Genomic DNA, 57,671 nt, shown 5'->3' on the forward strand with positions numbered 1-57,671 from the left:
ATCAAGTAATTTACTTTCGACTCTGACACTTTGAATGTCGTATTCACCATAATGAATATTTTCAAGTTTTTGAACCCAAGCCCATCGATCATAAGGGAATAAGGAAATAATTTCCGAATGTTCTTCATAAAACTTTTCAAGGTACTCTCGACAAAACGCTTCCGATTCAAATGGTAAACTTACTTTAAGGTAGGAGCGTGTGTATTCTTCTACTTTATCAGTAACAAAATCTTCGAGTAACTGATTTTGTAAATGCAACTCATTTTCAGCCCAATCTGAAATTTTTTGTTTAACCCCAGCTTGTGACGCTAAAAATTCTTCTTCACTTACTATTTTATTTGATGCTGACTGCCAGTACATAATCATATAAAATCCCTCCAAATTATTTTTTGTGCTTTTTTCTTATGACACTCTACATCCCAACACACCGTCGTCCGACAAAATTCAGCTTTATTTTATTTTCGAATGTTTCAAGTGCTCTAAGAAAACGCTTTATATTCATAATATACGTTTAAAAAATTAAAAAATTCATCATTTTATCTTTTTTCTTGTACAAATTTCAAATAAAAATAATCATTGCTACGATTTTTCAATTTCCTTCTCCTTTAAACTTTGTAAATCAAAAAATCTTATTTTTAAAAATATATTTAGGAAAAATATTGAAATTTATAAAATTCATGCTATAATTAGTTTTGTAAAGCCAGTGTGGCGAAATTGGTAGACGCAGTGGACTCAAAATCCACCGGAGTTTACTCCTTGCCGGTTCGAATCCGGCCACTGGTACCAACAAGCCATTCATTCATTTAAATAGATTAGACAACCTACTACATGTAGGTTGTCTTTTTTTTGTTTCACTTTAAATGATTGAATTTTATTCCAAAAAGTGGTAAAATTATCAATCATGTTTTATATTCGTGGGGGGAAATATGAACTACTTGAAAAACTATTCTTTATTAGCAAGTTTAATCGTCTTAATTTATTTTTTTTACACCTCATTAATCTATCAAAACCAGCCCGAAACCCTTTCAGCGCCTAATCTTCCTTTATTCAGCAATCATGAAGTTAAAAAATCTACAATTATTATTGAAAGCTTTGGAAGAACAGGATGTCCTTATTGTACGATTTTAAAAGAAAATCTATATCGGGAACTGTTTCATCCTAATTCTGACCTCTTAGGCATTTCAGCAAGATACTATAATATAAAAAATAAAAAAATTAAAAGTTATTTTAATGAGTGGCTAGAAAAATTCAATCTTCCTGAAAATCTAAAAGGGGCCGTTCCCGCTACCATCGTTAATGGAACTTACTTACTTCTTGGTTATAACGAAGAATCTACCTCTTTTTACCTGAATATTTTAGATCAAATCTCAAACGGTGAAACAATTGAGGAAAATCCGGATCAATATTTGTTTTTAATCAAAGATGAATATCGTCATTCATTAACGACTCCAACTTATTATTTACACTCATCCTTTCTTCCATTAAATCTATCGCTTCTAACTTATTCAGTCTTACTTACTATTTATTCCTGTCGAAAACCCAAGTCGTTAATAAACTAAATCTATCTTAAAAAGGTGAAGTCTAGCTATAGACTTCACCTTTTTAAAAGAATAGTTCACATAAAAGTAGATACGTAATACACATTTCAAAAATAGCACCAAAAATAAAAGCTTCAATTGTCATATTAATCACTCCAAGATTTCCTTTGCAATTTTACTTTTATTATTTGTCTTTTTTTTCTCTTTACTCTATAAATTGTTAGAATCTCTATTTTTTTTACTGAGAAACTAAAATCTTGTAAACATGATATTTTTCATTATCAAAAACTAGATAAGCTGAAACATATCCTAGCGTGTCATTGTGAGAACGCCCTAATATACGGTGAGTTAAAATCAAATCGCTACCTTGATCAAACATTTTACTCTCAATTGAATCCGCATCGCTAACATGTGCTACGATGCCCTGAATCGGTTCTTTTAACATTCCCTGTTCATCATAAATCACCTTTAAATATTCAGGTGATTTATCTTTTAAATTAATTAACCTTGTTTGTTCTGAATTTAAATTTTTGACCTCAACTTGGTATCGATCTAAATATTGAACTTGATACTTCATTTTTTCCTCATACATGTCACTACTAAAAGCTAAACAAAATTCATGATTATGATTGAGTAACAAGTAATACTTCAATTCATTTCCGGTTCCACCACTTAAAATATACACACCAATATCTAATTGTCCATCATGATTGAAATCTTCCACATGTATCCCGCCACCCATTCCACTTGAAGTTGGAATGGCGTAATAACGACGTTCTTTATCCTTTCCATTTTCAATCACTAACGTTATTTCATTAATAATTAAGTCATCATTATTTTTAATTCCCAATAAATAAATCGTTTCAGCAACTCCATCTCCGGATAAATCACTTTGATGTTTATCTAACTGGACAACAGTTTTGGTTCGATAATGATTCTGGCTAGAGCGGTAACCGCTAATTCCATATTCCATACTATCCCCTCACTTTGCCTGCTTACCTTTTTAGTATATGCCAATCCATTAGGAGTGAGACAGGTAACAGTTCAAAAATTTCAAACTAAACCCCAACCTTTAAACTTCTTCTTTCCATAAACAAAACATCTCTAAAGACGCCTTCTCTTGTTTTCCCCATCTTTTCGCGATATCCCACATATCTAAATCCACATTTTTGATGTAACCTAAGACTTGCTACATTTTCTGGAAATATACCTGAAATCAAACTCCAAATCCCATTTTGTTCAGATTCTGTAATTAAATAATTTAATAATTGCTCTCCAATCCCTTGTCCGATTACGTGTTGATCCAAATAAATACTGACTTCAGCGACGCCTTCAAAACAAGATCGCGAACTCGTTTGACTCAAGGCAGTCCATCCTATGACCTCTTCTCTTTCATTTAAGACCACAAACCGACAAAAGGGAAGATGGTTCGCGTCAAACCCTTCCCAAGTTGGGACATCCGATTCAAACGTACAATGATGAGAATCAATCCCCTGCTTATAAATAGTTCCTACTCTTTCATAGTGCTTTGGTTGCATGTTATGAATAGTAATTTGCATCATGAACTTCCCCCTTCTAGATCTTTAAATGTTAATTAAATAAATCATGATTAGCTTGAATAAAAAAACCTTCACTCATCATTAACCCCATTAAATTAAAAGGAGTAAATGAATCGTTATTATTTTTTTCAAAGAATTGATTTAATTCTAGAAACAACTGCTCTTGCCAAGTTTTCATTCCGACCTTTAGTTGTTTTTTATTTTTATTGATGAATCGCTCTAATTTTTCGAGTGTAAAAGCATCTTTTAAGATGACGAATTCAAACAAAATAATGGAACTCGGACTTAACTCCTTTTTTAATCTGATTTTTTGAAGTGGCATTAATGAATGATAAAATTGTCTCAAATAACCAAAATAACGAATTGACATTAAAGCATAAATAACATCCTCTGACGATGTCAGAGGATACTGATTTTTAATGATGACTTTCAAGGTAGACCTTTCAAAGTTTTTAATAAATTTCTTTAATGACTTGCCTCCCTCAATCAAAAAATCCGTTGATGAGTCTTTACGACCTTCGACCCAATTCGCATGTGGTAAGTATAATCCTGAATAGATTTCAGAATTTAAATCATACAACTCTATGATTAACTTTAAACACTCTCTTTTATAAAGCAACGTTCTAAATGGATTTTTTACTTTTCGACAACATTGTTGTTCTTTTGATGATTGAATCTCCAGTAAGTACTGCATTCTTTCACCATGTAATACCCCAATGGATTGAAGTGAATCAACCAAACAAATTCCAGCATCATTAAATAAAACATTTTCAATTTTAAAACAACCAAAATCTAATTGAGTCACATTATATAAAAAATTAGGTATCACCAAATCAAATAAATACTTAGGACTGGTGTACCTCAAGGATCTCATTTTTCTTTCAGCACCGTTTAAAAATCTTGGATACATACAGATTAAAACAATTAAACTAATCGACAATCCAAAAATAAAACAATAACTTAGAGCCGTTTTTATTTCAAACAGTAAGATTATTAAACTAATAAAAAAAATAAAACACAAGATTTGAATTTCCATCTTCCTTTTGTTTTTTAAATAGGTCAAACATGGATGACTATCTACCACCATGAGGATTCCTCCTAATAATAATTATTTCTATTATAGCTTATTTCCAAAAAATAATTCCTATTTTTCTAAAATTTTACATGCTGTTTGATTCTTTTTTATGAACCATAAAAAAAAAGACATTAACATGTCTTTTTAAATAAGGCCTTTAACCATCTGGTCAAATGTTTCTTTATCGCTATATTCGATTTGATCGACTTCCCAGTGATATAAAAACGCAATAAGCGGACTTTCTGTTTGTTTAATCAAATTGAATCGAATATATTGTTCATCAACCGTTTTAATAATAATTGAAATTTGATTAAATGTCTGTTGGCCTAAAGCTAATTTAATTTTCATCTGTCGATACTGATCGGTTTTTGCACAACAATTACCATAATAAAAAAATTGGTAATTAGCACTTTGAATAAAACGATTGGATAAATAAGTTTTATTTTTTTCATTATAATCTTCATCATTATTTTCATCAACTCGATGTCTCATAATGAGATTGACATGATAGGCAACAATTTCAAGTGGAGTTGGATGACAAAACGTCAAATAACTTAACCCAATCAAAACAACGGTTACCACCACTAAAGTTAGCCAAAAACACCAAGTTGAATTAAATAAAACAGGTCCTATTAAGATATATCGTAACATAAATGCAAAGGCTATTAAACTATCATAAACTAATAAAAATGTTCGATTGATTCTAAGCATCTCTTTCCCTCCTCTAGCATTTAGCTTCTTACTCACCCTTTACTTCATTATATGAAAAGAGGCTTGATATGCTACTAAGGAGAAAGAGAATCCTAAAGAATCACATACGTTAAAACAATCGATAACACCATTCCAACAAGGACTGGAACGATGGTTCTCTTAATGAGTCGCACGGGAGAAACATTCATCATCGACGAGATAATAATAACCGTTGGGGAAACTGGAGAAATACTTTTGACTAAATGAGAAACAAATTGCATTGGAATTGCTAAACTTATGGCTGAAATTCCCACAGACTCGGCAAAGGATGGCATTAGCTCAACAAATGCGTAAAAGATTGCTAATCCACTTCCACTTAATAACCCAACAAATAAAGCCAGTAAACAAAAAGCGAGAGTCAACATTAGACCAGCTGCATTTAAATGATTTATAACCTCCCCCATTAAATCGATCACGCCTAAAATCTTTAATCCCTCTACAAAGGTTAAAGCCGCTACAACCTGAGCCACAACAGTCGTTAGTCCAACGCCCATCCCATTAAAGAAGGCTTGAATCTCAGCGGTTCCCTTTTGAAATGAACGCATTCGAATCACTTCACACAATATACTCACCATCAATGAGAAAAAGATGACTTCAGAAATACCTAAATTCACATCCGATACAAAATAAAAAATCAGCATTAAGAGTAACGGTAACATAGGAAGGATTGCATAAAACATCGGTAGCTGATCCGTTACTTCCTTAAGTTTTGGCAATGTTGAAGTGATTTCACTTCTTTCTAAATGATCTTGACGTTTTTGCCAAATAAAATGAACGATTGCCATCATTAAGATAATAGGAATGGAAATTTTAGCATGATAATTAAACACATAGTCTGTAACAGGAAGACCAAGTGCTTCAGATGCTAGTAAATTATCAGCACCTAATGGTGTTGGGGCAATCGTTGCTGATGTAGCAATCACAGCTCCCACAGCTAAAGGGGAAACACCTGCACTCGTTAAGATAGGGAAGGCTGTTGCCATCAACATCACTGACAAACTCGAAGAACTTGGAATAATGATACACAAAAAATTTCCAATCAAATAAAATATAGGAATTAATAACGCTTTGATTTTAATGTGCTTTAAGGGGGCTGATAACACGCTAACAGTTTTTTCATCTGCCCTAATGGCCTTCATATACGCCGTATAACCAAATAATAATAACAGTGTAAAGCTAGCGCCACTTAATTGTTTGGTAAAGAGATTCCCCATCACCTTGAAAATATCAAAAAAAGGAACTCCACTACTACTTTCACTCGGTAGAATAACTTTATTCATCAATAAAGCACTCAACATCAACAGGATTCCACTACCGAACATGACTAATTTAATGTCATACTTTTTCTTAATTAAATAAGCTGCCAATATAATCACAATCAATGCAATGATTAACTCACTCATTTTCTCACCCTTTCCTTTACATGTTGTTAACATTTTGCTTCACGTGATAAAATCCTGTGTCATTATACTTTATTTTTAATTTTTTCGCCACCATTCGACAGCATTTACAAAAAAAAGTTCTTATGAAGTCAATTTCTTCATAAGAACTTTCTCTTAAATTCTCCAATCAATTTGATTGGATTGAGGAGCTGAACAATATGGACAATATTTCGTGTTAGCATCAATCTCAGCCCCACATTGCTCACAATGATACTTGCTCCTCATTTGATTAAGTTGTGCTTGAATTTCTCTTATCTTCATTTTTTGTTGAGACACTTCATGAAATAATTCTTGTAATTCATCACTTTGCTTCACATCAACTATTTTATTTTGGTAAACATATTCACCGATTCGCTCATAAAGATCATTCAAATCTAGTTTAGCCGCATTCAACGCCACATTTAATTTTCCAATTTCAATCCATTTACTCGTCGTTTTAATCGAAGCATTGGCTGTTTTATTCATATTTTTTTGAAAGTCATCCCAAAATGCCATCGCGCTCACCTTCCTTTCTACTGTATCATATTAAGAAGACGAGTGAATGGTCCTCATTCTCTAAATGAAACCAAACAAGCAATGAAATTTTTAGTCAAATTGGGACTCATCTTGTATAATAAAGATAAACAAAATGTGTCATTAGGAGGAATTTTCATCATGGACTTATATACCTACCTCAATCAATATCATCAAATTGTATTAACTGATGATCAATTAGCAGCGACTCAAGCCCTTGATGGTCCCATTTGTGTGATTAGCTGTCCAGGAAGCGGGAAAACGACAGTAACCGTAATTCGGTTAGCTAATTTGATTTTAAGTGGAAAGGTTCATCCTCAACAAATTCTAGCCTTAACCTTCTCAAAAGCATCGGCACGTGATATGAATGAGCGATTCCAAGCATTATTCCCCAAACTCTCAAAACAAGTTCAATTTTCAACGATTCATAGTTTCGCTTTTCAACTGATTAAACACTACCAACAACTGAGTGGGGTAATGTATCAATTTATTGAAGGAAATCAGACGACTCTTCATAAAAAGCAACTCTTAACACAATTTTACATCGAAACAACTGAACGTTATCCAAGCGACGATGATTTAGAAACGCTCACTGGCCAAATCAGTTTACTTAAAAACTTGATGATAGAACCGCATCATACGAAAGAAATCAAACAATACGTCGAAACAGAAGTTGAGGAATTCATTCAACTTTATAAAAAATATGAAGCCTTCAAAGAATCGAGATATTTACTCGACTACGATGATCTACTCACTACAGCCTTCTCTATCCTTAAACATCACGATTACCTTTTAAATTTTTATCAAACCCGTTATACCCACATTCAAATCGATGAGGCGCAAGATACCTCAAAAATCCAATACGAACTCATCAAACTCATTGCCAGTCGCCATCATAACATTTTTTTAGTAGGAGATGATGATCAAAGTATCTATGCATTTCGAGGAGCTTATCCAAAACAGCTATTAACTTTTAAAGAAACCTTTAAAGAAGCTCGCATCCTCTATATGAATCAAAATTTCCGTTCAACAGCCTCTATTGTATCAACGAGCTCTCAATTCATCCAACATAATAAAAGTAGATATAAAAAAACGATTCAAACTCAAAATGAAACCGGAATGTCCCCCACTCTTCATCATTTTCAAACCGAACAAGAACAATTATCTTTTTTAATCACCACGTTAAAACAAGCAGAAGATTTAAACGATGTGGCGATTTTGTATCGTCAAAATGTTTCTGCTCTTCCCCTGATTGAACAATTCGAACGTCACCAAATCCCTTTCAAACTCCAAGAAGGAAAACTTTCATTTTTCTACCATCCCATTGTCAGAGATATCAAGGCCATAATCACCTTATCAAGATCACCTAACCACTTAGAATCCTTTCAACGCGTGGCGAAAATTCTCTATCTCTCAGCCACAACTCAACATCAAGTGACCTCTCAAACAGAAAGTGGCTATCTCGATTATTTAACACGACTGGTTACTTTTAATTCCACTTATCAACGTGAAAAAGTCCGTCTCTTTAAACAAAACCTCATGAAACTTCCAAGTCTACCTTGCAATCGGATGATGGCTTTTATTTTAAATACTTTAGATTATGAAAGTTATCTAATCAAAAAAGGATTCTTAAAAGATGAAAAAGAGGAACGCCTTTATACCCAAGGGATGGCAGTTTTAGAAACCTTAAAAATGATTGCCAAAGACGTAGATTCTCACAAAGCCTTTCTTGAGCGCCTTGAACACCTCAGGCTAATTAGTGAACAAAGCACCACACAAGCAAAAGGAGTTAACCTTTTAACTTTTCATGCCTCAAAAGGCTTAGAATTTAAAACCGTCTTTTTAATTGATTGTATGAATGGCATCACGCCACCCCAAACAGCAATCATCGAAGCCAAAAGTCAAATTTTTGACCATTATGAAGAAGAGCGTCGTCTTTTTTATGTCGCCATGACACGGGCAAAAGAGCAATTGACGCTACTAAGTGTTGCTAAAAAACATAATCTATTATTTAGTCGCTCAAACTTTTATAAAGAAGTTTCCAAGATTCTTAATCCAATTGACGAAGAACCAAAACCCGTCTCAAGTCGCCTCAGTCATGGAAAAAAAATTGAAGAGTTAAAAAGAGGCCTAATAACCTCAGAATCCGCTGACTTAACGCCTTTTAAAGAAGGTTCCGTGATTAATCATAAACGATTTGGAACAGGAACCATTATTGAAAAAGAAGGAGAAATTGCGACGATTCAATTCGAAAATGAAACCAAACGAATCAGTCTCAGAATAACTGTTTTAAATGGAAATGTCGAATTGGTTTCAAGTTAAACAAAAAAACGTTAACTCTAGTCTAGAGTTAACGTTTTTTTGTTTAATGAATAGGCCCTGCTTTTTTATTCCCATGTTTTGCTTTTCCTTGGATTTCTGGTACAGGTGGCATATCATTTTTAGGATGTTTTTGTTTTTTGTTACTTTCAGTTCCATGTGGTTCACTTGGATCTGGACGTTTCATACCTGCTTTTGCCATATTTATCACCTTTCTTTCATTCTTATTATGAACTGATTTTCGGCGCATATGCTCGCTTCAAATTAAAATTTTTTTGAAAATTTTGCTACTCTCTTATACCCTTTCCATCTCTTCAATCTTGTCGAATTTTAACTTTTTAAAACTCTTTTTATCACGCAACTTGTCCCTTTATTTCGTTAGCGTTATGATAAATTTGAGAGATTAATCTCTGCTAATCTACGATGATTTTTAAGAAGAGGGGAATTGTGTGATGAAAAAAGTGATTTATTCACCAACTAAATACATTCAAGGGCCAAATGAGTTAGCACATATATGTGATTATGCAATGGATTTAGGCATTTCTGGCGCGTATGCCATTGTTGACCCATTTATTTTATCTCATTATGAAGAGACGATTCAAACCAGTTTCAAACGACAACAAATAGCTATTCACCTAGATGCTTTTAATGGGGAATGTAGTAAAACAGAAATTAATCGAATCATTGAAAATGTCAAAAAAGGAAACCTAAATGTGATCATCGGAATTGGAGGGGGAAAAACACTCGATACGGCAAAAGCCGTTGCTTATTTCTCAAATTTACCTGTTATAATTGTTCCAACTATTGCTTCTACTGATGCACCTTGTAGTGCCCTATCTGTTCTTTATACAGATGCAGGTCAATTTGACCGCTATTTATTCTTAAAAACAAATCCGAATGTTGTGATTGTTGACTCACTTGTTATTGCACAGGCTCCATCTCGTTTACTAGTTTCAGGTATGGGAGATGCCTTGGCCACTTATTTTGAAGCTCGTGCTTGTCATCGTTCCAATGCCTTAACGATTGCAGGTGGCACTTGTTCACTTGCAGCCTTAACGTTAGCAAAACTTTGTTATGAAACGTTATTAGTTGATGGTTATCAAGCAAAGTTATCTGCAGATCATCATGTTAATTCTAAAGCACTCGAAAATATCATTGAAGCAAACACTTATTTAAGCGGTGTTGGTTTTGAAAGTGGAGGACTCGCCGGTGCTCACGCGATCCATAATGGTTTAACAGTCTTAAAAGAAAGTCATCACATGTATCATGGTGAAAAAGTAGCCTTTGGGACACTCGTTCAACTCGTGCTAGAAAATGCGCCAAAAGAAGAAATCGATGAAGTGTTAACTTTCTGTCGTCAACTAGGCCTCCCAACCTGCTTAAAAGACCTTGGAATTACAAATCCAACAGAAGATCAACTGATGGCAGTTGCAACAGCAAGCTGTGACCCACAAGATACGATTCATCATATGCCATTTGAAGTCACTCCAATCGATGTCTATAGTGCTATTTTAATTGCAGATCGTCTAGGTGCTCAGTTTGCCTAACAATCATAAAAGGAACTCAGATTTTAACTTGAGTTCCTTTATTTTTTATTCAAAAAATTTAACTAAGTCTTCCTCAACAGATGAAATACCACCAATTTCAAACGTTTGAACTAAAAAGTCCACAATATTTGGTGATAAGAAAGCAGGTAACGTAGGACCTAAATGAATCTTTTTCACACCTAATGATAAAAGAGCTAATAAGACAATGACGGCTTTTTGTTCATACCATGCAATATTATAAACAATCGGTAAGTCATTAATATCTTCAAGTCCAAATGCTTCTTTTAATTTTAGGGCAATGACGGCTAATGAATAAGAATCATTACATTGGCCTGCGTCAAGCACACGAGGAATTCCATTGATTGTTCCAAGATTTAGCTTATTATAGCGATATTTCGCACATCCCGCTGTTAAAATAACAGAATCGTCTGGAAGGGCGCTAGCAAAATCTGTATAATACTGACGCTCTTTATGACGTCCATCACACCCAGCCATGACAACGAAATGCTTAATCTCTCCTTTTTCAACCGCTGAAATAATCTCAGATGCTAACGTCATCACTTGATGATGAGCAAATCCTCCTACAATTTCTCCTTGTTCAATCGCTTTAGGTGCTTCACATGTTTTAGCCAGTTCAATGACTTCACTAAAATCTTTGCGACCATCCACTAAAACCGGAATCACTTTAAATCCAGGATATCCCGTATTTCCCGTTGTAAACACACGATCTTGATAAGTGGCACTTTGACGAGGTGGGACTAAACAGTTCGTTGTAAAAATAATCGGTCCATTAAACGTTTCAAACTCTTTCGTTTGTAAATGCCATGCATTTCCATAATTTGCTTTTAAATGATCATATTTTTTTAATTCAGGATAATAGTGTGCAGGCAACATTTCACTGTGCGTATAAATATCAATTCCTTGATCTTTAGTTTGCTCAAGTAATTGAACTAAATCGTGTAAATCATGTCCGGTGATTAAAATTCCTGGACGTTCTCCAACTCCAATATTAACTTTTGAGATTTCTGGATGGCCAAATGTTGTGGTATTAGCCGTATCAAGTAAAGCCATTCCCTCTACCCCAATACTTCCAAGTTCAAGTGTTAGCGAAACATAATCTTCTAGTGTTAGTGATTCATTAATTAAGGCGGCCATCATTTTGTGCATTCCCATGTATAGTGATGGTTGAACATAGCCTAATTTTTGCGCATGTGATAAATAAGCTGCTAACCCTTTAACTCCAAATAACATCAATTCACGAATTGAACGAATATCTTCATTTTCTGTTTGATGAATGGCCACTTTTAAAGCTTTTTTAATCATCTCTTCTTTAGTTTTAGCAATGAAGTTCATGATATCATGCTTAAGGATGGGTAACTCACGACCAACTAATTGTTCTTTTAATTCCTCACGGTAGGTTAAGCTTTGCAGCGTGCGTGTTACAAATTCTTCTTCCTCAAAATTAGCATTCGTAATCGTTGCAAATAATCCTTCCATGACAAACTCATGAATCTCATCAGATACAGTTTCAACTTCTAAAGCAAGCGTCGATACACCAATTAATGAATAGATAAACGTATCCATTAAAGCTGTTAATTCAGGGGATTTTCCACATACACCAAAGACAGTGCAGCCTATCCCTTTCGAAGCTTCTTGACATTGATTACAAAACATTTCCATCTCTATCACTCCTTCTTCTCAACAAAGCTATTATATAAACCTCTTCAAGAACAAGATGTGAGGTAGGTCACATTTTTAAAGATTTTTTTAAAAAAAAGATGACCAAAGGTCATCTTTAGCTTTCAAGCCACTCTCGATTAACACGCATTTGTTTTTTGGAATACTCACATAATCCTTCTTCTTTTAAAGAGGACAATAATCGACTAAACGTTTCACGACGAATACTTAATAACTCTGCCATTTCCTGCTTTGTTAACGGCATCTCAAATACAATCATCCCGTCTTTTTGAAAAGATTTATGTTTCATAAATAATTGAATCACTTTTTTAAAGCGATCTCTTGCATCAATAAAAACTTGATCAGTCAGTAATTGTTGGACACCTTCTAATCGGCGATTCAAATGACAAAACCATGCACGTGTTGCCTGATGATTCGATAAGATAGCTTTTTCTAGTTCAGGAATCGGAATAGCGACCACCACCGTTTCCTCTAGTGCAACACCAGAAGCAGGATATTGGTGAGGGTCATTAAATAAAACACTTAAAGCCACTAGATTTCCTCTTGAATAAATTGAAAAAATCTTTTCCTGACCTTGAATAGATGTTTTTAGAATTTTTAAAATTCCTGATTTAATATAATAAACAACCGTTGCCGCATCTCCTTGAAAAAATAAGGGTTGTCCTTTCTCTAGTTGAATTTCATAACTTTGTTGTTTTAGCCTTTCAATTGACTCTTGATTAAAAGAGATCAATAACGGATGTTGATACATAGAATCACTTCCTATTTTAAATCTGCAGGATATTGAAGTCCGATTTGACGACGAACCTCATCTAAAACACTCATCACCTGCTTTGAGCGTTCCAATGTATTGACATTGGATTCTTTCTTTTGCTTTAAAATCGTTTGAATAAATTCTTCAAGCTCATACTTCATATCTGCTTCATCATGAGGAATCGCTAACTCCTCAATCTCACCATTTCGATATTTAATTTGAACTTGATGGAATCGATTAATTCGATCAATCATAACCGTTCCATCTTCTCCTTGAATCTCCGACGGTAAATAAGAGTTAGAGATTTTAGAATACATGACACAAGCCTCCATTGTAGGATATTTAAAGATGATACTCCCTTCTCCATCTACACCTGATTCAAGCATATAGGCACTTGCCTTTATCTCACCTGGAAGTCCAAATAAATGAATCATCGGAGCAATCGTATAGACTCCAATATCAAGTAAAGCACCATTTGATAACTCATTTTTAAACGCATTTAAGATTGTCCCGCTTCGATAGGCATCATATCTTGAAGAATATTGACAGAAGCTTGCACTGTATCGACGAATGGTCCCAATTTTATGAAGATGGTCTTTAAGCAGTTGAAAAGTTGGTAACACAGTGGTCTTCATTGCTTCCATTAAAACAACTCCATTTTTAAACGCTGCTTCGCACATGGCTTCAACTTCTTTTAAGTTAGAAGCCAAGGGTTTTTCACATAACACATGTTTTTGATGATTTAAACATAAGATAGCTTGCTTAGCATGATAGGCATTCGGTGAGGCAATATACATCGCATCGACGACATCATCTTTTAAAAGCTGTTCAAGGTTAGTATAAATATACTCGACACCATACTTCGATGCAAATTCAAGACCTCGCTCTTCTGTTCTAGAATAAATGGCATTCAACTTAAAAGATTCAAGGCTCATCGCTGCTTTTAAGAATTGTTCTGTAATCGTATTCGTTCCAATAATACCAAATCGTATCTGTTGAGTCATTCCATTTCCTCCACCTCTTTAAACTACTATTAGCATACGCAGAAAAAAAACCTCTGTCAAGTTAGAGACAGAGGGTTTAATTTTAAGCTTTATGTTTCACAAAATAGTTGACGATGATAAATGTTATAACGGCTGGTAGCAACCATCCAAATCCTGAAGATTGAAGGGGTAAATAATTCAACGCAGACGTTAAGGCTGTTAAATTCATGAAAGAACCAATCGTTGTTAATAAACTAATTGCTAACGTCACATAAACCGTCATGGCTACAGCAAAGTCATGTTTAACCATTTTTCCTAGTAACGTTAAAATAATTAAAACAATGACAATCGGATAAATAATATCTAAAGCTGGCCCTGCTAAAGCTACAATTTGATCAACATCATTGGTTGCCATAAAAAGACTAATCACAGTTAAAATAATGGCATTCACTGCGTATGGAATTTTTCCCTTAAATAATTTGGTGAAAAACTCTGCACTTGCCGTTAGTAAGGCAATCGCCGTTGTTAAACAAGCGACTGTTGTACAAATACTTAAAAAAATCGTCCCAAGCGAACCAAAGACCGCTTTGGCAATATACATAACAAGTTGTGTACGAGTAAAACTTACATCAACAAGCGAAGAAGTTTGGGCTCCTAACATCATTAACCCACCATAAATAATCGCCAATCCACCAATTGCAATTAAACCTGACATTAAAATAATTTTAGAAACACTCTTATGGTCTTTATAGCCTTTATCATGGACAGATGAAATAATAATCGTTGCAAAAATAACAGCCGCAATAGCATCCATCGTTTGATAACCTTCTTTAAAAGACGTTGTGAAAACTTGTGAAACATCCAGTGTTGCTACTTCACCAATTGGAAATAACATCCCCTTTGTAATGATCGCAATTAAGACAAATAATAGAATAGGAGTTAAGACTTTCCCAATCGCATCTACAATTCGTGTGGGTTTTAAGACAAAGAATAACGCAATAGCAAAATAAATAATCGTTGTTAACCACTGTGTTGCATTAGGTAATAACGTCACAATCCCTAATTCAAACGTCGTTGAGGCAGTACGAGGAATTGCAATAATCGGTCCAATCGCTAAAATTAAAATAATCGTCGCAACGGTAGCGAACGGTTTAGAAACGCGAGAAGCCATCACTTCAAATGATCCTCCTGCGCGTGAACACGCTAAAATTCCAAGTAAAGGTAACCCAATTCCGGTAATTAAAAACCCTAGTAAAGCTGGAATCACTTGATCTCCAACTGTGTTTCCTAAAAAGGGTGGGAATATTAAATTCCCTGCGCCAAAGAACATGGCAAACAAGGCAAACCCAATCACTAATGCATCTTTAAATTGTTTACTCTTCATTAATATCCTCCTTGATGTCTATAATTCTAGCTGTTTTCTCCATTAACGACACATGGTAATATACCGAACAAACTTCCCTTTAACCGCTTCACATTGTTCAATGACTTCAAACCCAGCAGCTTTTAATTGCTCATCCATTTTAACTTGTGTCACAATAATAAGTTCATCAGCAATACGACGTGCATTCTCAATAATCATTTGCTGAATCTCTGGCGAAATCGGATTAAAATGTCCATATGGAAGGTCAATAATCGCCGTATCATAATGAGTTTTTATCTCTTGAATATCTCCAATTTGAATCACATTCTCATATCCGTAGTGTTTTAAATTTTCTTCTGCTTTCCAAGCTACTTTAGGATTTAACTCATTTCCAATGATATTTCCTCCTACTGTGAGTACCTCAAGGACAACAGTTCCGGCACCACAACATGGATCAATTATTTTTTTATCAAATTGATGACCCACCGCTAAGTTAGCAACAGAGCGTGAAACACGAACACTTAATGAAAAGGAGTAAGAATGAGGCTTATTCTCATGCTTCACCCACTCATTACAATTGGGTTCAAGTGTGCCAAAATACCATTTGCCATTTAACTCCGTCAATCCTAGCAATTGTTTCGGTTCATACATATCAGCTTCGCCACCAATTAATGAACCAATCGCATAAAGACGTTTTAATCGCTCTTTATATTCAAGTGATTGATCTTTAAATCGCATAAATAATAATTTAAATGTTTCAAAACTCATCGGTTGCTTTAAAACCATTTCATGTAATGATTCAAAGGAATCAGCTTGGTAATAAATCGTCAGTCGTTCCTTAATAAAAACACTACGTGATGGATCAATCTCAATATCAGATAAAATCCATTTGTCTTCAAACGATTGATTTAATAAAATCTTCATTTCAAGTCGACAAAGGCTTTCTTCACCTTCAGCGTAATTAATGACATATAAATAACCTTTAATCGGTAACTGTTCGATCATGATTTCGTCGTCCTCTTCTATTTTAGTTTCATTACAAAAAACACTAGTCTTCATTATAATTGAAAAAATGACATTTTTCAACATCATCTATCTCAAGTTCACAATGTATAGTAAAATAAATATTAGAATACATCAAGGAGGCACACTTTTTAAATGATTAGATTATTATTACTTGCACTATTATGGCTCACTGGATGCCAAGCTAAACAAACACTTACTATTGATTCAACTCTATCCATTTTCAAAACGCAAGCCAATTTAGAAGAAACAATGAAACAAGAATTTAACGAAACTACCTATTCAATTGATTCTCCCTATCTCGTCCATGACCCCTACCAAAATTCTCCCCTTTCTTATCTCGTCATGTTTGAAACAGAAGAACCCTCAATGATTAAATATCAAGTCCTTGGACATACCGAACAAGCAACCTTAAGTTATGAAACCAACAGTTATGAAACGACACACCAGTTAACGTTAATCGGATTATATCCAAATGAATCAAACACCATTTTATTGAGTGCGACCAATGAAGCGGGACAAACGATTTCACATGAGATGCAAATTCAAACTCCGCCACTTCCAAGTGATAGCCTACAGGTGACACTTAATCAGTCAACTCCCTTGACGCATACAACTCGATTATTTTTAGCAACCGATGATACATATAAATATCTCATCGACGAGTATGGAGATATCCGTTTCATTCAAAATTCTACATCGGGTTCTATTACTTCGCTCCCAAATGGAAATTTATTAACTTATCACGGGCCTTATTATTTTTACTATCAACAACAACTAGAAGAAATTTCTTATTTAGGACAAGTTCAAAAACAACTATATATTCCCGGTTCTGGACATCATTCTCTAACCTTGACCCCAGATGGCAATTACATTATTAACTCAAGCGATAAAACAGATGAACGATATACAGAAGACCATCTTTATATCCTCGATGCTCAAACTGGAATTCCCCTTCAAACCATCAATTTAAGAGACTATCTTGATATTAATCGCTTTAAAGACACACTACCTGAATCCGTTAAAGGTGACTTAGATGACTGGTTTCATTTAAATTATGCGATGATAGATGAGAGTGACGAAACAGTCATCGCTTCTGGACGTTCTCAAAGTATGGTTGTAAAACTTGATCCAACCACTAAACAACTAAAATGGATATTAGGTGCACCTGATGAGGTTAATGAACAACTTAAACCGTATTTATTAACCCCAATTGGTGAAAACTTCACCTGGTTTTTCGCCCAACATTCTTCAAAAGTTCTAGAAGATCTTGATCAAAATCCAGATACAGTAGATTTAATTTTGTTTGATAATCATGTCGATATTGGCGTATTTCCAAGGGAATCTTACCCAGATTTGAATCAATACAGTCGAGCAGTTCACTATCGAATTAATGAACGCGAGATGACTGTCGAACAAATTTGGTCGTTTGGAGAAAATTTATCTCCAGCCCTAACCTCAACCATCATTAGTGAAGTCGATTACTTGCCAAAGACGAAGTCGATGCTTGTGTTATATGGCTTCATTCAACTTAATCAATCAATGGGTGGAAAGTTATTTGAAGTCAGTGCCACGGATTCGAATGATATTCTCATGGAGATGACCTTCAACAAAGAAGGTATCAATCACATTTACGCCATTGACACCTTAACCTTTGATGAATTAAATTTAAATTATTCTTTCACGAATTCTAATGCAACGTCACTTGCTAAAGAAAATTTAATGTCCTTTAAAGAACCTCTTAATCTAGATAATCCCACTCAAACAAAATCTTATGATTCTTCATTTTTATCGACGATTGAGTTAGTCGATGATGTTTTATATTTAGATGGCTACATCGAAAAAGCTCAAATCACCGATTCATTTGCGCTCGTCTTAACTAATGAATCTCATGAATCTTTTACCTATTCAATTCACAGTGCGGATTGCTATGCTGTCAAAACTATTGACGAACTTCCAACCGGTCTTCAAAATCGTCTTAAAAAAGCTGTAAAGAAGCAGACACTAGTTCAGTTTATTGATCGTACGGATCTTTCTAATCTTGAAAAAGGAACTTATCGTTTGTCATTCTATTTAAAATCAAATGACGCTTTAGTGTTGTATGAAACAGACTATAGCCTTAAATTACATTAAAAAGGATGCCTCGTTATTGAGGCATCCTTTTGACTATGATTTGATTAATTTAGAATTGGTTTTGGTTAAATTCCTTGAATCTTTTTTAGAACTAAAGACTATTTTTAACAAAATCGGTGTCACAATCGTTGTGATAACCACTACCACGACAATCGGTCCAAAATTCACGGCACTCATTAATCCAAGTGCTGCCCCCTTACTAGCCACAATTAAAGCAACCTCTCCACGGGAAACCATTCCAACGCCAACTTGAAGAGATTCTTTCGTTGAATAATGACACAGTTTAGCTCCAAGCCCACAGCCAATTATTTTTGAAATAATCGCAATCACCACCAAAACAACGGTAAATAAAAGCAAAGTCTGGTTCATCCCACTCAAATCTACTTGGATTCCGATACTTGCAAAGAAGATGGGTGAAAGCAACATATAAGAAATTGTTTCAAATCTTGACGTAATATAATGAACACATGACGTATTTGATAAAATTAAGCCTGCAATAAAGGCTCCCGTAATATCAGCGACCCCAAACCACTCTTCCGCTAAAAAGGCAAGAATTAAACAAAAAACAAATGAAATGACGACAAATCGTCTCATATCTCGGTTGTATCGTTGAACCCAATAAATGAAAAATTTATAGAAAAGCATTCCAGCTAAAATGGCAAATACAAAAAATAAGATGACTTTTCCAAGAACTAACACAATATTAACAGAAGAATCTGCGCAACTTGTAATAAGGGTTAGTGCTACAATTCCTAAAATATCATCGATGATTGCGGCTCCTAGTATCGCATTCCCAGCTCGTGTATTTAACTTCCCTAACTCCTTCAACGTTTCAACTGTAATACTCACGGATGTAGCCGTTAAAATAATACCGATAAAAATATTTTGTAAAGTATGACTAACCCCCTCTGCTGTTGATGTCTGATTGAAAAATGAAGCGGTGATAAATCCAAATAACAATGGAACTAACACCCCAAAAACTGCAATCACAAATGAAGCTTTCCCTGTTTTTTTCAATTCTTGTAAATCAGTCTCAAGGCCTGCCGTAAACATTAAGACAATCACGCCAAGTTCAGCAATTTGTTTAATAAAGTCTGTCTCATGCAATACATTTAACATGGCTGGTCCAAGAACCAATCCCGCTAACAAGGCTCCTACAACCTGAGGCATGGAAAACTTCTTCGTCACTAATCCTAATCCTTTCGTACTTAATAGAATTAACGCAATATCAAACAAATAATTATAAGACAACATAACCTCATCTCCATTTTTAATATTCCCCTAATTTAGTGATTAACCAAGGTAATATAGCACGTTACCTTCGCACAGTCACACACCTTTTGTCGAAAAAAATACACTCATTAAAATGTTTACGTTTTATTTTTGAAGAATCAAAAAACACTCCGCTTTGGAGTGTTTTCTCATTATAACTTATGAATTTGTTTATAAGTCTCTAAAATATATGAATCCAATTCCTTTAAGACAGCTAAACTCTTAAAGGTCACACGGCTTGTATAAGACTCACTTTTTGATGGTGCTTCAAAATCAAGTCCGAGTCCTTCTACCTCTTCTTGTGATAAGTGAGTTAAAATATACTGCTTACGCCCCGTTAATTTGCATCGAAGCAACACCTTTTTATTCGTATAAATTGTAAAATAATTTCCCACCATTTTAACTGTTAACTCGTCCATTAAATCATACTCCGTTTTAATCATCTGAGTGACAGTCAATAAAATTTCATCTTCAATAGAAACCGGCTCTACAGAACCCGACACAACCTCATTTTCGTGTTCAAGCGGTGACCCTTCTTCGCTTACCTCAACTTCTGTTAAGTCAGTGATTTCCTCTGTTGCCTCAACTTCATCTTTTGCTAACTCTGAGAAATCTTCAGGAGCTATTGCTTCAATCGATTCTTCATCTGAAACGAAACTATCCATTACCTCTTCAACTGAAGAGACACTCTCTTGAATACTGTCATCTAGATCATGAAAACCTTTTTCTTCTGAGAAATCTCTTTCAGGATCTATCATGGGAACCGTATTAACATATAGAGATTTAAATTCATCCATTTTAGCTAGACACCAACGAATTCCAATCACAGCAATAAAACAGAAAACTAAACATGTGGTACTTATTTTAACCGATGGTAAATTAAAAAAGAAAATAACAACACTAAGAACTAATAAGCCAATAAATAATGCAGCTCCTTTTCGATATAGCATATATTTTTGACTCCATTTATCTACTTCGCTTAACAACTTTAACACCTCAAACTTTCGGGCCATTCCTTACAACTATACCTTATTTTATCAAATTTTCCTATATGATGTTATATAAAATTCGACATTTTTGCACATTTTTTGCATCAAATCTCAAAAAATTTATGAGTTTAAAATGAATTATTAAATAAAAGAGCTAACTTTTAAATGTTAGCTCCTCTTGTTATAATCCAATTAAAATTCCGACTAAAGCTCCCGCTACAATAAAAATAATTGGATGTTTATTGATTTTATTCGTCACAACATATAAGACTATAAATAAAATAAGTGCCTTTAGATTAAACAAATTAAAAATAGATTTAGTCTGATTAAAGGTATCAAGTGATAAAACTGAAATTTTAAAAACAGCAAATCCAGCAACCGCAATTAAACCTGTAACAGCCGGTCTTAAGGCATAAAAGACAGCCTGAACAGCCTGACTCTCTTTAAATTTATTTAAAACATGTGCCACAATGATAATAATAATAACCGATGGTGTAACCAACCCTACTGTTGCAAGGATACCACCTAATATTCCAGCGGCATTAAACCCTGCATAAGTTGCCATATTAATTCCAATAGGTCCAGGTGTTGATTGAGAGACCGCAATCATATTTCCAAGCATTGCTTCATCAAACCATGTGTATTTTCCCGCTAATTCATATAAAAAGGGTAAAGTGGCTAACCCTCCACCAACAGCAAATAACCCAATCTTAAAAAATTCAAAAAATAAAATAACATATGTCATTATGCTTTTTCACCTCTTCCACCTTTAACAACTAATCCTACAATAGCAGCTAAAATCACAATAAATACCGGAGAAATGTTGATGATAAGACCTAAAGAACCTAAAACTCCGATTAAAATCGTGATTATCACAATACTTAAACAAACTTTATCAATCACAGAACCTTTCCATAACTTGATTACAGCATTTAATACCAGAACGCAAACCGTTACACGTATTCCATTAAATGCATGCTGTACGATTTCAAACTCAGCGAAAGACTGTAAAAACGCGGCCAAAATCATAATAATCACTAATGATGGAAAAACAACGCCTGCTGTCGCAACAATTGCACCTAAAACTCCATGATGTTTATAACCGATAAAAGTGGCTGTATTAACCGCAATAACGCCTGGAGTACATTGCCCTACTGCATAGTAATCCATGACTTCCTCTTCGGTTGCCCATTTTTTTGTTTCGACAACCTCTTTTTGTAACATGGGTAACATCGCGTACCCACCACCAAAGGTTAATCCTCCAATTCGACAAAAAGTCCAAAACAAATCTAAATAATCGTGCATGTCTTAACCTCCAAAATCTTGTCATTCTTAACTATTATATCTCAAAATTTCCATATTAAAAGAAAATACTGTTTTCAAATAAAAAAATCTCTATTCTTTGAATAGAGATTTTTTTATTTGAAAATTAAGCATTACGATCCATGAAAGGAACAATTTGTTTTTTACGTGAAACAACACCTGCTAATAAAGCTGTGTTATCGACTAATTCAACATTAAATGCTTTTTCAACGATATCTGTACGATCTCCTAATGTGATAACTTGTGAGTTACTATTTAAGATATCCGTGATAACTGCCACAAATAGATTTAATCCTTTTTGTGCAATAATTGCTTTCATTTGTTCTTCTAACTCTGCTTTACGAGTCATCATATCCTCGATACTAACTGTGTTAATTTGAGCAATCTCAACAGTAGATGTTCCCATTGGGAAGACTTTTGAGTCGATTCCTAATAATTGTTCAGCAGAGTAATCAGATAAATCTGTTCCAGCTTTTAACATTTCAAGTCCATAAACTTCAACATCAAGTCCTGCAATTTCTGCTAACTCACGGCATGCTTTTTCATCTTCTGGAGTACATGTTGGTGATTTGAATAATAATGAATCTGAGATAATCGCACTTGCCATTAATCCAGCCATTGTTGGTTCAATTTCAATTCCATTTTCTTTATACATTTTATAAAGAATTGTTCCCGTACATCCAACAGGTTCCGCACGATAGAATAAAGGTTCAGATGTTTGGAAGTTTGCTAAACGGTGATGATCCACTACCATTTTAATGCGAGCTTTTTCGATTCCATCTGCACTTTGATTAAATTCATTATGGTCCACTAAAATGACTTCGTCATTTTCAGTTACAGCATCAATTAATTTTGGTGCTTCAATTTGGAAGTGATTTAAAATATATTGAGTTTCCTTGTTCACGTCACCTAAACGACAAGCCATTACGTCATGTCCTAATTTTGTTTGTAAGTCTGTCATGACTAAAGTAGATGTAATTGAATCTGTATCTGGGTTTTTATGTCCGAATACTAATGTAGCCATTGATTCATTCCTCCTTCTGCATTTTCACTTCTCTTATTTTACACTAAAACCGTCAAAAACTCATCGCCTTTTACACTAAATTCGTAACTTTTCAATTATATTTTATCAAATTCAGACTAGACTAAAAGTATTGAGGATTCATCTTCATCAAAAAAGGAGGACTAGTTTTGAAAACAACATGGGATTTAACCGCACTATACGAGTCATTTGAAAGTGAGAATTTTTTAAATGACCTCAAAAAAGTTGATGAATTAACCCAATCCTATAATCATTTTGCCAATCAAATTTCAAATTCAACACAAGAGACTAAAACGTTACTACTTCAATATTTAAATTTTCAACAGGAGCTTAACGACTTATTTGGCCGTCTTTTTTCTTATTGCTCGCTCACTTTAAGTACTGATACAACGAATAAATCAGCTTTAAAATATTCTGATGTGCTCAATGAAAAATCAAGCTCCCTTGCGAAAAGTGATACGGTTCTTAATCATTGGATTGGCAATTTAAAAGATCTTGATACTTTACTTAAAACCGATGCTAATCTTGAAGCCCACACCTTTTTCTTTAAAGAATTACAACGCTTCAGTCACTATTTATTAAGTGATAACGAAGAATCTATTATTGCGAAAATGCAAAATACAGGATCAATTGCGTGGGCTAAGCTAAAAGATACCATTACCTCGCAGCTCATAGTTGAGGTTGAATTAAATGGCGAAGTCAAATCAATGCCATTAGCCATGGCAAGAAATCTGGCTCATGACCCTAGTGCCGAAGTCCGAAAAAGTGCTTATGAATGCGAGTTAAAAGCCTATGAAAAAGTAGAAGATTCATTAGCGGCTTGTCTGAGTAACATTAAAGGAGAAGTCATTACAACTGCTACCTTACGAGGATATGAATCCCCTCTTGATGAGACGTTAATAAAATCAAGAATGACTCGCCAAACACTAGATGCCATGCTTGAAGCCATCGAGGAAAGTTTACCTAAATTCCGAGAATTTCTTCGCCTCAAGGCCTCTTTACTTGGACATAAAGGTGGATTACCTTTTTACGATTTATTCGCTCCCGTTTGTGACCAACCTCAAACCTTTGACTACGAAAGAGGAACTGAATTTGTATTAAAACAATTTAGCACGTTCTCTGATACATTAGCCAATTATGCCAAAAAAGCGATTGATGAAGCCTGGATTGATGTTTATCCAAAACAAGGAAAAGTTGGCGGTGCTTTTTGTTCAAATCTTCATTGGATTAAGCAAAGTCGTTTCTTATTAAATTATGGAGATCAATTTAGTGACGTTGTGACGCTTGCTCACGAACTTGGACATGGATTTCACGGCGAATGCTTAACAAAAGAAAGTAGCTTAAATTCAAGTTACCCTATGCCTGTGGCTGAAACAGCTTCAACGTTCTGTGAAACCATTATCAAAAAAGCTGCGATTAAAAATGGAACAGATGATGAAATTTTTAGAATTTTAGAAACTGAATTAACGGACTCAACTCAAATTATTGTCGATATCTATAGTCGATATTTATTTGAAACTGAATTATTTAAAGAACGAGCACAAGGTTCTATTAGTTCAAAAGAATTACAAGACATGATGATTAAAGCACAAAAAGAAGCCTATGGAAATGGCCTCGATTTTGAATCTCTTCATCCTTATATGTGGGCATGCAAACCTCATTATTATGATGCTTCAGCGAATTTCTATAATTTCCCTTATGCGTTTGGTTTACTATTTGCTAAAGGTTTATACGCTAAATATCAAGAAGTTGGAAGTGAGTTTGTAAAATCTTATGAACAGCTTTTATCTATTACTGGTAAAAATTCAGCCGAAGAGATTGCCAGAACCGTAGACATCGATTTAACGAAAAAAGAATTTTGGCAAACCTCTTTAAAACTTATTACAGATGACATTCAAACATTTAAAGAGCTTGCCAAAAAGAAATATCCCACTCTATTATAATTAAGCCGAAGCCCTATTTTTTATAGGGCCTTTTAATTTGTTAATTTTTGGAATAGACTACTTGATTTTTAAACCTCAATGACTGATAATGAATGGGTTATTTGATTTAGTTTTAAAAGGAGAATTCTAATGAGAAGTTATGAGTTTTACAAGTGGAGAATTTGGATTATTTTAGCCTTTTCTTTTGTTCTATCTCTGTTTCATCGAGGTGCAATGGGGGTTATCTCACCTTATTTAAGCTATGATCTAAATGCAACCGCATCGGAAATTAGCCAAATCGCATCGGTTACGTTCTACACTTATGCCCTCATGCAAATTCCTGCTGGCCTGTTACTGGATTACTACGGTTATCGTAAAGTAAGCGGCATCGGAATCTTCATAACAGGAATAGGATCCATCTTATTAGGATTGACGCCTTATTTATCCTTAGCCTTTTTAGGTCGCCTACTAATCGGACTTGGAACCTCTGTTATTTTTATCTCTGTTTTAAAAGCACAATCCATTTGGTTTTCAAAAAACGACTTTGTCAAAGTATCAGGATTCCTTTCTTTCATTGGCAATGCTGGTGGATTATCCGCTACCTTTCCGCTTTCGATATTAATTGGTTTGATAGGATGGCGATTTTCTATGATTGGGACAGGAATTTTATGCCTCATGATTTCCATTCTAATCTACTTCTTTGTTTCTAATTCCCCAACCAATTACGGATATGCACCACTAGGTTCACAGCCAGGACAAACCAAACTGGAACTTAAGGAGGCGATTTTATCAACTTTTAAAAATAAAGCGATTTGGCGTAACTTTTTCTCATTATTTACACTGGTTGGATGTACCACTGCTTTAAGTGGTGTTTGGGGAATTAATTATTTAACAACCGTCTATCACATTAATTCAACTCACGCTTCCTTTTATATTTCCTTTATTTTACTAGGTCTGATCATAGGCTCTCTTTTTATTTCTAAATTGTTAATATTATTTAAAGGAAATATCCCAGTTTGTCAACGTTTCTGTTGTCTGGGAATCTCGCTCATTTGGTTTTATTTTTTATTTTGGGTAAATGGTAACCCGCCTCTTTGGATTCTTCCTTTTTTATTTTTTTCAATGGGATTTTTGGCGACCTCTCACATCTTATCCTTTACCGATATTACCTCTTATTGCGATTCAAAACATAGTGGTTTAGCCAGTAGCGTCATCAATGCTGGTGAATTTATTGCTAGTTCCCTTGTGACACAATTTATTGGGTTCACACTAGACTTTAACTTTAATGGAAGTATCGTTAATAATATTCGTCATTATAGCGCTGAACAATTTAAATTAAGTTTTAATATCTTTTTTATTATTTCCTTAATGGGGATCTTAACGAGTTTTATCGGTTATAAAAAAGGGGGAAAACTAAGTCTCTTCTTAAAATTCAAACATAAAAAAGTCGTCTAGAATTAGACGACTTTTTTTATATATTTGTTTCTAACCAGTTATAGATATCTTCATAAACTTCTAACTTATTTTTTTCATTTAAGATTTCATGAAGCATCTGTGGATATAATTTTATCTGAACATTGATTAGCTGTGCTTTTTGCATTGCATGAAATGCTTTTTTTACCATTTTACCTTCTTCACCTACAGGATCATCCTCACCCGAGATAAATAAAACAGGTAAATCATGTGGCATTTTTTCAATGTTTTTATCATCTGTTATATACAATAATCCCGTAAATAAATCATAAAATCCGGCATTGGTAAAAATAAATCCGCAACTCGAATCGGCGACGAATTCACGTACGACTTCTTCATCATAACAAATCCAGTCACTAGCCGTTTTAGCATTGGGAAGATTACGATTAAATGTTCCATAAGATAACTGATTAATTAATTTATTTCGATGTTTAGATCCTTGGTATCGTTTTGCTAGGCGTGATACAAATTGGCCTATCTTAAGCAAAAATTTCGGATTATGTGCCGTCCCAGATAAAATCAATCCATTAATCGTTTCACCATAATCAATCGCATAATGTCTTGCGAGAAAAGATCCCATACTATGTCCAAGCATGACAATTGGCAATTCTGGATTGTGAGCATGAATTAAATCGTTAATACTCTTTAAGTCATCCACCATCATCTGCCATCCATCTTCCTCTCCAAAGTAACCATAGTCCTCTGGTGATGAAACAGATTTACCATGACCTCGATGATCATTCGCATAAACGATGTATCCTTTATCTGTTAAATAATTAATAAATGCTTCATAACGACCGGCGTGTTCGCATGAGCCATGTACGAGTTGAATCACTCCACGTGTTCGAATATCTGCATGTGGTTCATAAATATAGAGTTCTATATCCTGACCATCTACCATTTGAACTTTCAAGAAATGTGGCCCCTTTCATCTTTCATATCTATACTGTACCATATTTCTTGACGTATTCCAACTACTTAAGACGTTCATAATAGATGAATCAATTGTTTTATACCCTTTTCATACACTTTATTTAAAAAATTGATGATCTCCCACCACAATTTCATATGGATTAAAACGTTGTCCTTTAAACGTTAAATAGGTTTCAATCACACCAAAATCATCAACTGTTGCAATTCCAATTATGCGTTGCGAAGCCACTAAATCGTAAGTTCCATTCCCTAGTGGAGTAATGATCGGTGCCAATCCCCCGAGCGGTAATACCTCGCCTTTAATCGTTCCCTTAACGCTTCCATCCGGATTGTAGTACTTAGATAATAATTGTAAATCTTTTTTAGATACATCCAATCTAAACGTTTGATTAAACCCATTGGTTAATTCGATTTTAAATCCGTCTTGGAACGTCACTTGCCATTGAGTTTCTTCATTAAATTTTTCATAATCAAACAATTGAATAGGCGTTTTTTCTCTAAAACTATATAAATAATAATAGTTAATATTGCCACTTCCACCAGAACTAACCGATACATAGACATCCTCAATAAAATCTTGATTAAAATCCCCGACAAAAAGCATTCCCCCATATCCTCCTTTTAATGGTAAAACTTGTGTGATTGTTTCATTCGTAATCCCATCTACAATAAAAAGTGTCAAATCCTCTTGATAAATCGCATCTGGACTTGATTTACTTCCTGCTAAATAAATAAAATCATCAACTTGATCACCTGTTACATCTCCAAGCTTCATATCGAAGATATAGGGGGTCTGTACTTCTATATACGCCTCAATAGCTGGAGGAGTCATCGTATCCATAAACATCCAAATCTTCTCCTTTCATCATTTATACGGTTAGTATGAGTTAGAATCGGGAATTTATGAGCAAGGATGAATATATTTACAATATATTTTTCTTTAAAAAAGAGACTAGATTTAATATCTAGTCTCTTTTGCATTTAAAATAAAGTTAATTGATTGCTTGGCGGTTGCGTTGCTGCTTTAGCTGGTTTATCATTTCCAAGCTCCATATCTCCAAAAACATTCATTAATTGTAATTTTTCAATTAAGGCTTTAGAAACTTTTCCACGTTGTTGGACTTCTTTTATGGTTACAAACGGCGCTTCTTCCCTTGCAGCCACAATTTGTCTTGCCACGTTTTCTCCTAAACCATCTAATGCCGTAAATGGCGGAATGAGTGATTTTCCATCCTCAGAAATTTTAAAATCTACGGCATTTGATTCTTCGATATTGAAGTTTTGGAAGTAGAAACCACGCTCTGTCATCTCCAATGCAATCTCTAAAATGGTCACTAAGTTTTTCTCTTTTGGTGTTGCGTCAAACCCTTTTTCTTCAATTTCATCTAAACGTTTACGAATGGCATCAGGTCCTTTAATCATGGTTTCCATTTCAAAAACATCTGCACGTTTTGAGAAATAAGCACAGTAATAATAAATAGGATGATGAACTTTAAACCACGCGATACGAATGGCCATTAAAACGTAAGCTGTCGCGTGGGCTTTTGGGAACATGTACTTAATTTGACCACATGACCAAATATACCATTCTGGAATCTTATGCTTACGCATCTCTTCTTCAAATTCTTTCCATCCATCTGGATTTTTACTCGCTAATCCTTTACGAACAAACTCCATGATTTTAAACGCTAAGGCAGGTTCAAGTCCACCATACATTAAGTAAACCATGATATCATCACGACATCCGATAACATTTTTGAATTCAACTTTTCCAAACTTATCATATTTTCCGGAAACTAAATCTGCCGCATTATTTAACCAAACGTCAGTTCCATGTGATAGCCCTGAAATTTTAACTAATTCGGCAAATGTCTTCGGTTTGGTATCTTCTAACATATTACGAACAAACGGTGTCCCAAATTCAGGAACCCCATAAGAACCCGTTGTCGAACGAATTTGTTCTGGCGTTACCCCTAATGATTCTGTTGAATAGAATAATTTATAAACTTCAGGATCATCCGTTGGAATATCTTTTGGATCAATACCTGAGATATCTTGTAAATAACGAATAACCGTCGGATCATCGTGCCCTAGAATATCGAGTTTTAATAAATTATCATGAATTGAGTGGAAGTCGAAATGTGTGGTTCTCCATTCTGCTGTTGGATCATCAGCTGGATATTGAATCGGTGTCACATCATAGATATCCATATAGTTAGGAACAACAATAATCCCACCCGGATGCTGTCCTGATGTACGACGAACCCCTTCACATCCTTTAGCCATTCGTTCAATTTCAGCCGTTCGCATTTCACGATTGGTATCTTCAAGGAACCCTTTAACATAACCAAAGGCTGTTTTTTCAGCAACGGTACCAATCGTTCCAGCACGGAACGCAAAGTCATCACCAAACACTTCACGACAATATAAATGGGCAACTGGCTGATATTCACCAGAGAAATTTAAATCGATATCAGGTACTTTATCTCCTTTAAATCCAAGGAAGGTTTCAAACGGGATATCATGTCCATCTTTTCGCATCTTAGTGCCACAATGTGGACAAGTTGCATCTGGTAAATCAAAACCAGATTCAGCATTTGCTAAAATGTCTTGGAATGCTTCTTCCTCTGGTCGGATTCCATAGCGTTGTTTCTCCTCTTCGTTCATTTTAAAAGCCGCAAATAAACAGTTTGGACAACGGTAATGCGGTGATAGCGGATTAACCTCTGTGATATCTGTCAAAGTTGCAACAAAAGACGATCCAACCGAACCACGTGATCCTACTAGATAACCATCATCCAATGATTTTTTTACAAGCATGTGCGAGATATAATAAATAACGGCAAATCCATTTCCGATAATACTATTTAACTCTTTAATTAAACGATCAAGCACATATTGAGGTAATTCTTCCCCATACCACTCATGTGCTCTTTCATAACACATTTCAGTTAAACGGTCCTTGATACTTGGAATCCCTTTATCTTTTAAGAAATCATCAGCAGGCGTGAACAATTCATCTTTAATCGCTTTTATCATTTCACAAGAATCAGCAATTGCATTTGGATTAGTGACAATGATTTCTTTTTGTTTCGCCTCATCTAAAAAACTAAAATCATGGTACATTTCATCTGTTGTTCTAAAATGCATACTTGGAATTTCTTTAATATCTGGATGATTTAGAGGATGGCGTCCTCCTCCAATCATTGGTGTGCGCGTATAAATTTGACGATAAAGTTTATCTTCACGATTTAAATGGTGAACATCTCCGGTTGCGCACACTGGAATATTTAACTCTTCACCCACTTTTATAATCGTTTTAATCGTCTCGATAATGGACTGAGCCATCTCTTTTGAGTTTTGATCAATGAGATGTGAATAAACTTCGGGTGGCTGTACTTCTAAATAATCATAAAATTTCGCCTTTTCTTGTAAGTCTTCATATGGCTTATTTAATGCACTTTCCCAGACCTCACCATTTACACAACTACTACCAATTAACAATCCTTCTCGATGAGCTTGTAAATAACTTCTTCGAATACGTGGCTGTCCATATAAATCGCACGTCATCGATTGCGACACAACTTTGAATAAATTTTTAAATCCAACTTGGTTTTGCGCCAAAATCGTCACATGTGTTGTTCGATCAAGTTTAAACGAGGTTTCTTTATCGACTAACTGATTGACTTCATCATGCGTTTTAATGTCTAATTTTAAAATATCACGAAGCATTAGAATAAATGCCTGACCCGTTGCACGCGCATCGTAAATGGCACGGTGATGTTGGGTTAAATCAACTTTAAAGAATTTTGATAAAGCTTTTAAGTTAAATCGCTTCATCTTACGTTTAAATTTTTCATCAATGGTCGCATCTGTTGCATAGTTCCAATACACTCCATATTGATGGTGATAAAGGACACGCGCTAAAGCTAAGGTATCCAGAACAGGATTGTCACAAACTCCTAAATTAAAACGTTTATATGTTTGCTCTAAATGTCCCATGTCGAATGCCGCATTATGAGCGACTAAAATACAATCTTCCGACCATTCTTTAAAGCGTTTCATGACATCCTCAAGCTCCGGAGCATTATCAACATCACTTTGTAATATATGCGTTAATTCGATCGTTTTTAAAGATAATTTTCGATGTGGATTAGCAAAGTCAGAAAACTCATCAATAATCGTTCCGTTTTTAATTTTGACAGCTGCAATTTCGATAATCACATCATAGTTCGTTGAGAACCCAGTCGTTTCGACATCATAAACAACATACGTGGCATCATTTAACGGAATCGATTTCTCATTCCAAGCTAATAAGGGTTCATCTTCAACTAAATATCCTTCCACTCCATAGATAATTTTAATATCATTTTTTTTCGCGGCATGATAGGCATCTGGAATGGCTTGAACGACTCCATGATCCGTTAAGGCAATCGCTTTATGACCCCATTTCGCAGCTTGTTTAATATAATCACCAATATCTGTTACGCCGTCCATGGCACTCATCTTAGAGTGAACGTGTAATTCAACACGCTTTTCACCCTCCGGCGCCAAATCTTTTCTCGGCTCTGTTTTGGCATCAATGACATTCACCGCATTTACCATCATTGATAACTCTTTTGAGAACGTATCAAATTGAATTTTCCCACTGACACGAACCCAGTTACCTTTTGCTAAAAGTTTAGGTACCATTTTCTTTGTTTCAGCTGACTTGGCAAACATTTTAATATAAATGGAATCGGTATAATCCGTAAACTTCGCCGTCACGAGTAACATTTCACCATTTCGAATGTCGCGTGATTCTGCATCAAAAATATAACCTTCTAAAATACAGCGACTCATTTCATCGTCAATTTCTTTACAACTCATCGGATTTCCATTAATTGGACCACCGATTGAAGTATCTGTCACTTCAGGTTCCTTACGACTATAACCTCCACGGCTTCCACTATAGCTTTCACTTCGATAGCTTGGTTTAGGCTGTTCCACTGGTGGGGCTTCCACTGGTTTAGGTACTTCAACAATTTGTGGCATCGTCGTTTCTCGTTCTGCTAATATATCAGCGTCTGACTTGGCATTAGCAGAGTAAACAGGTTTTACTGTCTGTAATCCAAATCCAAAACGCTCATACGCCTTTAAAATGTTATTGGCATACTTTTGTTCAATTTCGTTATAATAATGCTCATCTTTCACTTCAATGTGTAACTCATTTGTCTGAACCTTAACTGAAAAGCTTTCTAAACAACGAATTAATAAATCTTGACGACTTAAATATTCAATCATAAGTGGCCAATATTCTAATATTTGTTCTTCAGTCGGCTGACTTAAATATCTAATTAAAAAAGAAGCTTGATTTATCGTTTGAATTTTACTAAACGTTTGATCAAAACGGGAATAAAATTCATAAAAAGCTGCTGGAACTAAGGGTGTATCAAATACTAAGTGAAAAATCAGTTCTTGGTTTTTTCGTAGGGCATCCACCTTTTCAATCATCTTTTGCTCAAATAAAAAAAGCTGATGATCAGGATATTGAATTTGTTCTAGCAAAATTTCCATTTGTTTTTGCATGGGTTTCCCCCCTTTTAAATCATTACTTTCAATTTATCTTATAAATTGCAACTTATTCATTTTATCATTTTTTCTAACTATTTTCACTAAAAAAATCGTTATGTCGAATGGCCTTAACCGCTTACTAACTCCTATAATTTCTGCCATTACTTCATTATTATACCTAAGAATATAAAAAGCCCTCTCAAATTCTTTTGAGAGGGTTTCTAACTAAGCTAATGTTTCATATTTTTCTTTAACGAATGTCATTAAGTCAGCCACTGCTACTTCAGCAACTTCACCTGTTTGACGGACTTTAACTTCAACAATTCCATCAGCGATTCCACGGCCAACCGTAATACGAATTGGTAACCCAATTAAATCAGCATCGGAGAATTTAACCCCTGCACGCTCTTTACGATCGTCTAATAAAACCTCAAATCCAGCTGCTTTTAATTCAGCATAGATATTTTCTGCTGCTTCTAATTGATCCGCTTTTTTCACATCAACTGGAACAACATGAATATCAAATGGAGCAATTCCTTTTGGCCAGATCATTCCATTTTCATCATTGTTTTGTTCAATAACCGCCATCATCACACGGCTAACTCCAATTCCATAGCATCCCATGATAATTGGTTGTTTCTTTTGATTTTCATCTAAGAATACCGCATTCATTGGTTCTGAGTATTTTGTTCCTAATTTGAACACATGTCCAACTTCAATTCCTTTAGCATGTGCCACAACGCCTACACCATCAGGAGATGGAGCTCCCACCTCTAAATCAGCAACTTCAATATTAGCTGCAAACGAACCTGTTGTTGAATAAACAATAGTATCTTCACCAACTTCAGCTAATGCCATGAACTCAGCAGATTGAGATCCGCCAATTTGTCCACTATCAGCTTCTACCATACGGAAGTTTAATCCACAACGAGTAAAAATATTTGTATAAGCTTTAACAAAGTTGTTATAAGCTTCATCTAGAGATTCTTGTGTGGCATGGAAAGAGTAGGCATCCTTCATAATAAACTCGCGACCACGCATTAATCCAAAACGAGGACGTGCTTCATCACGAAACTTCGTTTGAATTTGATAAACTGTTAATGGTAATTTTTTATATGAATTTAAGAAATCTCGAACTACATGAGTAATAACTTCTTCATGTGTTGGACCTAATGCAAATTCACGATTATTACGATCTGTTAATCGCATTAACTCTGAACCATAGACATCCCAGCGTCCTGATTCATCCCATAATTCTTTTGGTTGTAACGCTGGCATTAATAATTCATTTCCGCCAATGGCATCTAATTCGTCACGAACGATTCCTTCAACATTATTTAAAACACGCTTTGCAAGTGGTAAATAAGTATATACTCCCGCTGCTACTTGTTTAATAAATCCAGCGCGAAGTAAAAATTGATGAGAACGAATTTCTGCATCACTAGGAACTTCACGTAATGTTGGAATAAACATCATCGATTGTTTCATTGTTTGTCCTCCTAAAGAATGCGACATTTACCATAATTAATAGTAAAATTCGACATACATATACTTTCAATGTTTCATTATCGCATCTTTTACCCTTCATTTCAAGTTAGTTTTTCGAGTTCTTACTTAAATAAACGAAGAACATCATTAAAACTAACAAAAACAAATAATCCTAAGAATAAAATTAATCCAGCTGCATGAATATATCCTTCTACCTTACGATCAACCGGACGTCCAATAACGGCTTCGATTAAAACAAATAAAATACGTCCACCATCAAGCGCAGGTAATGGCAGTAAATTCATAATCCCAATGTTAACACTTAGGAAACTAATCCAAATAACAAATGAGGTTAATCCATATGTGACCACTTGAGACGTCATCGTATAAATTCCAATGGGCCCTGCTAAATCACTAACCCCTGCTTCTTTTGTCACGAATAACATTTTAAACGTTTCAAAGATTTGCATAAAAGCATTTTTCGTTTGTAGCGCAGAATATTTAATCGCATAACCAAGTGAATGTTCACTGCGAAGTGGATGTTCATAATCAACCCCAATTCCAATTTTTGGTGTTCCATCTACAAGATTAGGAGTAATCACTAATTGTTTTGTTTGATTATTTCGTTCAATCACAACGGTTGTTTCCTCTGTTGTCGAATCAATGGCATTAATTAAGTCGTCCCATGACTCAACTTTTTGTCCATTATACTCAATAATTTGATCGCCTACTTGTAATCCTGCCACTTGTGCCGGGGAGTCATCTACTATCGTTCCTAACCTATTAGAATAAATCGTTTCTCCATTGACGAGTCCTACCATAAATAATAAAACAATCGCTAAAATAAAGTTCATTGTTGCTCCCGCTGCCATTGTCGCAAAACGAGCCCATTTAGATTTTGACTCTAAACAACGATCGTATGGCGCAATTTGCTGGGATCCCTTATCAAATACGTAAAAAGCATCATGATCAACTTGATAATGATAAACGTGTTGTTGTTCTGTTTCAATGCTAATCGTTAAGGCTTTATACAAATCAATCTCTGTAATCGTTCCAACTACTAAATCGGTTCTTAATTCCGGATTTAGATAAATTTTTTCAACACAAGCATTTTTTCCAAGTAATAATCCAACTTTTTGTCCCACTTTGACCATTTCTTTTTCGGCTTCTTCCCCAGCCATAGCCACATAACCACCGAGTGGAATAGCACGAATTGAATAAGTCGTTTCTCCCTTTTTCTTGCTCCATACGGCTGGTCCCATACCAATTGAAAACTCATGACATAAAATTCCGACCTTCTTAGCTACAATAAAATGCCCAAGTTCATGAACTAAAATAATAACACCTAGTGCGATAATAAAACTTAAAATTCCTAACATTTATTCACCCTCTATTATTCATATTTTGCTAGAATATCTCGTCTAACCTCTTGATCTAATTGTAAGATTTGTTCAAGTGATGGGTGGTCAATCTTTTGATGTTTGTTTAAGGCCTCCGCAACCACTGTCTCAATTTCTAAGAAGCTAATTTTATTTCGTAAAAACAAATCAACAGCTGCTTCATTTGCGGCATTTAAAACAGTCGGACAGCTCCCCCCTTGCATCCCCGCCTCATATGCCATTTTTAAACATGGGAAACGTTCAAAATCCATTGGCTTAAATTCCAATGTTCCAACTTCTGCTAAATTTAAAGACTTCCCTTGTTTTAAATCCATACGCTCTGGATAGCTCATCGCAAATTGAATCGGAATTCTCATATCAGGCGTTCCTAAATGCGCAATAATACTCGTATCCTCAAATTCAACCATTGAATGGATAATACTTTGGCGATGTAAAATCGTTTCAATTCGTTCATATGGCATGTCAAACAGCCAATGCGCTTCAATGACTTCTAGCCCTTTATTCATCATCGTCGCCGAATCAATCGTAATTTTAGCTCCCATTGACCAGTTAGGATGATTTAAGGCCTGTTCAAGTGTCACTTCTTTTAACATTTCACGGGTATAATCTCTAAACGATCCACCACTGGCTGTAATAATTAGCTTCTTAATCGCTTTAGCATCTTCACCTTGTAAACATTGATAAATAGCTGAATGCTCACTATCCACAGGCAACAGTTTAACACCATGCTGCTTCGCTTTTTCCATCACCAGATGTCCTGCTGTGACTAAGGTTTCTTTATTTGCAATTCCAATATTGCGCCCCATTTCAATCGCTTTTAATGTCGGAAGTAATCCAACAGACCCCATGACTGCTGTGACAACAAAATCCTCACCACCTAAATCGGTTTGATAAGTTGCCACACTTTCAAGTCCCTGTGCTCCATACCCAAATTCAACGTTTGGATATAACGCCTCTAAAGTCATTGCTGACTCTTCCTCCATGACTGAAACATAAGCAGGTTGAAACTCCTCAATAATCTGCTTCGTTAATTCGATATTACGTCCTGATGAAAAAGCAATCAAACGAAACGCCTCAGGATGCATGCGAATGACATCTAATGTTTGTGTTCCGATAGAACCTGTTGCTCCTAATAAATAAATATTTTTCATCTAAATCACCACATTCATGACATTAATTAAAATATATAAAGCTAATGACGCGTATAAATGGCTATCAAATCGATCTAAAACGCCACCATGTCCTGGGAATAATGTTCCAAAATCCTTGATTCCATACTCACGTTTCATTGAAGAGGCTACTAAATCTCCAAATTGGGCGACAGCTGCTACAACTAAACTCATCATGGCTAAAACGATAACATGATCTGAAACGCCCGTTATCACTCCAAAAATGCTTCCAACTAAAACACCAAGGATCGTTCCACCAACTGATCCTTCCACTGTTTTATTTGGACTAATTAATGGGGCTAATTTACGTTTACCTAATTTTCGTCCTACAAAATAAGCACCAGAATCGGTTACGGCCACTACGATAATCATAAATAAAAATAAATTTAACCCAAGTGAGCGTAAGAAAATCATAGAATGAAAAGTAGATCCGATATAAAAGATTGTTAACAAATAGTATCCGGCATCATTAACTGTAAATTGCTTTCTCGTAACAACTGCAAGTAATAAAATAAACAGAAATAATGCCATGGTTCCCAGTCCAAAAACAAGTGTCCCTGTAAAACTCAATGTTCTAAAATCAAATGAACTAAACACAATCATTAAGATTGCAATCATCGTAAATACTTTAATCTCTACTGGTGTCTTAGAAATTGTTTCTCTCATATCAATCATTTCTTGAGAGGCAACTAGAGCAAGTAATACCCCTAAAATAATAAAAGGTAATCTCCCATAAATCAAAATGGGTAATCCTATTGCAATGATGACAATAGCTGTCAATACGCGTTGCTTCATTTTTTACTCTCCTTTATTTGGTTTCAGTTAATCCACCAAAACGTCGATTACGTTTTTGATAATCGTAAATGGCTTCATACAATTGATTTTCTTTAAAATCTGGCCATGCCACAGAGGTAAAATATAACTCTGCATAAGCTAACTGCCATAATAAATAATTACTAATGCGTTGCTCTCCACTCGTCCGAATCATTAAATCAAGAGGAGGCAAATCGTGCGTCATTAAATGATTTTCAATAACATCTTCAGTAATTTCTTCAACCTTTAGTTCTCCAGCCTTCACTTCTTTAGCGATTTGTTGAACAGCTTGTTTAATTTCATCCTGAGAACCATAATTAAGTGCAATAGTTAATGTCATCGTTTGATTATCTTTTGTTTGGTGTGATAATTCCCTAATTTTCTCTTGTAATTCAGTCGGTAAGTCTTCAGTATTCCCAATGACCTTTAATCTAATATCATTTTCGATTAATTCTGGTGCAAACTCATCAAAGAATTTTAACGGAAGTTTCATTAAAAATTTAACTTCTTCTTCAGGGCGTTTCCAATTTTCAGTTGAAAAAGCATAGACCGTCAATGCTTTTACACCAAGTTTCCCACATAACTTTGTTATTTCTCGGACATTCATCGCGCCCTCTTGATGACCGGCTGTTCTTGGTAATCCTCTTTTTTTAGCCCATCTTCCATTGCCATCTAAAATGATCGCTATATGTTGAGGTAGAGGAGCTTTTAAAATCTGCTCTTTACTTACCTGTGTCTTCGTTTTCTTTTTAAAGAACATTCAAGAAACCGCCTTTCATAAAATTAACCTATCCTGTATATTTTAATATACTTACCATCTTTTTTCCACAGACAAAGTAGGTTTTATACAAATTATCTCAATGTCTTTAATATTTTTATTAACCTTCTGCATCATTATGAACCTAATTTTATGAAATAATCTGATTTTTAATCTTGTTATTATCATGCTCAAAAGATTAAGCCTTTATCAAAAGAATCCCCCTATTGTCCTAAAGACACGTAGGGGGATTCTCTTTTATCTTTATTGAAAATCATTCTAAAATATTATCTCATCTTGATTGAATTATGATGAGTGATTATTTGTCAGCCACTTACGTCTCACCTTTGTCTTAATACGCGAAATTTCAAGTTTAGTAATCGCATCTAGTTCTTGAGCCATCTCGACGTCTTTTTTCTGATTCTTTAGTGACCCTTTTAACTTAATAAAGCAATCTTGATTTTTTTTCAAATAAATCACAGCCTTTTAAAGCTTTGATTTATTATATCGCTACTAATCCTCTTGGCCAAATCCATATCGTAAGGCATTATTTTTAACGCGTGTTTCAACTGCTTGTGCAGCACGTTTAGCATCACCTACAAATTCAGAACCAAATTCAACCTCCATACGTGTGGTTAATTTGCTTCTATTATTCGATTGTGAATGTTTACCTTTTTTATGATTTTTTGACATATTTTTGCCTCCTCATTAATATTTTAGAATGATACCATTAATATGTCTTTAATTGTCGATATTTATACATATCGAAATCCTTCATTTGAATTTAAAATCCATTCATAAACATTAATTTGTCTGACTCCAACTAAATACATCTCATTATGAAATGGTATCAAATAAGTACCAAGCCATGATGTTTTTAATCGCTGACACGTTTTATTAGATGGGATATTTTCAGGTAAACAACTAATATAAACATATGTCATTCCATGTAATAAGGCAATTTTTTTTATAATTAGACAAGCTTTTGCTGCATAATGATGCCCTTGATAGGGTGGATAAATTTCATAACCAATATTTCCTCCATAAAACGTCATTTCATTATGTCCAATCCTAATATCTATTTTTCCTATTTCAACTGATGTTAAATGTTTTTTTATTTTAAAGTGGTATGCTGGCACATGAAAAGGTTCTAAATTTGCTGGTACTTTTTTTTCTAATATCAAATCAATCTCACCATCTGTTAAATACCCAACCTCAGCGAACCTAAACATTTTTCTCCCTCCTCCTGAGGTATTTAAAAACCTACCTTACATCTTACGTATGATGTCCTATAAAAATGAAAAAAAAGACAAGATTCCTTGCCTTTTTGATAAATTATTCATCTAGAAGTCTCTATGTAATTAAATAAAAAAGCCACCCAAAAAGAGTGGCTTAAAAATTAGATTGACATGATATCTTTTTCTTTTTCGTCTGCAGTTGCATCAACTTCTTTGATTTTTTTATCTGTTAATTTTTGTACATCTTCAGTGTAACCTTTTAATGCATCTTCAGTAATTTCACCATTTTTTTGTAATTTTTTTAATTCATCATTTGCATCACGACGAACATTACGGATTGCAACCTTCGCATCTTCTGCAAATCCTTTAACTTTTTTCGCTAATTCACGACGACGTTCTTCTGTTAAAGCTGGAACATTTAAACGAATGACTTCCCCATCGTTGTTTGGAGTTAACCCGATGTTTGCTTCATTGATTGCACGTTCAATTGCTTGTAACATTGATTTGTCGTATGGTTTTACCACTAATTGACGAGGTTCTGGTACTGTTACTTGTGCCATTTGATTAATTGGTGAAGGCATTCCATAGTAATCAACTTGAATATTATCTAATAAAGCTCCACTAGCACGTCCAGTACGTAATACTGAAAATTCACGTTTTAAAGAATCAATTGCTTTGCTCATACGAGCTTCTGCGTTACTTAATACATTTTTAGGCATTTTTATCTCCCCTTTACAATAGTTCCAATTTTTTCACCTGCAACTGCTTTTTTAATATTCCCAGATTCATTCATATTAAACACTAATAATTCAATATTATTATCCATACATAAAGAAGCTGCAGTTGAGTCCATGACTTGTAAACCTTTATTTAATACTTCTAAATATGATAGTTCGTCATATTTAGTGGCATTAACATTTTTACGTGGGTCATCGTTATAAACTCCATCAACACCGTTTTTAGCCATTAAAATAGCATCAGCATTGATTTCAGCTGCACGTAAGGCAGCCGTTGTATCAGTTGAGAAATAAGGATTTCCAGTTCCTCCACCAAAAATAACAATACGACCTTTTTCAAGATGACGAATCGCACGACGACGAATATATGGTTCAGCAATTTGATTCATATGAATTGAGGTTTGTGTTCTTGTTTGAACTCCACATCCTTCAAGTGCATTTTGAAGAGCTAAGGCATTCATGACAGTTGCTAACATTCCCATATAGTCTGCACTAGAGCGCTCCATTCCCATTTCACTCGCCGTTTTACCACGCCAAATGTTTCCACCACCAACAATGATAGCGATTTCCACACCTGTTTCATATGCACTTTTAATTTCTAAAGCAATTTTCTGTACTGTTTCAGCATCGATACCAAAACCTTTTCCTCCAGCTAATGCTTCTCCACTAAGCTTTAGCACAACACGTTTATACGAAGTCATTAAGGCACCCACTTTCTCATCCATTTATATCCAAAGCAAGGGACACAGTGATGTGTCCCTTAATTAAAATAAGTTGTTATGCGCGAACTTGGCTCATTACTTCTTCTGCGAAGTTAGTAACCACTTTCTCGATTCCTTCTCCAACTTCTAAACGAACGAATAATTTGATAGTTGATCCGTTGTTTGCAGCCCATTTAGCAACTGTTAAATCTCCATCTTTAACGAATGGTTGTTCTAACATACAAACGTCTGCTAAGAATTTGCGGATACGACCTTCAACCATTTTTTCAACGATGTTAGCTGGTTTTCCTTCATTTAATGCTTCTTGAGTTAAGATTTCACGTTCTTTAGTAACAACTTCAGCTGGAACTTCTGATTGTGTTAAGTATTGAGGGTTGATTGCAGCAGCATGCATTGCAGCATCTTTAGCTACTTCTTCTTTACCTTCAACTACTGTTAACGCAGCAATACGTCCACCCATGTGTAAGTAAGATCCGAAGAATTCATTATCTGCTTTTTCAACAACTGTTAAACGACGTAAAGTGATTTTTTCTCCGATTGTTGAAGTTGCTTCGATTAACATTTCGTTAACTGTTACTCCATCAACAGCGATTTCTAATGCTGCTTCAACTGAAGCTGGTTTGTTAGCTACTAAGATTTTTCCTAATTTATCTAATAAAGTTAAGAATTGCTCATTTTTAGCAACGAAGTCTGTTTCAGAGTTTAATTCGAAAATAACTGCTGTATTTCCATCGATAGCTACTGAACATAATCCTTCAGCTGCAACACGATCAGATTTTTTAGCTGCTTTAGAGATTCCGCGCTCACGTAACCAATCGATTGCAGCTGACATATCTCCATTTGTTTCTACTAATGCTTTTTTACAATCCATCATACCTGCACTAGTTTTTTCACGTAATTCTTTAACCATAGCTGCTGTAATTGCCATTATGATTCCTCCTAGTTTTATCTCAATTTAGAGTAAGCTTATATATGCATCCTCTTGATAATAACAAAAAAACACAAATATTGCAATACTTTGCACACTTACAACTTCTTTATTTAAACGAATTTCATCTAAAAAAACTCTTTACTATTGTAAGATGTTTTTTTCAACTTATTCATTTAACGCATTAATTCTTATCTTATTCCATAGACTCTCAAAAAAAATACCTTTCACTCACTTGAGTAAAGGTATTCATTATCAAACTACTAACTACTTCATGTTCCTATAATTTCTTTTCATGACTTCATATGTTCTTGCACTTTATACGATTACTAAAAACACGTGTTGATTCTTTGAGCTTTTTATTTTCGAATCTTTTTTTGAAATAGATGATAACAACCTTTTGACAAAATATTTAAAATACTGCCTAGATTTTTTATAACGTTTTTGTAAGATGATAACTCTTTTTAAACACCTACCCAAGATTTTATTTAGAATTGAAAAAAATCATGATTCTATTTGACTTCACTTAATTAAGTCGTCTCTATTTTTAAGGTGTCTTGAAATAATTTATCATAGTTCGCTTTTATTTTCAAATCCTTTTACTCATTTTTTATTAATTGTAATAATCTAAATCAGATTCATCGGCGACACAAATAATACTTTGAAGTAAAAAGGGTGGAAATGGTAAATCACTTACTCTTAAACGTTTTGGATTTGATACAACTTTTGCACAACGAATTCCATCCTGTGTTAAAACCAATACATATTGATCTTTATAGACATTATCATGTAACGTTGAATAAGTAAATCTTCCATTATATCCTTTAAATTTAACATCTATCACCGTCACCGATTCTAAAGAATCTAATGCATCCACATTTGATTCGATTTCATTTAATTGTTTGGATGCCAGCTCATCGTTTCGCTTATTAGGTAATAAGAAGTAGATAAGCATACCCAAAGCTATAATGGCAATGACAATCATGACTGTAACCAACAAGAATTGTTGCATGCTACCACCTCGCTTAATGTCAAAATTAATATCGTTCTCTCGTTTTTATAATCAAATTTTATCGAATCCACGTCTTGAAATCAACAATATTATGCATATTTTCCCATCATTTTGACGAACCTCAATTTTATTCTTCATTTTTATCTATTTTCGCACAAAAAAAGCCTGATTGAAACCGTTTTAATTGTCGTTTTTTAGCTTTTTCAGTATTTTTTTAATAAAAAAAATCAGCCATTTTATAAAAATGACTAATTTTGTAGAAAAAACAGAGAAACTCTGAACTAAAATAAGAAGTCTTCATCTTTTAACATTTCTACTTTTGTGGTCTTAATATAACCATTTCCTTTCGTTGAGAAAAAGTCATGATTTTTCGTTTCAGTAGAAATTCCGTTTAAAACGATTGGATTAATGTCACTTTCAACAATGTCAAACAAAGGGTTTAAATTTAAACATTGTAAGGCGTAATTCACATTATACTGAATATAACTTACAACGTCATCAATCATGTCTAAGTTCTCATATAACACCTTTGAATACTCTACTTCTACTTCATAGATTTCTTGCATCATCTCAACCGCTTGTTGCTTCAACTTAGCTTGAATCGATTCATCAAATTCACTTAATAATTGCTGAGCAAAAAATCCGACTCCTACTGTGTGCAATTTTTCATCTCGTAAAATTAAGTTAATAATTTCCCCACTATTAACCATTTTCCCTTGTCCAGCTAACCATAAAGGTAAATAAAACCCACTATAAAAACAAATCCCTTCTAAACACAAACACCCGACCATCGACATAAATAATGATTCCTTATCCGCAACTCCATAATATGAACGCATAATTTGATCTACTTTTTCTTGAAGAGGCTTCGTTTCTTCGACCCAATTAAATAACTCTTCAATTCGCTCCGTTGTACAAAGCGTTTGAAAAATCGTGGAATAGGAACGAGCGTGAATACTTTCAAAACCGGCAAACAAAGCTAAAATACTTTTAATAAATAAGTTATCTGATTTCTCAGCAATTTTTTGAATCCCTGTTGACTGCTCTGTATCAAGCAAGGTTAACCCACCTAAAATACGCTCGTAAGTCAGTTTAATATTTTCATCTAATGTATCCCAAATAGATTTATCTTCTGAAACCGGAATTTCTTCTGGTAGCCAAAATTGTTCCGTTTGTTTTAAATATAAATCATCATAAAATTGATAATCTGGCGCATTCCAGTTGACCGCTTGATATATTTTCTTCATTATAATCGTCCTTTACTAACTAAATTTGAATTAAACAGAACAAGTCGTACATTCTTCAAATGATAGATTTTTGGTACGCGTGTAGTATAAACTCTTTAACCCAAGATGATGGGCATATAAATAATATCTCACTAATTCTCGTGTACTGGTATGACTATCAACATAAAGTGTCGTACTAATCCCTTGATCAATATGAGGTTGTACCTGAGCTATTAATTCTAAAACCTTCATCATATCCATACGGTAGGCTGATTTATAGAAGAACATATTATCCTCTGCTAAATAAGGCATTGGATAATACGTTGTCGCATTTCCATAAGTTCGACGTTCCACTAAATCCACCACAGGTAAAATACTTGCCGTTGCATTTTGAATGTACCCGATACTTTGAGTTGGGGCAATTGCCAGACGGTAAGCATGATACATTCCGTTTTCTTTGACACTTTTAGCTAAGTGAGCCCAATCATTTTTAGTTGGAATGACCATCTCGTGAAATAGCTCCTTCACACGATCAGATTTAGGCGTAAAATCCTCTGTTAAATATAACTTAAAATACTCACCGCTTGCATAATCGGATTTTTCAAATCCAATAAATGAGCGACCTTTTTCCATTGCAATTTGCATGCTACGCTCAATTGAATAATAATTGACCATCATGAAATAAGTACGAACAAATTCCTTTGCTAATTCACTTTCGTAGGCAATTTTATTTTTGGCGAAGTATCCATGTAAATTCATGCTTCCAAGACCTACAGCATTTAATTCTTCATTTGCTTTTTGAATGCCTGGCGCATTTTTAATCTGAGACAAGCTCGAAACCGCTGTTAAAGCATCCATCCCAGCATAAACACTTTCTTTGAGCGCTCGTCTTTCCATGACATTCACAATATTTAAAGATCCTAAATTACAACTAATATCACGTCGAATTTGATCTTCTTCCCCATAGTCTGTTATGGTTGAAGTTTCTTGTAATTGGAAAATTTCTGTACATAAATTTGACATCTTAATTTGTCCAATTTCCTTTAAAGGATGGGCAGCATTCGCATTTGACTTAAAGACGATGTATGGGTACCCAGATTCAAATTGCATTTTTGCAATATGCGTCAATAATTTCCTTGGATCCAATTGACGTTTTTTGATTGCCGGATTTTGAACTAATTCATCATACACCTCATCTAAATTTAAATCATCTAAATGCTTTCCAGTCGCTAAAAACACCGTATGTGGGGCAAAAACATACATCGGTTGATTTTCTTTCGCTAGATTAATAAATTTACTCGGAACAATTAAGCCGATTGATAATGTCTGAATACGACTTTTTTCATCCGCATTAATTTTTTTAGTATCTAAAAATTCCTCAACATCCCAGTGGAAGACATTCAAATAAGCTGCTCCAGCCCCTGGTCGTTGCCCTAACTGATTAACATAACTAAATGAATCTTCAAGTAGCTTCATCACAGGCAATACCCCACTAGCCGCATTCTCAATTTCTTTGATTGACTCATTTCGAGCACGTAATTTCGATAAATTTAAGGCAACACCGCCCCCAATTTTAGAAAGTTGCATCGAGGTATTTAAATTATAAGTAATCGAGTTTAAGGAATCATCCATTTCAAGTAAAAAACATGACACCATTTCACCACGTCGTGCTTTTCCTGCATTTAAAAATGTCGGTGTCGCTGGTTGATAGCGTTGTTCAATCATCGCAATTGCAAATTCGAATGCTTTATTCACATCACCTTGTGCTAAATATAAGGCAACTGCAACGATACGGTCCTCATAATATTCTAAATAATATTGATGATCATTTGTTTTTAGAGCGTAATCTTTATAAAACTTTGATACTGCCATAAAAGACTGGAACTTAAACTGATAAGAAAAAACTTTTTCTTTAATCATGACAATCTCTTCAATGTGATACCACTTAAAAAAGTTTTCATAATAATGATGCTCAATCAGCCATTCATAACGTTCTTTCTCCGACGTAAAGGTCTTCATTTTCGACTTCACCTCAATTAAAAAAGCCTCCACGGCTAAGTGATCTTTTTCTAATTGATAAAAATCGTTTTGTTTTTGCATCAGTTCATTATTTAGTTGTATGTATTCTTTTTCCATATTTTCACCCTTTGATTTTCTTAAAAGTTGCAACTATTTCTCTTTTAAAAAGAAGTGCTTTTCCATCATAGCACGCTCGACGTTTTTTTCCTAATCATATGCGTCGAATTTTTATCATTGCTGTCCTTATTTAGTATTTAACTTTCAGTTAAACCTCATCCGATAAAAATAAAAAACGTATAAGGAGCCATTCCCTATACGTTTCATGAATATTAGTCTTCCTCTTTAACTAAATTTGTTGTTTCTGCTAAAGACGCAATTAAACCACTGACATTTTGAATTTCTGATGGAATAATTAATTTCGTTGCTTTTCCATCTGCAACTTGTGCTAATGCTTCAAATGATTTAATCGTTAATACTTCTTTTGTTGGACAAGATGCATTTAACATACGAAGTCCTTCAGCTGTGGCTTCTTGGACTTTAAGAATCGCCTCTGCTTCCCCTTCAGCACGTCTAATTTGTGCTTCCTTATCTGCTTCAGCTGATAAAATCATCGCCTGTTTACGCGCCTCTGCTTCAAGAATTTGAGACTCTTTCAACCCTTCTGCACGTAAAATATTAGATGTTTTTTCTCCTTCTGCTTGCAAGATTTTTTCACGACGTTCACGTTCTGCACGCATTTGTTTTTCCATCGCAGCCTGAATATCTTGTGGAGGAACAATATTTTTAACTTCGACACGATTAATTTTAATTCCCCATGGGTCCGTTGCTTCATCTAAAACAGAACGCATACGCGTATTAATAATGTCACGTGATGTTAATGTTTCATCTAATTCTAACTCCCCAATAATATTACGTAAAGTTGTTGCTGTTAAATTTTCGATTGCTGCAAATGGATTACTAACCCCATAAGTAAATAATTTAGGATCCGTAATTTGGAAAAAGACAACGGTATCAATTTGCATCGTTACATTATCTTTTGTAATGACAGGCTGTGGTCTAAAATCAATAACTTGTTCTTTTAATAAGACTTTATTCGCGACACGATCCATAATTGGAATTTTAACATGTAAACCAACATTCCAAGTGGCAGCATAAGCTCCAAATCGCTCGATAACATACGCATTCGCTTGGGGTACTACTTTAATATTCGATGCAATTAAAATAATGACAATAAAAATCAAAACTACAAAAATCCACATAAATCCATCTCCTATCGCTTTTTTATTTTACAATAACCGTAACGCCTTCAATTCGTAAAACTGTTACAATCTCATTTACTTCATACGTTTGTTTTGAATCAGATACTGTACGCCAAACTTTCCCCTCAAGTTTTACTTCACCTGCTTCATGAGGTAAGATTGTTTTGACAACAATCGCTTCTTTTCCAATTAACTCTTCTACATTTGTTTTATGTTGTCCAATTTTAAGCTTTTCAACTGCTACTTTACGTGTGGTTGAAACTAAAATTAAAGACACACACAAGAAAATTATTAATTGAATAAAGAAAGAATCGATGACAAAGGCAAACAACATCGCGATTAATGCTCCAATTGCAAACCAAATTGAAATAATCCCTAGCGTCATCGCTTCAACTACCCCAAATACAATTGCAACAATTAACCAAAGCCATGTACAAGACATTCCTAACACTGAACTAGCTAAGATCAACATCCGCCTCACTCCATTCTTCATATACCTTTTCATTATATCAAACTTACTTAAGGTTTAACACTTATTCCCAATTATTTTATTTTATTTCCTATCTTTTCTCGCACGGGGATGAGCCAATGCATAGGCTTGTCGTAAATGTTCTTTTGAAACATGCGTATAAATTTGCGTACTCGATAAATTTTCATGGCCTAATAATTCTTGAACCGAGCGTAAATCAGCCCCATTGTTTAACAAATGCGTCGCAAACGTATGACGTATCATATGAGGAGCCACCTTAATATGTTTCGCGGTTTGATTGGTCATTCGACTCAAAATATCACGAACACCTCTTTCTGTTAAAGGAGTTCCAAGGTGATTTAAAAATAATACATCGGTTTCTAGGTTAGATTTCTTTAATAATTGAGGGCGGCTTCTTTGTAAATACGCCTCGATTGCTTCAACTGCAAACTCGCCAATTGGAACATAACGATCTTTCCCACCTTTACCATGAATTAAAACCGTTCCAAGCTCAACATTTAATTGGGATTGCTTCATCTGACAACACTCAGAAACTCGAATTCCCGTTCCATATAATAATTCTAACAAAGCATAATTACGACATCCAAGAATTGAAGTTTGATCAATACTATCAAAAAGGGCTTGTAATTCTTCTTCATATAAAAACTGAGGCAACGTTTCTGCTTTTTTAGGGCCTTTCATAATTAAAAATGGATTTTGTTTAACCTGTTTTTCTTTTAATAAAAATTGATAATAGGAACGCAATGATGATAATTTACGACTCATCGTGCTTCTTGATAATTGGTGCGTATAACAATCATTCAAATAACTTCTCACATCGGAATAATCAAATTCAAACTCGTTAATTCCTTCTCGTTGACAAAAACTAAACCACTCTTTTACATCTCGCTCATAATTTAATAAGGTATGCTCAGAATAACGCTTCTCGTACTTTAAATAATCCATATATTTCAAAATCCATTCATTCATAGGATCCCTCCTGTTCAGATAAAGAAAACAGTCCCCTACATGGGAACTGCTTCACTCTGTTTCCGTTGGTAATGGTTCTAATTTTGAAATAAGTGACATTGCTTCTTTTTCAGTCACCGCCACGACATCATTTATTTGATCATTTTCTGCAATTTGCAACGTATTAGAATCTAATAGGGAGAGAGTCAGATAACTTTCTAAGCCATTCAAATACCTCACATAAAGGTTCATCACGGTTCCAGCGGAATATAAAACCTCATACTGTCCTCTTAGATAACTCCACTGCCCCTCTTCTTGTTTCATCATCTCGATGTGACCTTCAGAATCAAAATAATAAATTATCGGAATTTCATCAACCTCAACCATCCAATACCCGGTAATAGCTGTTAACTCCACTTCCTTTTGATACAATTGAGTGTTATGAAAGAAGATATTTTTATAGTGTCCACTTTGATCAACTATCACTTCTTTTACCCCTTCAAAGGGTTTATAGTAAATCTGCCCTTTTTTATGATAGTAGACACCTTGATTACCTAGAGCAAACCCTGAAACAGATTCATCAATTTTTGTTGTTAAGCCTTTATATTCTAAATATAAGTCATTAATTGAATTCATATAAGCAACATGCGTCCCATTATAATCATATTGATAAACATCCTGTGCTACGACTTGTACTTGATGATTTCGATCAATTAAGTATAAGTCATCATTACTTTTATATGTCGCGCAATCTAATTCAGTGTCAATATTTATTTGTCCCACATTAGACCCTAAAAAAGTAACGTCAGAAGATTCAACATCTAATCCATACAATTCACTTTTATCTGTTAAATAATAAACGTATGTTCCTTGAGTCATGATCGAATAATTGATGACATTGGCAAGATGGATCGGGTCAGGATTAAGCGAAGACATCACCGTCATCGTCCCCATTCCACTTTCAAGATTTAACTCTGAAAAATAGACCATAGTTTCGAAATTTTTACTATAAGTTGGAAACATTAGCCAGTCTGTTACCTCATCAATCACTTTATAGGTCATGGCACGGTCATCAGCTAGTTTCACAACAATCCCTTGATTTTTTGCCCAAATCATCATGCTCTGATTAGCTTTTTCGAAACGATAAGCCATCACAGATGGTTGTTCATAAATAATTTTTCCATCGTGATTAATAACTCTTAAGGTATCTTGATCATCCTGTACAATAATGAGTTGACCATTCAAAGTCGTATCAAATAGTTTAACCGTTCCTTCAAATAAGATATTTGACTCTTCATCTTCAAGTAAATATAAATTTTGATTTTCTAATCCACTATAAACAATTTGATGACTCTCACCTAGGATTTTCAAATCGCTCGCAGCTGGAACAAATTGCGGTTTTTTATTTTCTAAAAACCAAACAATCCATCGATTATCCTTCTTTTGAATTTTAATCGTGTTCGTTGCTTTATCAAAATCAAAATAACTAACTTGATCCGATAACTTATATTGTACTAACGTTGGATCGAGATAAAATAAATCATTCTCAACTGTTTGCAAAAAAAGTCCCTCTTCAGAATGTTGACTTGTTAATTGGGACGCCCCTAAAGGGTGACTCAATTCTTGTTCGTTAGAACTTTGTTGTAGGATATCACTCGGTTGTAAAATTTCATTTCCTCGTCCCACACATCCCGTTAAAATAAAGAGAAGCCCCCATAAAGCAATAACCTTTCTCATTTCCCCTATTCACCCTCAATATCTTTAGATTAACTCAGCACATTCTTTAATTTTTTCAATCGCACGTGCAGCATATAATGCTTTTTTCTCTTTCTTTTTCACACGTCCTGGTAAATCTAAGAATAGACCAAAGTTTGCATTCATCGGTTGGAATCCATCTTGTGAGGTATGAGTAATATAATAAGCCATTGATCCCATAGCTGTTTCACGTGGGAACTCAATTAACGCTTCCCCTAAAATATACTTCGCCATATTAATTCCGGCTACCATTCCTGATGCCGCTGATTCAACATATCCTTCAACTCCTGTTAATTGTCCAGCAAAGAATAAATCTTCTCTTGCTTTAAATTGATAGGTTGCATTTAATAACACAGGTGAATTAATAAATGAATTACGATGCATGACACCATAACGGACAATTTCAGCATTTTCAAGCCCTGGAATCATTTGAACAATTCGTTTTTGTTCTCCCCATTTTAAATGGGTTTGGAATCCAACTAAGTTATATAACGTTCCCGCTGCATTATCTTGTCGTAATTGAACAACAGCATATGGTGTTTGGCCTGTTTTCGGATCTTCAAGACCAACTGGTTTCATCGGACCAAATAAAACAGTTTGACGACCACGTTTAGCCATGACTTCAATCGGCATACATCCTTCAAAGAAGACTTCTTTTTCAAATTCCTTAGCTGGAACGACCTCAGCTGTGATTAAAGCTTCATGCCAAGCATTAAATTCTTCCTCTGACATTGGACAATTCAAATAAGCTGCTTCTCCTTTGTCATAACGTGATTTTAAATAAACTTTATCAAAATTAATTGAATCTTTTTCAATAATAGGTGCTGCCGCATCATAGAAATAAAATGATCCTTGCCCCGTCATTTCACGAATTGTCTCACTTAAAGCATCACTCGTTAAAGGACCTGTTGCCACAATAGTCGGTCCTTCTGGAAGCTCTGTTAACTCTTCACGAATCACTTCAACATTTGGATGATTTGATAAAAACTCTGTAATATAGCCTGAAAATCCTTCGCGGTCTACAGCTAGGGCCCCACCTGCTGGAACTTTATGCATATCTGCAGCTGTCATAATTAATGAGTCTAAAATACGCATTTCTTCTTTTAAAACTCCAACAGCATTCGCTAATCCATCAGCACGTAAAGAATTTGAACAAACTAACTCTGCAAAATTTTGCGTATGATGAGCCGGTGTATTTTTAACTGGTCGCATTTCGTATAATTTAACTTGAATTCCACGTTTAGCTAGCTGATATGCTGCTTCAGATCCAGCTAAACCTGCTCCAATAACATTTACATATTTCATTTTATATTGCCTCCTAAGTTGCTAACTAATTTATTGCTACAAATGATGATTATATCACAAATCAGGCTTCCTGCTAATAACATTTGCAAAAGCACTGGCCACTCTGATAAAATTCCTCGCCACATTAAATGCAAAATCAGACAACAAGTCATCACCAACATCACTCGAATCGATTTTACTTTTAGATGATTTCTTTTTAACGCCAACAATTCCATTCCTTCTTTGAGAATAATCATCAACATAAATAATAGTTCAGACATCTTTACTCCTCTATATTTATTCCAACTATAGCATAGATGAAAATCACCATTGGCTATTTGCTCCATTATAACACATTCTGACAATATATTAGAACTACTAATAGTTTTCTGTCGTTCAAAACTTTTAGTGATTCTATCGTTACACCTTCCTATCAAATAAATCTAAGTCCTAAGTTTGATGATGGGTAATTTTTCTATATAGAGACAGTCTGAGTTAAATAAAAACTCATTGATGCTTGAGACGCACCAATGAGTTTTTTCTATTTTTCTTTGTAGTCACACTCTTTGTTTGAGCACTGAACTTCGTTTTTCTTCCCTTTAACTACTAATTGTTCCTGACATTTCGGACAAGTTTTTCCAATCGGTTTATGCCAAAGCGCGAAATCACACGATGGATATTGGTTACATCCATAAAAGACCTTTCCACGTCTTGTTTTCTTTTCGACAACTTCTCCTGTTTCACATTTTGGACACTTAACCCCAATTGAAACAGGTGCTGTCTCTTCTTTTTGTTCTTTTTTAATATACTTACACGTCGGATAAGCACTACACGCCACAAATTCACCATATCGACCTCGACGAATCACAAGTGGTGCGCCACATTCTGGACAAGGCTCACCAATCTCCACCGGTGCAATCTTTTCCATATTCTTTTGCGCATCCTCAAGCATTGGCATGAAATGATCATAAAACACTTTTAATTCGTCATACCAAACCTTCTGACCTTTTGCAATTTCATCAAGATTTTGCTCCATTCCTGCTGTATACTCAACATTAATGAATTCAGAGAAGAACTCTGCTAATTTATCACTCGTTAAAATTCCTTGATCCGTTGGTTTAAATTTCTTATCTTCAATGGCCACGTACCCACGATTCTTCAGTGTTTCCATCGTTTGAGCATAAGTAGAAGGACGACCAATTCCTAACTCTTCCATTTCTTTAATTAATTTAGCTTCAGAGTAACGAGCCGGTGGTTGTGTAAAGTGTTGTTGTGGTTCAACATCAAGTAACGATAAAACATCTCCTTCACTTAAACGAGGAAGCGCCGCATTTTTAGTTTCTTCATAGCTGTATACACGTAAGTACCCATCAAAAACTAAGACTTGACCATTTACACGGAATAAATAATCATTTGATTTCACTTCAATCGTTGTTGCTTCAACTGTGGCACTCTTCATCAAACTTGCGACTGCACGTTCCCAAATTAATTTATATAAACGTAGTTCATCTCGTTTCAAATAAGGTTTCATCTCATCAGGTGTTCTAGTCACCGATGATGGACGAATTGCCTCATGAGCTTCCTGTGCATTTTTTACTTTTTTAGCTGCCGTTGCTCCTGTTTTAACATAATTCGAACCATACGCCTCTTTAATATACGCTTTAGCCGCATCGACAAAGTTGTCTGCTAAACGAGTAGAATCCGTACGCATATACGTAATTAACCCGACAGTTTCTGAACCAACATCTACCCCTTCATATAACTTCTGAGCAATGGTCATGGTCTTTTTAGCATTAAATCCTAATTTACTAGCAGCCTCTTGTTGAAGAGTAGAGGTGATAAATGGTAATTTAGGTTGTTTTAATTTATTTTTCTTTTCAACCTTTTCGACCACATAAGGATCACTTAATTCTGAAAGAATTTGTTTAACCTCATCTTCATTGTGAATCGTCAATTTCTTATTGGCTTTTTTCATCAGTTCAGCTTCAATTTTAGCTTGTTCACGACCAAACATTGCATGGACAGACCAATATTCTTCACTAATAAATTTTTGAATTTCTTTTTCACGCTCAACAATTAATTTTAAAGCAACTGATTGCACACGTCCGGCACTTTTACTTTTGATTTTACTTTGAAGTAATTTACTTAATTTAAATCCGATGATACGGTCTAAAATACGGCGACTCTCTTGTGAACGAACTAAATCCATATCAATAGCACGTGGATGTTTAAAAGCTTCTAAAATAGCATCTTTGGTAATTTCATTAAAAACAACGCGACGATTTAACGAAACATCTAATCCTAATACATCTGCTAAATGCCAACTAATCGCTTCCCCTTCACGGTCGGGGTCAGTTGCAAGATAAACAGCATCTGAATTTTTAGCCGCTTGTTTTAACTCTTTAATCACTTTAGACTTTCCAGTCACATTTTTATAATTCGGTTTAAATTGGTCTTCTACATCAACCCCTAAACCACCAGGGCCTGTTGTGGCTAAGTCACGAATATGTCCAACACTTGAAAGAACCGTATAATCCTTTCCTAAATAGTTTTCTATCGTCTTAGCTTTTGCAGGAGACTCTACAATAACCAGATTTTTCCCCATCTTTATCACCTTTTCTATCAAAAATCAATCAATTTATGTATCCATTCATCAATCAGTCATGATGCAATGACTTATTTTCTTCATTTAACCCATCAATTATAACGTATCAAACTATTTGTTCTCTTGGTGTCAACTCATCGGTGTGATATGAATCAAAATAAAACACAAAAAATATTACTGGTTTATATCAAGCTTGTCAATATTTAAACTATAATTTAACAATATTATCGTCCTACCTTTACCGATTCTCTTCTTTTTTCCCCTAAATCCTCCAAAATATTTTTACTATATTTGGATTTATGTTATAATCTTTCAATAAATTATGATAAAAACCGGGAGGATAAATCATGAATAACTTTAAAAAAATGATATTTTCAATCATCACGCTTGGACTCGCTATCGGAGTGGTAGTGACCTTCATTTTCAAAGATCATCAGATCTTACAGCATAATTCAGACGTTGAGATACAACCTGAAGCCATTGAAGAAGAACATTTAGCTAATCAAAAGGTCATGTATTTAACATTTGATGATGGTCCAAGTGAGTACACTAAAAAAATTGTCGATATTTTAGATGAACACCAAGTTCCTGCAACCTTCTTTTTTATTGGAAAAAATGTCGATGGAAAAGAAGATTCGGTTCGTTATGCTGCCAAGCATGGTCATACGATTGGCCTACATTCAATCTCTCACAATCGTGATGTGATTTATAACGAAGCAGAACCTTATAAACTACTTGAAGAGTCTTTAGAACTCCAATCTTATCTTGAACCCTTAATTGGTTATAAAACTGTTATTATTCGCCCCCCTTATGGAAGCTCTTTTATGCCTGATGTTATTTTTAATAACGTTGGAGAAGCCGGATTCAAAATTTGGGACTGGTCAATCGATACCAATGATTGGCGTGAAGAAACAACCGTCGAATCGATTATGACCTTTTTAAATGAGTTTCCTGCGGGGGAAAGAGAGATATTACTTGAACACGAGCTTCCGATTACTCTAGAAGTATTACCTCTGATTATTTCCCACTATAAAGAACAAGGCTATCTCTTCAAAGCCTATAATCAAGACGAGCACTTTCCTTATAATTTCCATCTAAATGATAACTATTAAAAAAGGTGAGGCTAACAGCTGTTAGTCTCACCTTTTTTCTTTCCTCTATAACGGATAAATCATCTTTAATTCATCTAATATCTCTTTATAATCAGTTAAACAATTCGCTCCTTCTTTAATTAATTCTAAACTCCCTTCTGAATAGATAGAATTATATTCTCCTGGTAAAGCATAAATAATTTTTCCATCGTATAAAGCCTGTTTGGCTACATGCGTCATTCTTCCTTCTTTAGTTGCTTCAATAATCATTAAAATATCACTCAAAGCTGTAATAATTCGATTTCTCAGGTAAAAATGTTGTCGCCCTATCGGAATATGCGGGGGAAACTCACTGATAACTAAATGTCCCTTTGCCATTAATTGATAAAGTTGATAATTTTCCGACGGATAAATTCTTGAAAATCCAGACGCTAACACGGCAATACTTTTTCCATTTTTAGAAGAGACATGATGTGCAATCGCATCAATCCCTAAATCCAAGCCCCCAACTATCACGATGTTTTGGTTAATTAATTGAGCAACTAAGGTCTGGCATGATTTCATTCCATAAGTTGAAGGCCGATTCGTTCCCATAATTCCAATTTTTTTCTCTTTAAGTAAGTTAAGGTCTCCTTGATAATACAAGACAAAGGGTGGCATTTCCATTTGTTTAAAATAACTGGGATATTCCTCATCAACAATCGTGACAATTCTAGTTTGAATGTCATCAAATAAGGATTCAGCTGATGGTTCAATAGAAAACTGTGTTAATTTAGGATCTTGTCTTAATGCCTCATACATTAAAAACCAATTTCCACGCTTCAGAATACTTAACTTTATTAATCGATTTCGCATTGTCATATCATCACCTACTGTGATATACGCTTTACTTGTCTATTTTCCTTCTGAAAAGATAAAAAAAAGAGCTTATATAATTAAAAGCTCTCTTAATCTAATTAAATTTTGAACGAATTGGTTCAAATGACTTACGATGTTCAGAAATAATTCCATGTTGCTCGATAGCTAGTAAATGTTCTTTTGTCCCATATCCAACGTGGCGTTCAAACCCATATTGCGGATAAGCTGAACCTAACTTCTTCATATAGGCATCACGTGTTACTTTGGCAATAATACTGGCTGCTGCTATCGAAACACTTTTAGAATCACCTTTAATAATTGATGTTTGAGGAATATCTAATCTCGGTAGACTCATAGCATCTAGTAATAAATGTTGAGGTTTAGGATTTAATTTTGAAACGGCTCGTTCCATTGCAATTTTAGTTGCCTCATAGATATTATATTGATCAATTTCTTCACTCGTACAAATTCCAATCCCAATACTAATCGCATTCTTTTTGATTTGCTCATAAAAATATAGTCGTTTAGGCTCTGATAATTTCTTAGAATCATCAATTCCAAACAACCAACAATCTGCAGGTAAGATAACAGCTGCCGCAATAACCGGTCCCGCTAACGGTCCACGTCCAACCTCATCGACTCCGGCAATTAATTCGATTCCACTGTAA

General features: G+C 34.7%; 51 protein-coding genes and 1 tRNA gene (1 of these 52 running past the window's edge). 8 read left to right on the forward strand and 44 right to left on the reverse strand.

Annotated elements, in window-relative coordinates; translation table 11 throughout:
• A partial coding sequence (locus tag J6D32_RS02425; RefSeq protein ID WP_287467246.1) for a hypothetical protein occupies window positions 1-366 on the reverse strand: 366 nt, incomplete at its 3' end.
• A 333-nt stretch (window positions 367-699) separates the two neighbouring features.
• Here J6D32_RS02425 and J6D32_RS02430 point away from each other — a divergent pair.
• Window positions 700-786 (forward strand) — tRNA-Leu (locus tag J6D32_RS02430).
• Between the two features lie 140 nt (window positions 787-926).
• On the forward strand, window positions 927-1,559 hold the full coding sequence (locus J6D32_RS02435) for a thioredoxin domain-containing protein (RefSeq protein WP_006785045.1): 633 nt from the start codon (window positions 927-929) through the stop codon (window positions 1,557-1,559).
• A 217-nt stretch (window positions 1,560-1,776) separates the two neighbouring features.
• Here J6D32_RS02435 and J6D32_RS02440 read toward each other — a convergent pair whose 3' ends face one another.
• The 6 genes from J6D32_RS02440 to J6D32_RS02465 form a co-directional block, all read right to left on the reverse strand.
• On the reverse strand, window positions 1,777-2,511 hold the full coding sequence (locus tag J6D32_RS02440) for a YybI family spore inner coat protein (RefSeq protein ID WP_006785044.1): 735 nt from the start codon (window positions 2,509-2,511) through the stop codon (window positions 1,777-1,779).
• A gap of 85 nt (window positions 2,512-2,596) precedes the next feature.
• Window positions 2,597-3,100 (reverse strand): GNAT family N-acetyltransferase, encoded by a 504-nt coding sequence (locus tag J6D32_RS02445; RefSeq protein ID WP_006785043.1) that lies wholly within the window; start codon window positions 3,098-3,100, stop codon window positions 2,597-2,599.
• Window positions 3,101-3,128: 28 nt separating this feature from the next.
• Window positions 3,129-4,184 carry a hypothetical protein gene (locus J6D32_RS02450; protein WP_006785042.1) on the reverse strand — a complete coding sequence of 352 codons (1,056 nt, stop codon included), beginning with the start codon at window positions 4,182-4,184 and terminating at the stop codon, window positions 3,129-3,131.
• A gap of 132 nt (window positions 4,185-4,316) precedes the next feature.
• Complete coding sequence (locus J6D32_RS02455; protein ID WP_006785041.1) at window positions 4,317-4,883, reverse strand: hypothetical protein; 567 nt, start codon at window positions 4,881-4,883, stop codon at window positions 4,317-4,319.
• A gap of 92 nt (window positions 4,884-4,975) precedes the next feature.
• A complete protein-coding gene (dcuC, locus tag J6D32_RS02460; protein WP_229059691.1) occupies window positions 4,976-6,325 on the reverse strand; it encodes a C4-dicarboxylate transporter DcuC in 1,350 nt (449 codons plus the stop codon).
• Window positions 6,326-6,478: 153 nt separating this feature from the next.
• Window positions 6,479-6,859 carry a zinc-ribbon domain-containing protein gene (locus tag J6D32_RS02465; protein ID WP_006785039.1) on the reverse strand — a complete coding sequence of 127 codons (381 nt, stop codon included), beginning with the start codon at window positions 6,857-6,859 and terminating at the stop codon, window positions 6,479-6,481.
• 159 nt (window positions 6,860-7,018) lie between these two features.
• On the opposite strand from J6D32_RS02465, the gene J6D32_RS02470 reads away from it, so the two are divergent.
• Window positions 7,019-9,199 carry an ATP-dependent helicase gene (locus J6D32_RS02470; RefSeq protein WP_009607288.1) on the forward strand — a complete coding sequence of 727 codons (2,181 nt, stop codon included), beginning with the start codon at window positions 7,019-7,021 and terminating at the stop codon, window positions 9,197-9,199.
• 43 nt (window positions 9,200-9,242) lie between these two features.
• On the opposite strand, the gene J6D32_RS02475 is transcribed toward J6D32_RS02470, so the two are convergent.
• Window positions 9,243-9,398 (reverse strand): hypothetical protein, encoded by a 156-nt coding sequence (locus tag J6D32_RS02475; RefSeq protein ID WP_006784928.1) that lies wholly within the window; start codon window positions 9,396-9,398, stop codon window positions 9,243-9,245.
• A gap of 250 nt (window positions 9,399-9,648) precedes the next feature.
• Here J6D32_RS02475 and J6D32_RS02480 point away from each other — a divergent pair, with 250 nt between their 5' ends.
• A complete protein-coding gene (locus J6D32_RS02480; RefSeq protein WP_006784927.1) occupies window positions 9,649-10,743 on the forward strand; it encodes a glycerol dehydrogenase in 1,095 nt (364 codons plus the stop codon).
• Between the two features lie 45 nt (window positions 10,744-10,788).
• On the opposite strand, the gene hcp is transcribed toward J6D32_RS02480, so the two are convergent.
• The 5 genes from hcp to J6D32_RS02505 all read right to left on the reverse strand — a co-directional run bounded on the left by hcp (window position 10,789) and on the right by J6D32_RS02505 (window position 16,546).
• On the reverse strand, window positions 10,789-12,423 hold the full coding sequence (gene hcp, locus J6D32_RS02485) for a hydroxylamine reductase (protein ID WP_006784926.1): 1,635 nt from the start codon (window positions 12,421-12,423) through the stop codon (window positions 10,789-10,791).
• 115 nt (window positions 12,424-12,538) lie between these two features.
• Window positions 12,539-13,192 (reverse strand): Crp/Fnr family transcriptional regulator, encoded by a 654-nt coding sequence (locus J6D32_RS02490; protein ID WP_006784925.1) that lies wholly within the window; start codon window positions 13,190-13,192, stop codon window positions 12,539-12,541.
• Window positions 13,193-13,203: 11 nt separating this feature from the next.
• Window positions 13,204-14,199, reverse strand: a complete 996-nt coding sequence (locus tag J6D32_RS02495; protein ID WP_009606721.1) for a Gfo/Idh/MocA family protein — start codon at window positions 14,197-14,199, stop codon at window positions 13,204-13,206.
• Window positions 14,200-14,281: 82 nt separating this feature from the next.
• Window positions 14,282-15,562 (reverse strand): branched-chain amino acid transport system II carrier protein, encoded by a 1,281-nt coding sequence (gene brnQ / locus J6D32_RS02500; RefSeq protein ID WP_009606723.1) that lies wholly within the window; start codon window positions 15,560-15,562, stop codon window positions 14,282-14,284.
• Window positions 15,563-15,604: 42 nt separating this feature from the next.
• Entirely contained in the window at window positions 15,605-16,546 is a 942-nt protein-coding gene (locus J6D32_RS02505; protein ID WP_006784922.1) for a TRM11 family SAM-dependent methyltransferase, read from the reverse strand.
• 153 nt (window positions 16,547-16,699) lie between these two features.
• Between J6D32_RS02505 and J6D32_RS02510 the strand changes: the two genes are divergently transcribed.
• Complete coding sequence (locus tag J6D32_RS02510) at window positions 16,700-18,697, forward strand: aryl-sulfate sulfotransferase (protein WP_006784921.1); 1,998 nt, start codon at window positions 16,700-16,702, stop codon at window positions 18,695-18,697.
• 33 nt (window positions 18,698-18,730) lie between these two features.
• Here the strand turns inward: J6D32_RS02510 and J6D32_RS02515 are convergent, their stop codons facing one another.
• The 5 genes from J6D32_RS02515 to J6D32_RS02535 form a co-directional block, all read right to left on the reverse strand.
• Window positions 18,731-19,951, reverse strand: a complete 1,221-nt coding sequence (locus J6D32_RS02515; RefSeq protein WP_039930851.1) for a cation:proton antiporter — start codon at window positions 19,949-19,951, stop codon at window positions 18,731-18,733.
• Between the two features lie 170 nt (window positions 19,952-20,121).
• Entirely contained in the window at window positions 20,122-20,982 is an 861-nt protein-coding gene (locus tag J6D32_RS02520; protein ID WP_287467248.1) for a hypothetical protein, read from the reverse strand.
• A 157-nt stretch (window positions 20,983-21,139) separates the two neighbouring features.
• The gene (locus J6D32_RS02525) at window positions 21,140-21,703 is read right to left on the reverse strand and encodes a chromate transporter (RefSeq protein ID WP_006784918.1); all 564 of its coding nucleotides are present in this window, start codon (window positions 21,701-21,703) and stop codon (window positions 21,140-21,142) included.
• Window positions 21,703-22,263, reverse strand: a complete 561-nt coding sequence (locus tag J6D32_RS02530; RefSeq protein WP_006784917.1) for a chromate transporter — start codon at window positions 22,261-22,263, stop codon at window positions 21,703-21,705. The genes J6D32_RS02525 and J6D32_RS02530 overlap by 1 nt, the downstream gene beginning before the upstream one ends.
• A gap of 124 nt (window positions 22,264-22,387) precedes the next feature.
• The gene (locus J6D32_RS02535) at window positions 22,388-23,305 is read right to left on the reverse strand and encodes a manganese-dependent inorganic pyrophosphatase (RefSeq protein ID WP_006783757.1); all 918 of its coding nucleotides are present in this window, start codon (window positions 23,303-23,305) and stop codon (window positions 22,388-22,390) included.
• Between the two features lie 167 nt (window positions 23,306-23,472).
• Here J6D32_RS02535 and J6D32_RS02540 point away from each other — a divergent pair, with 167 nt between their 5' ends.
• Window positions 23,473-25,266: a M3 family oligoendopeptidase gene (locus J6D32_RS02540; protein WP_006783758.1), complete on the forward strand. Its 1,794-nt coding sequence runs from the start codon at window positions 23,473-23,475 to the stop codon at window positions 25,264-25,266.
• A gap of 129 nt (window positions 25,267-25,395) precedes the next feature.
• Window positions 25,396-26,700 carry an MFS transporter gene (locus J6D32_RS02545; RefSeq protein ID WP_147633521.1) on the forward strand — a complete coding sequence of 435 codons (1,305 nt, stop codon included), beginning with the start codon at window positions 25,396-25,398 and terminating at the stop codon, window positions 26,698-26,700.
• A 16-nt stretch (window positions 26,701-26,716) separates the two neighbouring features.
• On the opposite strand, the gene J6D32_RS02550 is transcribed toward J6D32_RS02545, so the two are convergent.
• The 24 genes from J6D32_RS02550 to topA all read right to left on the reverse strand — a co-directional run bounded on the left by J6D32_RS02550 (window position 26,717) and on the right by topA (window position 55,054).
• Window positions 26,717-27,631, reverse strand: a complete 915-nt coding sequence (locus tag J6D32_RS02550) for an alpha/beta hydrolase (protein WP_055163665.1) — start codon at window positions 27,629-27,631, stop codon at window positions 26,717-26,719.
• Window positions 27,632-27,748: 117 nt separating this feature from the next.
• Complete coding sequence (locus J6D32_RS02555; RefSeq protein ID WP_006783761.1) at window positions 27,749-28,498, reverse strand: YybI family spore inner coat protein; 750 nt, start codon at window positions 28,496-28,498, stop codon at window positions 27,749-27,751.
• 134 nt (window positions 28,499-28,632) lie between these two features.
• Window positions 28,633-33,219 carry a PolC-type DNA polymerase III gene (locus J6D32_RS02560; RefSeq protein ID WP_009607161.1) on the reverse strand — a complete coding sequence of 1,529 codons (4,587 nt, stop codon included), beginning with the start codon at window positions 33,217-33,219 and terminating at the stop codon, window positions 28,633-28,635.
• A gap of 210 nt (window positions 33,220-33,429) precedes the next feature.
• On the reverse strand, window positions 33,430-34,692 hold the full coding sequence (gene proS, locus J6D32_RS02565; protein ID WP_006783763.1) for a proline--tRNA ligase: 1,263 nt from the start codon (window positions 34,690-34,692) through the stop codon (window positions 33,430-33,432).
• A gap of 122 nt (window positions 34,693-34,814) precedes the next feature.
• Window positions 34,815-36,071, reverse strand: coding sequence for an RIP metalloprotease RseP (gene rseP, locus J6D32_RS02570; protein WP_006783764.1), 1,257 nt, complete (start codon window positions 36,069-36,071; stop codon window positions 34,815-34,817).
• Between the two features lie 14 nt (window positions 36,072-36,085).
• On the reverse strand, window positions 36,086-37,243 hold the full coding sequence (gene dxr, locus J6D32_RS02575; RefSeq protein WP_006783765.1) for a 1-deoxy-D-xylulose-5-phosphate reductoisomerase: 1,158 nt from the start codon (window positions 37,241-37,243) through the stop codon (window positions 36,086-36,088).
• On the reverse strand, window positions 37,244-38,056 hold the full coding sequence (locus J6D32_RS02580) for a phosphatidate cytidylyltransferase (protein ID WP_006783766.1): 813 nt from the start codon (window positions 38,054-38,056) through the stop codon (window positions 37,244-37,246).
• A 13-nt stretch (window positions 38,057-38,069) separates the two neighbouring features.
• The gene (gene uppS / locus J6D32_RS02585; RefSeq protein WP_006783767.1) at window positions 38,070-38,834 is read right to left on the reverse strand and encodes an undecaprenyl pyrophosphate synthase; all 765 of its coding nucleotides are present in this window, start codon (window positions 38,832-38,834) and stop codon (window positions 38,070-38,072) included.
• Window positions 38,835-39,137: 303 nt separating this feature from the next.
• Window positions 39,138-39,302, reverse strand: coding sequence for a hypothetical protein (locus tag J6D32_RS02590; RefSeq protein ID WP_162036064.1), 165 nt, complete (start codon window positions 39,300-39,302; stop codon window positions 39,138-39,140).
• A gap of 42 nt (window positions 39,303-39,344) precedes the next feature.
• On the reverse strand, window positions 39,345-39,524 hold the full coding sequence (locus J6D32_RS02595; protein ID WP_006783769.1) for a hypothetical protein: 180 nt from the start codon (window positions 39,522-39,524) through the stop codon (window positions 39,345-39,347).
• A 62-nt stretch (window positions 39,525-39,586) separates the two neighbouring features.
• Entirely contained in the window at window positions 39,587-40,063 is a 477-nt protein-coding gene (locus tag J6D32_RS02600) for a GNAT family N-acetyltransferase (RefSeq protein WP_006783770.1), read from the reverse strand.
• Between the two features lie 167 nt (window positions 40,064-40,230).
• On the reverse strand, window positions 40,231-40,788 hold the full coding sequence (frr, locus tag J6D32_RS02605; protein ID WP_006783771.1) for a ribosome recycling factor: 558 nt from the start codon (window positions 40,786-40,788) through the stop codon (window positions 40,231-40,233).
• 2 nt (window positions 40,789-40,790) lie between these two features.
• Window positions 40,791-41,531: a UMP kinase gene (gene pyrH, locus J6D32_RS02610; RefSeq protein ID WP_006783772.1), complete on the reverse strand. Its 741-nt coding sequence runs from the start codon at window positions 41,529-41,531 to the stop codon at window positions 40,791-40,793.
• A gap of 52 nt (window positions 41,532-41,583) precedes the next feature.
• Window positions 41,584-42,456, reverse strand: a complete 873-nt coding sequence (gene tsf, locus J6D32_RS02615) for a translation elongation factor Ts (protein WP_006783773.1) — start codon at window positions 42,454-42,456, stop codon at window positions 41,584-41,586.
• A gap of 613 nt (window positions 42,457-43,069) precedes the next feature.
• Window positions 43,070-43,468: a hypothetical protein gene (locus J6D32_RS02620; protein ID WP_009606630.1), complete on the reverse strand. Its 399-nt coding sequence runs from the start codon at window positions 43,466-43,468 to the stop codon at window positions 43,070-43,072.
• A gap of 281 nt (window positions 43,469-43,749) precedes the next feature.
• The gene (gene nrdF, locus J6D32_RS02625; protein ID WP_006783774.1) at window positions 43,750-44,715 is read right to left on the reverse strand and encodes a class 1b ribonucleoside-diphosphate reductase subunit beta; all 966 of its coding nucleotides are present in this window, start codon (window positions 44,713-44,715) and stop codon (window positions 43,750-43,752) included.
• 30 nt (window positions 44,716-44,745) lie between these two features.
• Window positions 44,746-46,830 carry a class 1b ribonucleoside-diphosphate reductase subunit alpha gene (gene nrdE, locus J6D32_RS02630; RefSeq protein ID WP_006783775.1) on the reverse strand — a complete coding sequence of 695 codons (2,085 nt, stop codon included), beginning with the start codon at window positions 46,828-46,830 and terminating at the stop codon, window positions 44,746-44,748.
• A gap of 212 nt (window positions 46,831-47,042) precedes the next feature.
• Window positions 47,043-47,972 carry an SPFH domain-containing protein gene (locus tag J6D32_RS02635; RefSeq protein ID WP_006783776.1) on the reverse strand — a complete coding sequence of 310 codons (930 nt, stop codon included), beginning with the start codon at window positions 47,970-47,972 and terminating at the stop codon, window positions 47,043-47,045.
• A gap of 22 nt (window positions 47,973-47,994) precedes the next feature.
• The gene (locus J6D32_RS02640) at window positions 47,995-48,444 is read right to left on the reverse strand and encodes an NfeD family protein (protein ID WP_229040029.1); all 450 of its coding nucleotides are present in this window, start codon (window positions 48,442-48,444) and stop codon (window positions 47,995-47,997) included.
• Window positions 48,445-48,525: 81 nt separating this feature from the next.
• Window positions 48,526-49,431 carry a tyrosine recombinase XerC gene (gene xerC, locus J6D32_RS02645; RefSeq protein WP_006783778.1) on the reverse strand — a complete coding sequence of 302 codons (906 nt, stop codon included), beginning with the start codon at window positions 49,429-49,431 and terminating at the stop codon, window positions 48,526-48,528.
• Between the two features lie 51 nt (window positions 49,432-49,482).
• Window positions 49,483-51,147, reverse strand: a complete 1,665-nt coding sequence (locus J6D32_RS02650; protein WP_006783779.1) for a hypothetical protein — start codon at window positions 51,145-51,147, stop codon at window positions 49,483-49,485.
• Window positions 51,148-51,171: 24 nt separating this feature from the next.
• Entirely contained in the window at window positions 51,172-52,470 is a 1,299-nt protein-coding gene (gene trmFO, locus J6D32_RS02655; protein ID WP_006783780.1) for an FADH(2)-oxidizing methylenetetrahydrofolate--tRNA-(uracil(54)-C(5))-methyltransferase TrmFO, read from the reverse strand.
• Window positions 52,467-52,730, reverse strand: coding sequence for a hypothetical protein (locus J6D32_RS02660; protein WP_006783781.1), 264 nt, complete (start codon window positions 52,728-52,730; stop codon window positions 52,467-52,469). The genes trmFO and J6D32_RS02660 overlap by 4 nt, the downstream gene beginning before the upstream one ends.
• Before the next feature lie 260 nt (window positions 52,731-52,990).
• Complete coding sequence (gene topA, locus J6D32_RS02665) at window positions 52,991-55,054, reverse strand: type I DNA topoisomerase (RefSeq protein ID WP_055163662.1); 2,064 nt, start codon at window positions 55,052-55,054, stop codon at window positions 52,991-52,993.
• A gap of 347 nt (window positions 55,055-55,401) precedes the next feature.
• Here topA and J6D32_RS02670 point away from each other — a divergent pair, with 347 nt between their 5' ends.
• The gene (locus J6D32_RS02670; protein WP_009606632.1) at window positions 55,402-56,166 is read left to right on the forward strand and encodes a polysaccharide deacetylase family protein; all 765 of its coding nucleotides are present in this window, start codon (window positions 55,402-55,404) and stop codon (window positions 56,164-56,166) included.
• A 45-nt stretch (window positions 56,167-56,211) separates the two neighbouring features.
• Here the strand turns inward: J6D32_RS02670 and J6D32_RS02675 are convergent, their stop codons facing one another.
• Window positions 56,212-57,006, reverse strand: coding sequence for a DNA-processing protein DprA (locus J6D32_RS02675; RefSeq protein WP_006783784.1), 795 nt, complete (start codon window positions 57,004-57,006; stop codon window positions 56,212-56,214).
• Between the two features lie 91 nt (window positions 57,007-57,097).
• Window positions 57,098-57,671, reverse strand: partial view of a ribonuclease HII gene (gene rnhB, locus J6D32_RS02680; protein ID WP_055163659.1) — the 3' portion only. Its footprint extends 200 nt past the window's final position; the window shows 574 of its 774 coding nt (coding positions 201-774); the start codon falls outside the window, past its right edge — the gene reads right to left on this strand; the stop codon is at window positions 57,098-57,100.

The sequence above is a fragment of the Turicibacter sp. genome, assembly GCF_017941855.1.
In the GTDB taxonomy this organism is placed as follows: domain Bacteria; phylum Bacillota_I; class Bacilli_A; order MOL361; family Turicibacteraceae; genus Turicibacter; species Turicibacter sanguinis.

Coding starts and splice junctions, on each gene's coding strand:
- J6D32_RS02595 (WP_006783769.1), bottom strand. CDS start 39,524: ATGTCAAAAAATCATAAAAAAGGTAAACATTCACAATCGAATAATAGA.
- xerC (WP_006783778.1), bottom strand. CDS start 49,431: ATGAATGAATGGATTTTGAAATATATGGATTATTTAAAGTACGAGAAG.
- J6D32_RS02440 (WP_006785044.1), bottom strand. CDS start 2,511: ATGGAATATGGAATTAGCGGTTACCGCTCTAGCCAGAATCATTATCGA.
- rseP (WP_006783764.1), bottom strand. CDS start 36,071: ATGTTAGGAATTTTAAGTTTTATTATCGCACTAGGTGTTATTATTTTA.
- J6D32_RS02480 (WP_006784927.1), top strand. CDS start 9,649: ATGAAAAAAGTGATTTATTCACCAACTAAATACATTCAAGGGCCAAAT.
- J6D32_RS02495 (WP_009606721.1), bottom strand. CDS start 14,199: ATGACTCAACAGATACGATTTGGTATTATTGGAACGAATACGATTACA.
- J6D32_RS02545 (WP_147633521.1), top strand. CDS start 25,396: ATGAGAAGTTATGAGTTTTACAAGTGGAGAATTTGGATTATTTTAGCC.
- J6D32_RS02580 (WP_006783766.1), bottom strand. CDS start 38,056: ATGAAGCAACGCGTATTGACAGCTATTGTCATCATTGCAATAGGATTA.
- J6D32_RS02490 (WP_006784925.1), bottom strand. CDS start 13,192: ATGTATCAACATCCGTTATTGATCTCTTTTAATCAAGAGTCAATTGAA.
- J6D32_RS02455 (WP_006785041.1), bottom strand. CDS start 4,883: ATGCTTAGAATCAATCGAACATTTTTATTAGTTTATGATAGTTTAATA.
- J6D32_RS02660 (WP_006783781.1), bottom strand. CDS start 52,730: ATGTCTGAACTATTATTTATGTTGATGATTATTCTCAAAGAAGGAATG.
- J6D32_RS02670 (WP_009606632.1), top strand. CDS start 55,402: ATGAATAACTTTAAAAAAATGATATTTTCAATCATCACGCTTGGACTC.
- J6D32_RS02450 (WP_006785042.1), bottom strand. CDS start 4,184: ATGGTGGTAGATAGTCATCCATGTTTGACCTATTTAAAAAACAAAAGG.
- hcp (WP_006784926.1), bottom strand. CDS start 12,423: ATGGAAATGTTTTGTAATCAATGTCAAGAAGCTTCGAAAGGGATAGGC.
- J6D32_RS02505 (WP_006784922.1), bottom strand. CDS start 16,546: ATGATCGAACAGTTACCGATTAAAGGTTATTTATATGTCATTAATTAC.
- trmFO (WP_006783780.1), bottom strand. CDS start 52,470: ATGAAATATGTAAATGTTATTGGAGCAGGTTTAGCTGGATCTGAAGCA.
- topA (WP_055163662.1), bottom strand. CDS start 55,054: ATGGGGAAAAATCTGGTTATTGTAGAGTCTCCTGCAAAAGCTAAGACG.
- J6D32_RS02510 (WP_006784921.1), top strand. CDS start 16,700: ATGATTAGATTATTATTACTTGCACTATTATGGCTCACTGGATGCCAA.
- frr (WP_006783771.1), bottom strand. CDS start 40,788: ATGCCTAAAAATGTATTAAGTAACGCAGAAGCTCGTATGAGCAAAGCA.
- J6D32_RS02600 (WP_006783770.1), bottom strand. CDS start 40,063: ATGTTTAGGTTCGCTGAGGTTGGGTATTTAACAGATGGTGAGATTGAT.
- J6D32_RS02515 (WP_039930851.1), bottom strand. CDS start 19,951: ATGTTGTCTTATAATTATTTGTTTGATATTGCGTTAATTCTATTAAGT.
- brnQ (WP_009606723.1), bottom strand. CDS start 15,562: ATGAAGAGTAAACAATTTAAAGATGCATTAGTGATTGGGTTTGCCTTG.
- J6D32_RS02635 (WP_006783776.1), bottom strand. CDS start 47,972: ATGTGGATTTTTGTAGTTTTGATTTTTATTGTCATTATTTTAATTGCA.
- J6D32_RS02675 (WP_006783784.1), bottom strand. CDS start 57,006: ATGACAATGCGAAATCGATTAATAAAGTTAAGTATTCTGAAGCGTGGA.
- J6D32_RS02435 (WP_006785045.1), top strand. CDS start 927: ATGAACTACTTGAAAAACTATTCTTTATTAGCAAGTTTAATCGTCTTA.
- J6D32_RS02650 (WP_006783779.1), bottom strand. CDS start 51,147: ATGAGAAAGGTTATTGCTTTATGGGGGCTTCTCTTTATTTTAACGGGA.
- J6D32_RS02525 (WP_006784918.1), bottom strand. CDS start 21,703: ATGACATATGTTATTTTATTTTTTGAATTTTTTAAGATTGGGTTATTT.
- J6D32_RS02445 (WP_006785043.1), bottom strand. CDS start 3,100: ATGATGCAAATTACTATTCATAACATGCAACCAAAGCACTATGAAAGA.
- proS (WP_006783763.1), bottom strand. CDS start 34,692: ATGAAACAATCGATGATGTTTATTCCAACATTACGTGAAGTTCCTAGT.
- J6D32_RS02520 (WP_287467248.1), bottom strand. CDS start 20,982: ATGGCCCGAAAGTTTGAGGTGTTAAAGTTGTTAAGCGAAGTAGATAAA.
- nrdE (WP_006783775.1), bottom strand. CDS start 46,830: ATGGAAAAAGAATACATACAACTAAATAATGAACTGATGCAAAAACAA.
- nrdF (WP_006783774.1), bottom strand. CDS start 44,715: ATGAAGAAAATATATCAAGCGGTCAACTGGAATGCGCCAGATTATCAA.
- dcuC (WP_229059691.1), bottom strand. CDS start 6,325: ATGAGTGAGTTAATCATTGCATTGATTGTGATTATATTGGCAGCTTAT.
- pyrH (WP_006783772.1), bottom strand. CDS start 41,531: ATGGATGAGAAAGTGGGTGCCTTAATGACTTCGTATAAACGTGTTGTG.
- dxr (WP_006783765.1), bottom strand. CDS start 37,243: ATGAAAAATATTTATTTATTAGGAGCAACAGGTTCTATCGGAACACAA.
- J6D32_RS02465 (WP_006785039.1), bottom strand. CDS start 6,859: ATGGCATTTTGGGATGACTTTCAAAAAAATATGAATAAAACAGCCAAT.
- uppS (WP_006783767.1), bottom strand. CDS start 38,834: ATGTTCTTTAAAAAGAAAACGAAGACACAGGTAAGTAAAGAGCAGATT.
- tsf (WP_006783773.1), bottom strand. CDS start 42,456: ATGGCAATTACAGCAGCTATGGTTAAAGAATTACGTGAAAAAACTAGT.
- J6D32_RS02530 (WP_006784917.1), bottom strand. CDS start 22,263: ATGCACGATTATTTAGATTTGTTTTGGACTTTTTGTCGAATTGGAGGA.
- J6D32_RS02470 (WP_009607288.1), top strand. CDS start 7,019: ATGGACTTATATACCTACCTCAATCAATATCATCAAATTGTATTAACT.
- J6D32_RS02535 (WP_006783757.1), bottom strand. CDS start 23,305: ATGGCTACATTAGTATTCGGACATAAAAACCCAGATACAGATTCAATT.
- J6D32_RS02640 (WP_229040029.1), bottom strand. CDS start 48,444: ATGTTGATCTTAGCTAGTTCAGTGTTAGGAATGTCTTGTACATGGCTT.
- J6D32_RS02475 (WP_006784928.1), bottom strand. CDS start 9,398: ATGGCAAAAGCAGGTATGAAACGTCCAGATCCAAGTGAACCACATGGA.
- J6D32_RS02555 (WP_006783761.1), bottom strand. CDS start 28,498: ATGTTTATGGATACGATGACTCCTCCAGCTATTGAGGCGTATATAGAA.
- J6D32_RS02620 (WP_009606630.1), bottom strand. CDS start 43,468: ATGCAACAATTCTTGTTGGTTACAGTCATGATTGTCATTGCCATTATA.
- J6D32_RS02560 (WP_009607161.1), bottom strand. CDS start 33,219: ATGCAAAAACAAATGGAAATTTTGCTAGAACAAATTCAATATCCTGAT.